The following is a 57,671-nucleotide window of genomic DNA, read 5'->3' on the forward strand; positions in this document are numbered from 1 at the left end:
ATTTCGGGTCGAAGTGTCTCACTCAAGGTTGACAGAGAGGGGACCCTTCCTTCCAAAGTTGTCTGCAAAACATCGGGGGCGCCTCCGAGTCGACACCCGATGTTCGTTATGTCAAGTATGACGGGCGCGCTGGCTGTACAGCCAGCGCAGATCAGCCTCGAAATCAGCCGTGGTCTGCGCGTTCGAGATCCCTTTCATAGGTCGAGCAGGCGAGCACGACACGGCACTCGACTAAGCTCCGAAGCTTTCCTTCATGGGCAACGGCTGGGGGGCTGTTGCCGTCCTCCCGAAGGAGCGACGCCACGGAATGGCGTCCGTCGTCTATGGCTCATCGTCGATTCGAGCTGCGCTCACGCCAGCTTCGCCGCAGCCGCTGCCCACCACCAACTCGGCCAAGACTCCAAGTCCAGCGCCTTGGTCCCAGTGTTCCGCGATGAGCCCAGCTGCCGTGCGATCATCGCAAGCGACAAGTTCTCCGACCGATACAACGCCGGATCACGGCCAACTCCTCCACGACAATCATTGGCCCATCGAGGCGGCTCAATTTTCGACCGGAATCACCTGCTCGCGTTTGAACCGGAACCGACACCTCGTGAAAGTGGCGGGAAAATATACGCACTTTGGCTGAGGTTTTTCACGCCCTGTTCTGGTGAGCTGTGAGACGCATTTGATGCGGTTGGTTGCCCGGCTGCGGGTCCGTCGGAATGTGAGGGGAACTGCGAGCATGACCGCAGCCGAGATGGTAGGCGGCGAAGGCCAGCGCTGCGTGCGTGCCGATACCGTGCGGTCATGTGAGGTAGTGCACGCCAGTGCCCGCTTGCAACAACTCGCAATCATGTTGCCAAGCGCGCACGAGCGGGACGACCAAGCGTGGCTTAACAGGTCGTTTCAGGGTGCCAATTGTGCAACGCGATATGACATCGCCCAAGGGCCGTCGGCGTTCGGTCCTCAGCGCCGCAACTCGCTGCGCATGAACACCCGCAATCGGCGGCAATGCATGCGGTGCGGCTTCCCGAACCAAGCCATGGTTCGGCGACCACTTTGCGACGGATCAGGCTACTGCGGGACTGGCCAGTTGATCCCGCGGGCTGGGGTGCGCTGGCTGGTCGACCCACATCTTATGGCGGCGGATTGGATGGCTGATGAACGTGGGACTACCAGATGGATACCGACGGGCCGTCGGGGCGCAGCCTTGGGAACCCATCTGTGAGTAATAACCCCGATTCAGACCTGCCCGCACGGGTTCTAGCTTCCGACCACCCCGCTGACGCCGCAGTGCTAAGCCGACTTCGCGCCGATCCCACCGTCGAATTTGTTGATCATCTGGACCGACAACTACAGGAGTTGGTGGGCTTACGACCAACGCCCGACCCGGAGCTGGCCGACGAACCGAGCCGGTGGGTGTATTACCCGTGGCGACGGGCCGTCGTGGCGGTGCTGGGCCCGCGCGCGTTTCGCACCCTGCGGTTGGATCGCAACCGCAATGGGATTACTACCGAAGAGCAGGCTCGGTTGGGTGCGCTGCGCATCGGGGTCGCTGGGTTAAGCGTGGGGCATGTGATCGCTTATACGCTTGCCGCCCAAGGCCTATGCGGGCAACTTCGTTTGGCGGATTTCGATTCTCTGGAGCTGTCTAACCTCAACAGGGTGCCCGCCACGGTGTTCGACCTTGGAACCAATAAGGCCGAGGTAGCTGCGCGCCGCATCGCCGAACTAGATCCTTATCTGACAGTTCGCGTGTTTGACTCTGGCCTGACCTTCGATACCGTTGATGAATTCCTAGACGGCCTGGATATCGTTGTGGAGGAATGCGATTCGCTCGAAATCAAGGCTTGTCTACGTGAAGGCGCCCGCAGCCGCGGCATCCCGGTGCTGATGGCCACTAGCGACCGCGGCCTTGTTGATGTTGAGCGGTTCGATCTGGAGCCGCAGCGCCCAATTTTGCACGGATTGCTCGGCGACCTTGATGTCCGATCGCTCTCGGCGATGAGCAACCGTAAGAAGATCCCGTACATCCTGCGCTTCCTGGAAGCCAGATGCTTGTCGTCCCGCAGCGCGGCTTCATTAGTCGAGATCGATCACACACTGTCGACCTGGCCCCAGCTGGCCGGCGAAGTGACACTAGGAGCTTCGGCACTCGCCGAAGCGGTGCGTCGAATCGGTCTTGGCGAGCAGCTACACTCGGGTCGCACTCGTATCGACATCGCCGCAGCGCTCGACCAGCTCACCGAGCCGGACCCATGCAGGCACGATGCCGTGAAGTCGACGAAGCATACACAACACCCGGTGACCGGGGTTGCTGATGTCATCGGCGCAGCCGCGATCCGCGCGCCTTCAGGCGGTAACCAACAGCCCTGGCGCATCGAAGCCCGCTCCGATGCCCTGGTGATTGACATCGCGCCGGAGCACACGGTTAGCCTTGATGTCGGTTATCGTGCCAGCGCAGTCGCGGTAGGGGCAGCGTTGTTCAACGCCAAGGTTGCAGCCGCTGCGCATGGTGTCCTCGGGCACGCGAGTATGGCTGAAAACAAAGGTGGAACGCCGCTGCGGGCTACTCTGACTTTGGAAAGCGGACAAAATCACGAGCTGGCCGCCATTTATGAATCAATGCTCGCCCGCGAGACCAACCGCCACCACGGCGAACCGACACCGATCCCGGTCGAAACGATCGACGTGCTTGCCGAAGCGGCGGCCGCTGAAGGCGCGCGTGTGCATTTGTTGACCACACGAGGCGATATCGCTCGTGCGGCTACCATTATGGCTGCTGCTGACCGTATCCGTTTTTTGACGCCCCAGCTACACGCGGAGATGATGTCGGAGCTGCGCTGGCCGGGAGATCCATTTCCGGACACTGGTATTGAGGTGTGCAGCCTCGAAATGGCTAGCGATCAGCTTATTGAGTTGGATCTGCTGCGTCGTACCGACGTGATGGAGCTCTTGGCCCAATGGAACGCCGGCACTGCACTGGGCCAAGACACTCACCGTCGCATCACAGCCAGTTCGGCACTCGCCGTGGTCTTGGTCGCTGGGTGTACGTTGACCGACTATGCTCGCGGCGGATCTGCGGTTGAGGCCGTATGGATCGCCGCAAACCGTTACCTGCTTGGCGTGCAGCCGATTTCGCCAGCATTTATCTACGCCCATGACGCGAGCGAGCTGCACGCATTGTCTGCCCAGTTCGCTGACGAGTTGGGCAAGCTGCGCAGCGATTTTCACAGTTTGTTCTCCGTGTCGCCCCAAGACTCCATTGCGCTGGTGCTGCGATTAACGACCGCCGGGTCCACCTCGGTGCGGAGCCGCCGCAGTCTTGATCGCATCCGGGTGCTGTCGTTGTGAGCAGCTGGATTAGTTCATGACCCGTTGCCTAGACGAGCTTGTCACTGCGGTGGCCTCGGAGCTCATGGTGGCCACGGTGGCCACCGCGGATTTGATCAGTAAACGCGTGCTAGCCGACTTGGTAAGTCACTTCGGCGTCGATGCAGGCTTTCTTCGTCACAACGATCACAACATCCGTGCGACGAGGCTGGTCGCGGAGTGGCCGCAACGCGATCATGTGCCCGACCCCGATCCGATCGGCGTCGTGTATTTCGATGACGCAGATCCGATTTTCGCCCTGTGCGAGCACGCCAAAGACCCACTCGTGTTTCATCCCGAACCAACCAATGCGGAATACCAACGTCGCATCCAGCAAGGCACTGCCGTACCGACTGTTTCCGTAGCGTGCGTACCGTTGCTGTCCGGAGCGGTCACTACCGGCGTCCTCGGCTTCGTCAAGTACGGTGACCGGCAATGGGACGCAGACGAGTTGCACGCCCTGCAGGCGATCGCAACTCTTTTCGCCCAGTTGCAGGCCCGTATCGTTGCCGAAGAACAATTGCGATACTTGGCGGACCATGATGATCTGACCGGGTTGCTGAACCGACGAGCTCTAACAGCTCATCTCAATCATCGGCTGGCAAGCGGTCAGCCCGGCCCGGTGTCGTTGCTCTTCCTCGATCTCGATCGGCTCAAACTGGTTAACGACTATCTCGGTCACGCCGCTGGTGATCAACTGATCAAGATCCTTGCCCACCGGCTGCGCGAGGCAACCCAAGACTCAGCGTGCGTGGGCCGTTTTGGCGGAGATGAGTTCGTAGTGGTGCCTGCCGAGCCGATGTCGATCGATGCTGCCGCGTTGTTTGCACATCGCCTGCAGACACAGCTAAAAAAGCAAGTGGTGATTAATGGAGAGGCACTCACGCGCACTGTGAGCATCGGTGTTGCCAGCGGTCTCCCGGGACACGACACCGCGTCAGAGCTGCTGCGGAGGGCCGATCAGTCGGCGCTGTCCGCGAAAAGCGTTGGCGGCGGTAAGGTTGTCGTTCTCAACCACGAGGTGAGAAAACAACATGCACTGCAAACGGACGTTGAATTGCACCTGGCAGGGATGGTCGATACTGACCTGGTACTGCATTACCTTCCCGAGATAGACATGCGCAACGGCAAGATTCTAGGCGCTGAGGCGCTTGTCCGCTGGCAACACCCGACACGGGGCTTGCTGTTACCTGACTCATTCATCAGGGTAGCCGAATCCATCAATCTTGCGGGCAAGCTGGGCCGAATGGTGATGCGCTTGGCCTGCGCAGAATTCCGTCGATGGCGGTCGGCCGGTGTGGGCGTTGATGCGTTATTGCGCATCAACGTCTCGCCAGTGCAACTGGTAGCCGGAGGATTCGTTGACACGGTGGCCCGTACGCTGGATCAGTTCAACCTCGACGCCAATCTGATCTGCCTGGAAATCACTGAAAGTGCAGTGGTCCAAGACCTCGAAGCTACTCGCAAGACACTTTGCGAGCTAAAGGAGATCGGAGTCCACCTCGCCATCGACGACTTCGGCACTGGCTACAGCGTACTCACCCATCTGAAATCCCTGCCGGTTGACACCATCAAAATTGACAAGGGGTTCGTAGCCGAACTCGGTAGTAACAGAAGCGATCTGGTGATCGTGAGAGCAATCATGGCACTAGCAAAGGAATTTGGACTCGAAGTGGTCGCTGAAGGCGTTGAGACCGCCTCTGCGGGGGAGATACTGCTGGACTTGGGCTGTTATCGCGCACAGGGATTTCTGTTCTCGCGCCCTCTCGACGGCGCGGCGATGGAATCGATGCTGGGCAAAGGCATCAATCCCCCACCGGGTTTACCGGGTGCCATCCGCGCGACCGAGGCTGATGGCGTCGCGGCAAGACCGATACCTTGGATGCCAAGTCGGCCGCCCGCGCTCGCCTGAACGAACCTGCTGCCCGCAGCGGATTGACAAACATCGGGCGTCATGATCAGCGGTGGCGCGCGGCTTCCTGGGTGAGTTGTACACGTGATGTGATGTTGAGCTTGCCGTAAATCTTGGTCAGATGTGTTTGCACAGTGCGCGGCGAAAGGAAGAGCTTTTTCCCGATTTCCTTGTTAGTCATTCCTTTCGTAACCAAATTAACGACATTGTGCTCGGCTGGGGTCAAAGATGCCCATCCGGTCGCAGGACGTGTACGTTTGCCCCGACCCCGCTGAGCGTAAGCGATCGCTTCGTCGATCGACATTGCGCTACCCTCCACCCAGGCGGAATCGAAGTCTTCGCTACCCATTGCGTCACGCAGTTTCGCCACCGAGGCTTCATGGTCGCCATCCCAGACCTTGAAGCGTACTTCGCCGGTACGGTCTCGTTGGGCTGCTGAGGCGCCAAGAAGTCGCGCCGCTTCGTGGTGACTACCCGCCTCCGCGGCTAAGTAGGCCAACAGCTCCAGCAGGTCAGCCATCCCCAGATATACCTGCAAATTGACACCACAAGTCACAGCGGCGTGGATGTCCTCCCGTGCCTGACCGAGTCGATCCTGCATGATCGCGATGCGAGCGCGTGTTTGCAGAGCCGCCATGAGATGCCATCCGCTGGTGGAACTTGCGGCCTGGTCCGCCAGTTGTTGCGCAGTAGCCACATCACCTTGTACCAAGGCCAACTGCGCCGCGATTACATGGTGTATCGGCAACTGTCGTTCAGGTACGAGATTTGGCAAGCTGAGCTTGTAGACCTCGACGGCGTCGATATTGCCTGCGGCCAAGGCCGCGTAAACCACTGCTGAATAAGCACAATCCTCAAAGACTTCGCCTAACTCACTTACGGATTTCACACAAGCATCGGCCGTGGCCAGGGCCGCTGGGCCGTCCTTGTGAGCCGACAACCACGCCTGCAGGTATAGGCCTAGTGATTGGGTAACAATGTCAGTGGCGTCCTCGGCTTCGACAGTAACCTCACAGCATCGCGCAAGTGCTTCGGCCAGATGACCTTCCCACGCATACGCCGCGCACTCCCACAAACGACATTGCCGCGCAACGAATCGATCCCCGATAGCGTTGGAAAGTTCGAAGGCTTGATGGCTCGCTCCTCGCAATTCTGTCGGATCGCCTGCCATGCAAGCGTAGGCCAACCGCCAGTAGCGAATTCGGTTCAGCGACCACCTGTCGTTGAGTGCCCTCGCGACCTCCAAGGCTTCGCCGAAGTATTCTTGAGCCGTGCTCGGGTCGTAACCACTGCACCAGCCGCAGGCGACCAGCGCCCGAGTCAATACAGCCGGATCACCGACTTCACGCGCTAGCGCCAGCGCTTGTTGTGCCTGCGAGAGGACGGTTGGCACGCTAACTGCACTCGATGCCAACAACGTGCTGAGCAAGACTCTGTCCGCAAGCGCCCGCGCCCAGACTCCGGGTGCTATTTCGGACTGAATGTCGTATTCGGCTCTTAGAATCGAATCCAGCCAGGCCAGACCTTCGTGCTGGCGGCCCCGGCCGAGCCATACCGGCTGCAGTAAGGATGCGAGAGTTAATGCAGCTGAAATTCGCCCTTTGTCTCGGTTCCACATGAAGGCCGCACGAAAATTTTCCATCTCGGACTCCGCCACCTCGACAAACAACGGACCCCCGTTGCCCGCTGACATGTCCAGGCTTGCAGCCAACTGCGTGTAATAATCCGCGTGCCGTTTCCGTAATCCGATCTCACCGGATTCAACGAGCTTTTCTCTGGCGTATTCACGAACTGATTCCAATAGATAATATCGCGCCTGGCGTTGAAGCTTCTCGACCGCCACCAAAGACTTATCGACGAGCATCGTGAGCTGATCAAGCACCACAAAAGGCTCGCAGCCATCTCCGGCAACGGCCACCACCGCGGCCAAGTCGAAAGTGCCTGGAAACACTGCGAGCCGTCGAAACATAATTTGCTCGCTCGCAGACAATAGATTATGTGACCAATCCATCGAACCGCGCAAAGTCTGCTGGCGCGGCATCGCGGTTAGGCCGCCGGTTAACAGCCGGAAGCGATCGTCTAGACTATCGGCAATCTGCGTCACCGACAAAGACCGTACTCGTGCTGCCGCCAATTCGATCGCCAACGGAATGCCATCGAGACGGTGACAAATTTCGGAGATTGTGCGGAGATTCTGATCAGTAACTTCGAAAGTCGGTTGAACCAAGCGCGCCCGCTCGACAAACAGTTCAATCGCCTCGTCGGCAACCGGCAGGGACGGCAAATACCAGACAATCTCACCTGCCACCCCGAGCGATTCGCGACTAGTCGCCAGAACTGTCAAGCCCGGGCACACAGTTAGCAGCGAAACCACTAATGCTCGGCATGCGCTCACAAGATGCTCACAATTGTCCAACACCATAAGCATCCTGCGCTCGCCAATGAACCGACTAAGGGTGTTCACCATCGTGCGATTCGGGTGGTCCATCAAACCGAGTGCGTGGGCCGCGATTGTTGGTACAACTGTCGGATCGGTGACTGAGGCCAGATCCACAATCCAGGTACCGTCGGGATATTCGAGCATGCTCGAAATCTCGATAGCCAGCCGGGTCTTTCCGACCCCACCGGGACCGTTCACCGTAACGAGTCGGCACGTAGCCAAAAGCTCGCGAAGCTCGTGGATTTGCTGACTTCGACCAATAAAACTGGTGATGTAGAAACTTTTGGACTCCAAATTCAACTTCTTCTCCAAGTTTCTCTAACGTTGAAGACGCTGGGATTGAAGATGATCGACGAACACGTCTGGTTGGATTTCACCATAATTGCCTTGCCACAAGGTGGCGACTAATTGTAATTTAGCCAAGCACAAACCTGAACGTGCTGTCTGCTGCGCTCGTAATTACCGGACGCAGGGCCGATGGCAAATTGTGGCTCACCGCAATGAGCCTTCTCAACCGCCTTTCACCCAAGTCGGTCAACATTGTAACTCCGAACCGGTGGGTCCACCCCCAGGCCTCGCCGAAGGCGCGGACGCGTTCGTTGCCCGGAAGCGATCGATGACGTATCCGAGCCCGACCGGACCATTCACTGCGCATCATCCACCTGCTGCAGCGACGCAAAGGGAACGCCGGTACCACACATTGATCGCCGAACAGATCTGTGCCGACGGGATATCGGCGCAGTGCGGCCGCCTGGAATCCCCACGTCGATGCACCCTGTCGACCCGAGATGCGTCTCCGCGCATGGCGTCAATGGTTCCGATTCTGGCCGTGGCCGCAGATATCTGAGCGCCCCGCCCTACGAGCGGGCTGGTCTGAGGCAAGCGAAAACGCCCATCTCGTACGCGGTTTAGCGGATGTTCCTGGCATCAGAGCGCAACATACTTCCAGGCATGCATCCGATCGATACGACCAACCTCTCGCACCTGGACACCCTTCCGACGCTCGCCCCAGTGGTACTGGAATACCCACGTCCCGACGTAGCGCTAATAGTCCTCAATCGGCCAGACCGAATGAATGCCTTGGGATTCGAGCTCGTCGTCGCCCTGAAACAAACACTAGAAAAGATCAATGTCGATAATTCCGTGCGAGTTGTGGTACTCACTGGTGCTGGCAGAGGTTTTTGCACGGGTGCCGACGAAGAGCTTGCCGGCAAAGTGCCGCATGAACTGCCGCGGCTGGACGATGCATTACGAGCACAGAAGATACTCGACGAGGTGACCTGGCAGTTGCGACGGATGCACCAGCCGGTGATCGCTGCCGTCAACGGCGCGACTCACTGCGGCGGAATGTATTTGGCGCTAGCTGCCGACATCCGAGTCGTAGCGGACAACGCCTACTTTCGCGCCGCAGACATTAGAAACGGACTGACAGGCAGCGAACTCGGATTAAGTTACTTGCTCCCTAGGGCAATCGGGTCTTCGCGAGCGTTCGAACTGATGTTGACAGGCAGAGACGTCGATGCCTCGGAGGCGGAGCGAATCGGGCTGGCATCTTGCCGGGTGGCCGATAAAGACCTGTTGGATTATTGCTTCTCGATGGCCGGCCAAATTGCAGGACTTTCGAGGATTGGCACCGAATTCACCAAGCGCACACTGTGGAGCAGCCTCGACGCTGCCAATGTGGACGGACGCATGGGGGCCGAAGGCCTCGGGCAGCTCTACGTTCGTTCGCTTACAAGCAATTGCGAGGAAGCAGTCGGCGCGCGCGCCGAGAACCGTCTGCCCGTACTTGCTGACTGCCGATAAGCTCGTCGGCGGCACGATTTCACACGCGCACATATCAATCGGAATATGTTGTCGCGCAACAACTCTGAGTTGGCATTTTTCGTTATCCCACCCCCGCCTCAGCCCCCTCGGCAATGCTGGCCTCTGTGTGCGACGGTGTTCGCCGTGCCCGCCTTATGGGATCTGATCGGCGCGCCGGTGCGTTGCGGGTCGGCAGCGGAGGCCACAGACGTCCCGCAGGGCTGCTTGGGCTTCTCGTTAGCGGCTGTCGACCGCGTCTTCCAAGACCAAACTAGGCGGCGGCACCCCTCAATCTGCGACGTATCGATTTGTGCGTGATCGCAGTGTATGTACGCACTTTTGCTGATGTTGTCCCGCTGGTCATCGCTGCACGCTGTAGGGCGTGTGCCCGGCTGAGCCGATCTTCGCCAAGCAGCAACAGACCTCTGTCCCCGCGAAGATCCCCGCGAAGATCCCCACGAAGATCCCCCCGAAGATCCCCACGAAGCTCTCCGCGACCGCGAACTCATCCTGCGAGTTGATTAGGAGAACACGTTGAGCAGACTTCGCACCGACGCCGACCTCCGCGACGGCAAAACAGGTTTCGACATGACCGCTGCCATGGCGGCTGCGGCTCGCGCCAGCGAAACCGGCCAGCCTGATCCACTGATCCGAGATCCGTACGCCCGGCTCCTGATTGCAGATGCCGGCATCGGCATCTGGAAAGCGCTGCTTGACGACTCGCTGTTTGCCAAGCTCAAATCCGCCGATCCCGGGACCGCCGCATACCTTGATTGCCTGCGCAGCTATCAGGCGGTTCGGACGCAATTCTTCGACGAATACATCACCGATGCTGTCACACGAAATATCCGCCAGGTGGTGATCGTCGCGTCCGGTTTGGATTCGCGCGCCTACCGGCTGGACTGGCCGGCCGGCACCACGGTCTACGAGATCGACCGGCCCGAAGTACTGGACTACAAGTTCAAAATTCTAGCGTCCCAAGGTGTTGCGCCCGCGGTAGACCTCCGCGAGGTCTCCGTAGACCTACGCCACGACTGGCCCGCGGCACTGTGGGGCGCGGGTTTTAATCCCTTGCTGCCGACAGCCTGGTTGGTGGAAGGGCTATTGGTATTTCTACCCGCCGACGCTCAAGACCGGTTGCTGGGCCAGATCGGCGAGCTCAGCGCGGTAGGTAGCCGGCTCGCGGTGGAAACAGCGGCCAGCTACGCCAAAGGAAGCAGAGAAGAGATGCGGCAACGGTTTCGCGACATCGCCGCTGAACTCGGACTCGTGCAGCCGACGCACCTGCAGGATCTCATGTACAACGACCCAGATCGAGCGGTCGTCACGGACTGGCTAAACACTCACGGCTGGCACGCAACGGCGCGAAACTCCCGCGACGAACTGCGCCGTCTACACCGCTGGAATGGCGGTGGGCCGATCGCTGAAGACAAGGACGCCTTCGCCGATTTCGTGACCGCGGAGCGGCGATAGCGTCGGCTATCGGCGGTCGGTCAGCCGCACGGATGGCCGGTGCACTCACAACTCATCAGCGCGCTCTGGGCCGCGAGGAGGTTAACCCGCAAGCCAGCTTTGTTGACCGCCCACGCGATGCATGATCGCACCAATAAAGAACGGTAATAACATGATCCGCGCATCAAAGACACACCAAGAGCCCGCCTCAGACAACGGATCTGACCTAGAGCGCTCCAACTCGCACCAGCGTAAACGCGCTGCCAGCGCGGCGCTGGGAGCATTGGTTCTGACCAGCGGTATTGCCGCCACCGCGGATGCCGCTACCAACTACGGCTCTAACCTCAGCGCCGGCAGACTCACAATTGCCCTCGCTGATTATGATAGATACAAAGCCGACAGTTGCACGAATGACAATCTTAATGGCTCCACAAGCTTCGAAGATACCGATGACGATAACTACCTCAACGTGTTCGCCGCCAATAGCAACAACTACGACGATGGCCTCGCCAACCCGTTCATCGGCAATAACACCCCCGTCATCGTTGAGACGGTTGACCTCTGGGATCTCATCGACATGCTCAACGATCTCAGCAGCCGACCCATTGAATTGACTCGCATGGATAGTGATAACAACGACCAGAACTGACGCTGACGCCCCATACCGCGCAGACGAGGCTGCACGGATGCAGACAAACGATATCGCGGCATTCCGCGTCCCGCGGCAAAGCACCAGTTCCAAGCCCCACATTGGAGAGTGCCCGGTGCACAGCCCAATCCAGACATTCGTCCCGATCTAGCCGGCAAACCACCTAGGCGGCTACCGATTTCGGCGTGCAATCTCTCAAAGTGGTGGCTGCACAACGCCGCTGCACAGATACGCGCGGAAATTGGCCTGGCTAAGCGCTATTGCCGATGGTTTTTTGGCGACATTGCCAGACCATGGTAGCTATGGCCCAATCAACACGAAAACTCCAGATGAACGGCTACCTTACGGGATCAACCTGCATCTCATCGAAAGGGGAGGTGACGCTAGTGTTGAGTCGCGTTGACGGACTAGAGCATGCGATGACGAGCGACGTGGTCCAGCTGAATCGGAAAGCAACCGACGCCATCGCGGCATACTACGGGGCGTACTTCACCGATCCTGGCGAGATCGGTACGTTTGGCGTCGTTTTCGAGGACGCCAGCGATGCGGTGGCTGCCGCCCTGGAACTACAGCGAACCGCGCTTGCATCGGTCAAGCCCAGGATCGGGATTCATACCGGTGAGCTTGGTCCGTTCTGTACCCATGCGACGATGAGCCACGCCATAGCACTTCGCGATTTTGCCGACCGCGGTCAGACGGTGTTATCCCATACAACCAAGGAGTCGGTACACGGACGCCTTCCGCACGGTGCTTGGCTGCTGAATTTGACCGCATATGTAGTGGATCGCGAAGGTCTCGAGGAGGTCGTTCAGGTGTGCCATACCGACCTTTGCAGCGATTTCTCGCTCAAACGATGGGTCCCCACGTCGACGCCCGCATAGCAGCGGGACGAAACCGCGTGTGCGGCGGTCTTGGCCGTCGAACCGCACCGATATCTCGCTCGGGGGTACACCGAGCCCGGGCAAAAGCTCGCTTGAGCAAGCGGCAGGTCGCAAAACCTGTAGCGTTCCCAGGTATGTCGGAGGTGGTGACCGGGGACGCGGTGGTGCTGGATGTACAGATCGCCCAGCTGCCCGTGCGCGCGGTGAGCGCGATCATCGACATGACGGTGATGTTCATCGGCTACCTGCTCGGGCTGATGCTGTGGGCGGCCGCGTTGAGTCAATTGGACGAGGCGTTGACCATCGCATTCCTGATCATGTTCACGGTTTTGGCGTTCGTCGGCTACCCGGTGGCCATCGAGACCGCGACGCGGGGCCGGTCGGTGGGCAAGATCGTGATGGGACTGCGCGTGGTGTCTGACGACGGCGGTCCGGAACGTTTTCGTCAGGCGCTGTTTCGGGCGCTCGCGTCGGTGGTGGAGATCTGGATGCTGCTGGGCAGCCCGGCCGTGATCTGCAGCATGGTGTCGCCGAAGGGCAAACGGGTGGGCGATATGTTCGCCGGCACCATCGTGGTCAGCGAGCGTGCTCCGCGGCTGGGGCCGCCGCCGGCGATGCCGCCGGCGCTGGCGTGGTGGGCATCGTCGTTGCAGCTGTCGGGGCTCACCGCCGGTCAGGCCGAAGTCGCGCGCCAATTCCTCTCCCGCGCACCACAATTGGATCCGCTATTGCGTGAGCAAATGGCATACCGGATTGCCGCCGACGTGTTGTCCCGGGTGGCGCCGCCGCCCCCGCCGGGTGTTCCGCCGCAACTGGCGCTGGCCGCGGTGCTTGCCGAACGACACCGCCGCGAGCTGGCTCGGCTCCGTGTAGCGATGGGTCCGACGGTGGGTCCGCCGATGCAGTCGATGCCGGGGCAGGGGTGGCCACCGGCGTCAGTGGCCCCGGCCCCATGGCCGGCCCAGCCACCGATGTACGCAGCACCGCCGGCCGTTCCGTGGCCGGAGCCGGACGCGCCGCAACCCTGGCCGCAGCAGCCCCCGCCCGGTGGATTCTCGCCGCCGAGCTAGCTACTGCGCGACGGTCGCGACCAGGATGGCCACGTCGGCAACCAGTAGCCCCAAGCCGACCAGCGGAACCGCAATGCCGAAACGCATCTTGGCAGTGAAGACGGTGGTAGCGATGACCAACAAAGCCACTACCGGCGCACCGTAGAACAAGACACCGAAGTCGATCCCGGCGCCCAAGTTGGGGCATCGACTTTCGCTACAGGCATCAGTGCTCATCACCGCGCCGAGAGCGAACAGCATCACGATCGCGGCGCCCGGCACGGTCAACAAGGCGAGCACCCAGGTGATCCACATGCGGGGCCGCCTGTTGCCCGGCTTCGGATCGGCAACGCCATGGGAACCGGTTTCCGTCAGGCGAATTCTGCCGTTCATGACCTGCGGAGATACCCGGTCATCGACGATCTCAAACCGGCACTCGCCGTCGTCGTTGCATCGCGTCCTGTCGCGATATATCGTCACTGTATCGGCACGGGCCTTCCCCCCAAAGATAAGGAACAGACATGAACAACCTCTTCGCTTCCCCCGACCAGCCATTCGACACCCGCCCCGGGTTCGGCTTCGGTCCCGGCCCGACACAACGGCGCGCCCTGCACAGCGCCAGGCGACATGCCCGCCGCGAATTCTTCGATCACCTCCGCGACCATGCCGGCGATGATGCGCCATTCGGCTTGGGCCCCGGTGTCGGCCCGGGCTTCGGATTCGGGTTCGGGCTCGGCCCCGGCGGTCCGCGCGGCGGGTGGCGTCGCGGCAGGCCCGGCCGCGGACGGCGCGGTGACGTGCGGGCGGCCATCCTGGTGCTACTGAGCGAAGGACCGATGCACGGCTACGAGATGATCCAGCAGATCGCCGAGCGCAGCAATGGTCTATGGCGACCCAGCCCCGGTTCGGTGTATCCGACGCTGCAACTGCTCGACGACGAAGGCCTGGTCAGTGCCGGCGCGTCCGACGGCAGCAAGAAGCTGTTCGAGCTGACCGACGAGGGCCGGGCGGCGGCCGAAAAGGTCGAAACCCCTCCGTGGGAGGAGATCGCCGAAGGCGTGGCCCCCGGCCATATCAACTTGCGCAAGGCCATGGGTCAATTGTTCGGCGCGGTGATGCAATCGGCGCACACCGCCAGCGGCGAACAACAGCAGCGCATTGTCGACATCATCAATAACGCACGCCGGGAGATCTACGGCATTCTCGGGGAAGAATAAAGGAGCCCTTGGCGCAGAAGGGCTTTGCGCCGAAACCGAAGCCACGGTTGGGTCCATCTCGTCGGGTGGCCCGGGAGCAAGATTTGTGAGCTCGTGGCGAAGGTTACTTAGGACACGTCCACCCAGTCGAGTGTCCGCTGCACCGCCTTGCGCCAGCCCGCGTATCCGGCGGCGCGCTGCTCGTCAGTCCACTGGGGCGTCCAGCGCTTGTCCTCTTGCCAATTGGCCCGCAAGTCAGAGGGATTCGACCAAAAGCCAACCGCCAGACCCGCCGCATAGGCCGCGCCCAGCGCGGTGGTTTCGGCGACCACCGGCCGCACCACATCCACGCCCAGCACGTCGGCCTGGATCTGCATGCACAAGTCGTTGCTGGTGATGCCGCCGTCGACCTTCAAAACTTCAAGGCGCACACCGGAATCGGCTTCCATGGCGTCAACCACATCGCGGCTCTGGTAACAGATAGCTTCCAGCGTCGCGCGGGCCAGATGCGCGTTAGTGTTGAATCGTGACAGGCCCACGATCGCACCACGGGCGTCGGATCGCCAATAGGGAGCGAACAATCCGGAGAACGCGGGTACAAAATACACCCCGCCGTTGTCAGGAACCTGCCGCGCCAGCGACTCACTCTGCGCAGCACCACTGATGATGCCGAGCTGATCACGTAGCCACTGCACGGCCGATCCGGTGACCGCGATCGAACCCTCAAGGGCGTAAATGGGTTTGGCGTCACCGAATTGGTAGCACACGGTAGTCAGCAGCCCGTTCTTTGATCGCACGATCGTCTCGCCGGTGTTGAGCAGCAGAAAATTGCCGGTGCCATAAGTGTTTTTGGCCTCCCCGGCGTCCAGGCACACCTGACCGACCATGGCCGCATGCTGGTCGCCGAGTACACCGGTGATCGGCACTTCGCCGCCCACCGGCCCGGTGTCCAGGGTGACGCCGTAGGGCCGTAGCGGCGACGACGGTTCGATGGCCGGCAGCATCGCGCGCGGGATGGCGAAGAACGACAGCAGCTCGTCGTCCCAGTCCAGCGTCTCCAAGTTCATCAGCATGGTCCGGCTGGCGTTGGTCACGTCGGTGACGTGCACGCCACCGCGCGGCCCGCCGGTCAGATTCCACAGCACCCAGGTGTCCGGGGTGCCGAACAGCGCATCGCCGCGTTCGGCGGCTTCTCGTACCCCATCGACGTTGTCCAGGATCCACTGCAACTTCCCGCCCGAGAAGTAGGTCGCCGGCGGCAACCCCGCCTTGCGGCGAATCACCTCTCCGCGGCCGTCGCGCTCCAGCGCCGCCGCGATGCGGTCGGTGCGGGTGTCCTGCCAGACGATCGCGTTGTAATATGGCCGGCCGGTGTGCTTGTTCCACACCAGCGTCGTCTCCCGTTGATTGGTAATCCCCAGTGCCGCAATGCTTTCAGACGACAAATCGGCCGTGTTGAGCACCGACATGAGCACCGAGGCAGTGCGTTCCCAGATCTCCACCGGGTTGTGCTCGACCCAGCCGGCGCGGGGCAGGATCTGCTCATGCTCGAGCTGGTGACGGGCCACCTCGGCGCCTTGGTGATCGAAGATCATGCAGCGGGTGCTGGTGGTGCCCTGATCGATAGCGGCTACGAATTCAGCGGACTCGGCCAACTACGCTCCTCCGGGGCGTGGACTTTGGCGTAATCGTGTCACCCAGCGAACGGATCGCGCACGGTGATCCCCTCGAACTTGCGGAAGTCGCGGTCGCGGGTCCAGATGGTGGCTATCCCGTGCTGGTGCATCAGCGCCACTATGTGGGCTTGGGACACCAGACCGCCCCGGGGCTGCACGACATCGGCGACTCGCCGGTAAACGCCCCAGAAGTCCTCGCCCTCACCGACCGTCCGGACGTGGGCTCGAGACACGAATTGACCGATGTTGCCGGCGGCGGCTCCGGGTGCCAACGGCACATCCAGCAGCGCCGGATGGGTGACGATGCGCAGGTATTCCGCCGCGACCGGCCACAGCAGGTAGACCAGGCCGGGCCCGGTCAGGAAGCGCTCGACCAGTACCCGCGCCGTCTCGTGGAACGCGCTGCCGCGGTGCGTTGCGTGGACAAGGACGTCGACGCCGAAGGTTTCGCTCATGGCCTGTCCAGCACGGCGTGCTTGTCCTCGAGATCGACCCTCGGCCGCAGGTCGGCGGTCGCCCACTGGATATCGGCGCTGCGACGCGGCTCGGCGGCCAGCGCCTGGGCCAGAAGTTCCGAAACCAGCTGCCCCAACGTCTTGCCCTCCTGGCGCCGGCGCCGCTTGAGGGCTCGCAATACGTCGCCGTCAATGTCGATCGTGGTCCTCATGCATCAGATGCTAGCCATGTAAACATCTGATGCCGCCCGCCGTGTTGCCGGTCGTGTTGGTTGCGCTGCGGGCGGTAAACCGGTTGCATCGGCGTTGTGGGCGAAGAGGTCAAGCGCACCGCGTATGACCGCACACACCGGCGGGAATACCGGCGCAAGGTGCAGATCTGTCTGGACGTCTTCGAGACGATGCTTGCCCAATGCACTTTCGACTCCGAGCTGCCCCTCACCGGGATGGAGATCGAATGCAATCTGGTCGACGGCGACTACCAGCCAGCCATGTCGAACCGGGCGGTGCTGGACGCGATCGCCGATCCGGCCTACCAGACCGAATTGGGCGCCTACAACATCGAATTCAACGTGCCACCGCGACTGCTGTCCGGGCGTTCCGGCCTGGATTTGGAGGCCGACGTGCGGGACAGCCTCAACGACGCCGAGCGGAAGGCCGGTTCCGACGGCGCCCACATCGTGATGATCGGCATCCTGCCCACGCTGATGCCCGAACATCTGACCGAGGGCTGGATGAGCGAATCCACCCGCTACGTGGCGTTGAACGACTCGATATTCGACGCCCGCGGCGAGGATATCCCGATCAATATTTCCGGGCCCGAGCCGCTGAGCTGGCAGGCGGCCTCCATCGCGCCCGAATCAGCCTGCACCAGTATGCAATTGCATCTGCAGCTGGCTCCGGCCGATTTCGCCGCCCACTGGAACGCGGCTCAGGTGCTGGCCGGGGCGCAGCTTGCGCTGGGCGCCAACTCCCCCTACTTCTTCGGCCACCAGCTGTGGGCCGAAACCCGGATTGAGCTGTTCGCGCAATCCACCGATACCCGGCCCGAGGAACTGAAGACCCAGGGCGTGCGGCCACGGGTGTGGTTCGGCGAGCGGTGGATCACCTCCATCCTGGATCTGTTCAAGGAGAACGTCCGCTACTTTCCGTCGCTGCTGCCGGAGGTGTCCGACGAGGATCCGGTCGTCGAACTCGCGGCCGGGCGGGTGCCGCAGCTCGCCGAATTGCGCCTGCACAACGGCACGGTGTACCGGTGGAACCGGCCGGTGTACGACGTCTCGGAAGTGGCCGGCGAATGCCGGCCGCATCTGCGACTGGAGAACCGGGTGTTGCCGGCCGGACCGACCGTCATCGACATGCTGGCCAATTCGGCCTTCTACTACGGCGCGCTGCGCAGCCTGGCCGAAGCCGATCAGCCGCCCTGGAACACAATGAGTTTCGCTGCGGCGCAAGCGAACTTCTTCGCAGCCGCGCGGCACGGGATGGATGCCCTGATGCATTGGCCGGGCCTGGGCGAGGTGACGACGCAGGAGTTGGTATTGAGCACGTTGCTGCCGATGGCTCACGAGGGATTGCGGCGTTGGGGTGTCGACGCCGAGGTGCGCGACCGCTTCCTGGGGGTCATCGAGGGCCGGGCCACCGTCGGCCGCAACGGCGCCAGCTGGCAAGTCGCCACGGTGCGCGCGCTGCAGGACGGCGGCATGAACCGGCGTGCGGCCCTGGCCGAGATGCTGCGCCGCTACTGCAAGCACATGCACGCCAACGAGCCGGTCCACACCTGGGAGTGCTGACAGCTGGCGAGTAGGTTGAAAGCCATGACCTCTGACGTGATGGACTGGGACAGCGCATACCGGCAGCAGGGCGTGTTCGAGGGGCCGCCGCCGTGGAATATCGGCGAGCCGCAGCCGGAATTGGCTGCGTTGATCGCGGCCGGGAAGGTACGCAGCGACGTCCTCGACGCCGGATGCGGGTACGCCGAATTGTCGTTGGCGCTGGCCGCCGAGGGCTACACCGTGGTGGGCATCGACCTCACGCCCACCGCCGTCGCGGCGGCCACCAAGGCCGCCCAGGAACGGGGGCTGGCTACGGCCAGCTTCGTGCGGGCCGACATCACCGACTTCGCCGGCTATCCGCCCGGCTCCGCGGGCCGCTTCGCCACCGTGCTGGACTCCACGCTGTTTCATTCGCTGCCGGTAGAGGGTCGCGACGGCTACCTGAGCGCGGTGTATCGCGCGGCGGCCCCAGGCGCCAACTACTACGTGCTGGTGTTCGCCAAGGGCGCGTTCCCGGCCGAATTCGAAACCAAACCCAACGAAGTCGACGAAGACGAGTTGCGGTCCGCGGTGGGCAAATACTGGGAGATCGACGAGATCCGGCCGGCGTTCATCCATGCCAACGTGCCGCAGGTTCCCGCCGGAGCCCCGTTCGAAATGCCGCCGCATCCCCACGACGAGAAGGGCCGGATGAAGATGCCCGCCTATCTGCTGAGCGCACACAAGGCGGGCTGACCTGGCACCCGTTAGGCCTTAGACCGAAGTCGCCGCGGTGGCCGCGATCAGCGCCTCGGCAAAAGCCTCCAGGTCTTCGGTGGTGGTGTCCAGGTGGGGCGAGATGCGTAGCACCGGCCCCGTCAGCTCCTGCGGCGCGCGCCCCACATCGGCGTAGGTCGTCAGGATTCGCCGCTCCGCCAGCAGCCAATCCCGTACCGCCGCCGGGTCGGCGCCGTCGGCCGGGGCCAACGTGGTGAGTGCGCTCGGCTCGTCGACCTCTTCGACCACCAGCCAGCCGTCCACGTCGGCCAGCAGGGTACGGGCGATGCCGCCCAGTTCGGCCAGTCGGGCCCGCACCAGCTCCGGGCCGTAGGCCAGGTGCTCGCCGATCGCCACCGAAAAGCCCACGCGCGCAGCAACATTAGCCTCACCGAACTGCAGGCGCTGCGCCACCGACAGCGCCGGTGCCCACTGCGGAAGCGGTAGCCGGGGACGCAGCCGCTCCATCAACTCCGGTCGCACGGCCAGCACCCCGACCCCGCGCGGCCCGGCGAGCCATTTGCGTGACGACGAATAGGTAACGTCGGCACCCACCGCGCAGTCCACCTGGCCCAGCGCCTGAGCGGCGTCGACAACCAGCGGCAGCTGCAGCTCGCGGCAGAGCCTGGCCATCAGCGCCAGCGGCTGCACGGTGCCCCGGTGGCTACCCACCGGGGTCAGGTGCACCAGATCGGGCGGATTCTCCTCGAGGTCGAACGCCGCATCGTCGAGCGCGAGCCGGCCGTCGTCGAGGGTCGGCAGGAACCGCACCTCGAACCCGTGTGCATCCATCACCGCCAGGTTGGGGCCGTATTCGCCGGGCAGGCAGGCCAGCGTCCCGCTTCCTGCGGGCCAGCTGCCCAGCAGCAAATCCAGCGCGTGCAGCGAGCCGGTGGTGAACACCACCTCGGCGCCGGGCATGCCGCACAGGGTTGCCACCGCAGCCCGCCCGGCGTCCAGCGCGGCGGTGGCCGCCTCGGCTGCGACATACCCGCCGACCTCGGACTCGTGCAGCGCGTGGCGGGCGGTGGCATTCAAGACCGCGAAGCTTTGTCGCGAGCATGCGGCACTGTCTAGGTGCAGGCCCGCGACCGGTGGGCGCGCCGCCCGCCATCGCTTAGCCAGGGTGCTCACTTCACGCTCAGGGACAAGCCGAAGTCGCCCGCGTCGTCGGTCCACCACCGGGTGCGCCGCAGTCCCGCGGCGGCCAGCTCGGCGGCGATGCCGTCGGGCCGGAACTTGCACGACACCTCGGTCAGCATCTCCTCGCCGGAGGCGAAGTCGACGGTCAAATCCAGGGCGCCGACTCGCACGTGCTGGGCACTGTCGGCGCGAAGCCACATCTCGATCCGCTCCTCGTCGATATTCCAGCGGGCCACGTGCCGGTAGCCGTCGAGGTCGAAATCGGCGTCCAGTTCCCGGTTGATCACCGCGAGCACATTGCGGTTGAATCGGGCGGTCACCCCCGCGGCATCGTCGTAGGCCCGAACCAGCCGGCCGGGGTCCTTGACCAGATCGGTGCCCAGCAGCAGGCTGTCACCGGGGCGCATCACCCCGGCCAGCGTCGCCAAAAATTCCGCCCGCGGGCCGGGTGTCAGGTTGCCGATCGTCGAGCCCAGGAACACGAACAACCGCCGGCCGCCGGCCGGGATTTCGGTCAGGTGCTCCTCGAAGTCACCACAAACAGCGTGGATTTCGATGCCGTCATATTCACGCTTGATGGCGGTCGCGGCTGCCGACAGCACGCCGGCGTCGACGTCGAACGGCACGAATCTGCGCAGCGATCGGCGATCACGTAAGGCGTCCAGCAACATCCGCGTCTTTTCCGAGGTGCCGCTGCCGAGTTCGACCAGGGTGTCGGCCTGGCTGGCGGCGGCGATGCCTGGCGAGTGGGCACGCAGGATGCCCGCCTCGGCACGCGTCGGGTAGTACTCCGGTAGCCGGGTGATCTGGTCGAACAGGTCGCTGCCGACGGAATCATAGAACCACTTGGGGGGCAATGACTTCGGCGTCTGTTGCAGCCCGCCGGAAACGTCGCGGCACAATGCCTGATACGCCGAGTCCTCGGCCAGATGGTTCGACAGCGACAACGTCATCAAAGTCCTTTCGTGGCGTCCAGGGCGGTCAGCGTGACCCGATCCGCGGTGACCTCCACCAGATGGCGGTCCGGCACGTCCTGCCAAGCGGAGTCGTCGTCGTAGGGCTCACTGGCCAGCACCACCCCATCGGGGCGGCGCAGAATGGACAGCGTCTCGTTCCAGGTGGTAGCCAGCAGCCGAGATCCGTTGGCGGCCATGATGTTGAGCCGTGCGAGCGGGTCGGCAGTACCGATCTCGGCGATGGTGACGGCCAGCGCGTCCAGGCCGCGCTCGAAGATGGTGGCCGCCAGTATTGCGCTGTCGCAGACGGATTCGGCCGTAGCGGTCAGCGGCAGCACACTGCGGTCGACGACGCCGTTGTGCGACAGCAGCCACTGTCCGTCGGTAAACGGTGCGGTGGCGCTGATCTCGATCGGCATCCCCACGGTCGCCGAGCGGACCGCGGCCACCACGCAATGGCTGTGCAACCCCGGTGCTACCGAACCGAACGACGCGTCCCCCCACAGCGGCGCCGCGCTGCGCCAGCGCCGCGGCACCGCGCCGTCGAAGAAGCCGACGCCCCAGCCGTCGGCGTTCATCAGGCCATGCTTTTGCCGCCGCGGCGCATAGGACTGCACCAGTAGGCTCTGGGGGGGTTCAAGCATGAGTGCCGACAGGGCGATCTCGGTGCCGAGCCAACCCAGATGCCGGCACATCAGACAAGATCCTCGACCGACCAGGCCAGCCGGACACCGGCGAAGATCTGCCGGCGGTACGGGTGGTCCCAGTTGCGGAAGCTGGGCCGCAGAATGGCCGGCTCGACAGCCCAGGAGCCGCCGCGCAGCACCCGGTAGTCGCCGTCGAAAAACGGTTGGGAATACCGGTCGTAGATCATCGGGACGAATCCGGGCCACGGTCGTAGCGGTGAGCTGGTCCACTCCCAGACATCGCCCAGCATCTGCTCGACCCCGTAGGGCGACACCCCGGCCGGGTAGGCGCCGACGGGCGCCGGTCGCAGCGCCACGGCACCGAGATTGGCGTGCGCGGCTGACGGCGGCTGCGCTCCCCACGGGTAGCGACGCCGCGAGTTGGTCCCCGGATCCCACGCACACGCCTTCTCCCACTCCGCCTCGGTGGGCAGCCGGGCACCGGCCCACGCCGCGTACGCCTCGGCTTCGAAGTAGGTGACATGCTGGACCGGCTCATCGGCGGGAAGGTCTTCGAGGTAGCCGAACCGGACGCGAGTTCGCCCGTCGGAGCTCCAGAACTGCGGCGCGCTCAGGCCGGCGCTTAACCGGTACTGCCAGCCACGCTCGGACCACCACCGCGATTGGGTGTAGCCGCCGTCGTCGACGAACTGCTGCCATTCGCCGTTGGTGACCGGAACCCGCCCGATCCGGAAGGCTGGGACGTCGACGACATGGGCGGGACGTTCGTTGTCCAGCGAGAAGGGCTCGCTCTCGGCGTCCACGCCCAGCACGAACGGGCCACCGGGCACCAGCACCGATGTTCCCGCCACGCCCGGCCGGCCCGGGGGCAGCACGGACGTCGCGCGCAACAGCGGCGCACCGGTGCGCAGGTTCAGCGCCTGCAACATGGTCTCGGTGTGCTGGTATTCGTGGCTGGCCACCATGCCGAACACGAAGCCGGCCGGGTCGCCGGGATGATCGTCGGACAGAGCGTCCAACGCATCCAGCGCCGCCGAGCGAACCGTCCGGCAAAAGGACCGCGCCTGATCCGGCGACAGCAACGGCAGCTCGACCCGGCTGGCGCGCGAATGCTGGAATGCGTCGTAGAGGCCGTCGACCGCCGGCGCCAGCATGCCGGGCCGGTCCGGGCTGCCGCCGCGCAGCAGCCAGAACTCTTCCTGTTGACCGATGTGCGCCAAATCCCACACCAGCGGGCTCATCAACGGGTCGTATTGGCGGCGCAGTTCGGCATCGTCGAAGTCGACCAGCCGCAACGTGCGCGCCCGGGCCCGCTCCAGGTCGCCGGCCAGCCGTTCGCGTGCGGTCACGATTCTCCTCGTGCCAGCCGTGCCACCGTCTGCGCAAGACCGCATTCGATGACCCGGTCGGCAAAGTCGTCACCGGGACAGCGGCCCCGCTCGACATTGTCTGCCAACGCCTGCATCGCATCGCTGAGCTCCGCCGGCGCGCGCTCGGCGGCGACGGCCACACATCGACCGGCCGCCTCGTAGAGGCGCCGGTCTTCCAGCCCGATGCGGGCAGCGGTGTCCCAGGCGGTGGCAACCGGCTCGACGGCCTCAGCGGCCACCCCGGCTGCAGCTGGGTCGTCGAGCAACGTCACCACCGTGAACGCCAGTGCGGGCCAGAACGGGGCGGGCACGCTGTCGAGGTAACGGATCTCCAGCCATTGCCGGGGACGTACCGGCGGGAACAGCGTGGTGAGGTGATAATCCAGGTCGGCGGTGGTCGGTCGGCGATCGCCGAGCCGGACCCTGCCGTCGGCCCAATCGGCGAAGGGCACGTAGTGGGTCACCGCGACCGCGTCCGGATTGTGCACCAGCATCACCGGAGCCTTCAGGGCATACCGCGCCCAGTCGGTGACCGGGTCGTCCCCGCTGGCGCCCAGGATCGGCCCGCAGCGGGCAGCATCCATCCGGCCCCATACCCGCTGCCGGGTAGACCGCCAACCGGAGAACTCGCCCCCCAGCATGGGGGAATTGGCGGCGATCGCGATCATCGTCGGTCCCAGGGCATGCGCCAGCCGCACCCGCGCCGCCCAGTCGGCCTGCGGACCGGCGTCGACGTTGACCTGGATGGAAGCCGTCGACGTCATCATGGCCGCCCCGGCTGCCCCGGAGTCGCTGGCGGCGAAAAACTGCTCCATGGCGCGGTAGCGCGCGCCCGGGTTGATTCGCTTGGTCGGCCGCAGCGGGTCGGCGCCCAGGAATACCAGCCCCAGGCCGGCGTCGGCGAAGGCCGACCGCAGTACGGCCTGGTCGCGGTTCATCGCGTCGATGGCCGCCAGCACGCCGTCGCACGGCGGACCCGACAGCTCCACAGCTCCGCCGGGCTCGACGCTGACCGCACTACCGCCCGGCAGCGGGCTCAGCCAGTCCAGAACGTCGCTGATCTCGTCCCAGCTGGGCCGGCGAAACGGGTCGGCGGGGTCATAGCAGTGCGCTTCCAGTTCCAGCCCGACCCGCCCCAGCGGGCCGTCGACGAGGCAGCTTTCGGCGATGTATGCCCCCGCAACTTCCAACGAGGCGATCTCCCCGTCGCTGTCACCGGCGCTGTCCAGCTGCGCTGCCGCAGCAGTGCTGGGGGCAAACGTCATATCACGATTCCTCCGGGGCCTGCGGCTATCGAGAACGATAGCCGCCACCATCTCATCTTCCAGAGAGCCCCGACATATTCCCGCACGTTCTCGGTGCCCGGGTCAGACGAGTACCCACATTCGCGGGTGGTTACTGGCCCAGGATGTTCTGCATTGCCCCGGCCAGCACGTTGACCGCCGGACCTGCGTTGCCAGACTGGCAGACCTTTGCCTGCAGCAACACATTTTCCCGCAGCCTGGTTTGATCGAAGCACCGCCGGTCGGTGCCGGCTTCCTGCTTGGTCCACGCCGAGTCGGTTGCTGTCGGCGGACCGCCCTCGAACGACCAGACCTGTGTGGTCCCGTTGTCCAGGTGCATCGCGGTGGTCTGCCCCGAGCAACCCACGGTTCGGTCCACCACGCGGTGAAACGCTCGGTCTGCGGCGTCGCTGGTTGCGAATACCCCGATCGTCTGCTTGACGTAGTGAGCCTGGTCGGTGGCCGAGGTCTGGGTGATGGCGCCGTTGAATGAAGCCAGGTCGGGATCGTCGTACACCTCCGGCAGCCCGATGTCGGCCCAGTTGTTGCACACCGGGAGGTCAACCGCATACGCCTGGAACGGCTCGGTGAACATCAACTCCCAACCCATCGGCGCGCCGACGATATTGCCGACCGATCCCCTGCCCAGGACCGCGTAGTTCACCACCCCCGGCTCTGACGGGTTCGCCGCCGCAGTCGGAGCACCCGCCAGGCCCGCGACCAGTCCGAGGCTCAGCGCGGTGATCCGCATGGTGTCAGACCTTGCCATGAAGCCGATCATGCCAGGCGGGCCAACGTCGATTTGCCGGACCAAAACCCGCGCGATTCAGCCCAGGCCGGCCCGCACGCCTTCCTCGACCTTCTTGCCCAGATCGGGGTCCACGTTGCGCCAGTACTCGAACACCCGCGACAGCACCGGCTCCTGCACACCCTTGGAAACATGTCCAACAATGTTGTGGGCCAAGCGTTCCCGCGCTGCATCATCGAGCACATCGCGGACCAGGGTGCCGGCTTGACCCCAGTCGCCGTCCTCGGCGCGCAGTGTGTACGCCGCGCGCACCATCTGGCCGTCGGCCATCCACCGCACCTCGGCGGCGCGCGCCGGATCGGCCTGCGGGCCGCCGTAGGAGTTGGGCGCATATACCGGATCGGTGACGTTGTGCATCCGCATCGCACCGTCCTTGGAGTAGCTGCTGACCGTCACCTTCGGCGAATTGACGGGGATCTGCTTGTAATTGGTGCCCAGCCGGGCCCGGTGCGCATCGGAGTAGGAGAACCCGCGCGCCAGCAGCATCTTGTCCGGGCTCAGTCCGGTTCCGGGCACGATGTTGTTGGGCTCGAACGCGGCCTGCTCCATCTCGGTGTGGTAGTCGGTGACGTTGCGGTTCAAGATCAGCTTGCCGACGTCGATCAAGGGATAGTCGCCGTGCGGCCACACCTTGGTCAGGTCGAAGGGATTGAAACGGTAGGTCTTGGCCTCCTCGAACGGCATGATCTGCATCTTGAGTGTCCAGCTAGGGAATTCGCCGCGCTCGATCGCCTCGTAGAGATCGCGCTGATGGTAGTCGCCGTCTTCACCGGCGAGCCGGTCGGCATCCTGCTGCGACAGAAAGTCGATACCCTGGTCGGTGATGAAATGGTACTTCACCCAAAAGATTTCGCCGTCAGCGTTGATCCAGCTGTAAGTGTGGCTGCCGTAGCCGTTCATGTGCCGCCAGGTCTTGGGGATGCCCCGATCCCCCATCAGCCAGGTCACCTGATGGGCCGACTCGGGCGAGAGAGTCCAGAAGTCCCACTGCATGTTGTGATCGCGCAGATTGTTTGCCGCACGGCGCTTTTGGGAGCGGATGAAGTGCTGGAACTTGAGCGGGTCGCGGATGAAGAAGATCGGCGTGTTGTTGCCGACCATGTCGAAGTTACCTTCGGTTGTGTAGAACTTCAGTGCGAAACCGCGCGGATCCCGCCAGGTATCCGGGCTGCCGCGCTCACCTGCGACGGTGGAAAACCGGATCAGGGTTTCGGTTTTGGCGCCCGGCTGGAACACCGCGGCTCTGGTATACCGGCTGACGTCGTTGGTCACTTCAAAGTGGCCGAACGCGCCGCCGCCCTTGGCATGCGGCTGGCGTTCCGGGATGCGCTCCCGATTGAACATGGCCATCTGCTCGATCAGGTAATGGTCCTGCAGCAGAATGGGGCCGTCGGGTCCGACGGTCAGCGATTGGTCGTCGCTGGGAGCAGGACTGCCGGCGTCAGTGGTGGTATAGCGCTCCGTCATTTCGTTGTCTCCTTGTCGACTGGGATGCTCGAATCGTGTTGTGCGCAAACGAATTCGGCTCGCGATGGTATTATCCGGCATCCAACAAGCCGCTGGGTGCCGCCTTTTCCCAGGACGCGTTATGGCCGCGCCGGCGACGTTGTGGGGCTGGGGCTGCTGGGCGTCTGCGGGGCCGCAGGACCGAATTGGCCGGCACCCGGACCACCGGGACCCCCGGGACCACCGGGACCGCCCGGGAACCCAGGACCCATGCCAGGGGGCGGGGGTCCGGGGAATCCGAACTGCCATCCCGGCCCGGGACCGGGACCACCCGGACCACCCGGACCACCCGGACCACCCGGACCGCCGGGCATGAACATGCCGTGGTGGTGATGGCGGTGGTGGTGGCACTTGCCGTATCCGAAGACCAAAGCACCAGCAAGAAAGAGCGTCCAGGCGATGAAGATGACTCCGGCCACGATCACCACCCACGCCGCGGCCTGGTAGAGCCTCGGCGGCTTTTCCCGCGGCGGTGGTGGGGGTGGTGCAGCGGTGGCGACAGCGGGCGGCGGGGTCACGGGTTCGGGTGTTTCGCTCATCACTCGAATATTGCTCAGCCCTGCGACAACCGCAAAGGGTTCGGCGGCCCGGCCCCGAATTGATGCCCAAATTGATAAGGCCCGGTGCTCAAGCGAGCACCGGGCCGGTGTTGGTGTTGCTAACGACCGGGTGTGGTGGACGGCGCAACCGAGGACGGCACCTGGCTGGGACCGGCGGGGCCGGTGGCGGGGCTTTCCGCCGGGGCTCCGCCGGTGGGACCCCCCGTGCGGTGCATCATCGCGTGGGGCTTGTGGTGATGGCGATGGTGGTAGCCGCCGTGACCGCCTTGCATGCCCAGCCGGAAGCCGGTGAAGAAGATGACCGCGACGATGAACACGATTCCGGCGACGATGACGACCCACGCCGCAGCCTTGAAAACCTTGGGTGTTTGACGTTCCACAGCCGCGGTCGGCGGCGGTGGAGCCACGGCGGTCGACGTCGGCGCTGTTGGTGTTTCAGGTGTTTCGCTCATGAGTGGCATGATGCCGGGGCAAACAGTGGTGGCGGCTATGCGTAACTTAGGTAGCAGCTATGAGCGCTGGATCTGGGTGGCGCCCGCCGCAGCCCTACCGAACCATCAGGCCTCACCGCATCAGGGCTTGAACGGATTGACCGCAAACTGGATCACCCGATACGGCGCTCGGGCGCGCGGGTCGGCATTGTTCCATTGGCTGACGAATATCCGCAGCTCATCGAGGGTCGAACCGGGCGAGATATACCCGCCATAGGGCTCCGCGAGTCGATTGTCATACGGCGGCGGCAGGCTGTCGGCCGGGTCGGGCCACTCGTCGTGCTGCACCACCGTGGTCACCGGGGCAGTACCCAGCGTCGTCGGATCCTCGGCCACCCGGACCTCCATGTCGCCGGTGCTGGCGTTGAAATACGACAGCACCGTCTTACCCTCGATCTGCCGGACGCTCAGCTCGCCGACCTGGTCTGGCCACAGCGGGGTGGCTGGCTTGTTCCAGCCGCCGCCGGGTCCGCCGGCCCAGCCCTGCCATCGCGATCGGTCGGTGAACGCCTCGGGCGTGGACCGGTACAGCACCGCCGGCTGCCGGCGGGTGAAGCTGTCGGCCACGATGTACACCCACCCGGTGGGCGAATCCGGCGTCGGGATCGGGTCGTAGTAGCCGCTGATCTGTGTCTGCGCCCCGCCCGCATACGAGCCGTCACGCCGCGACCCCGGAACGGTCCGCCAGCCGCCGCGCACCGGCTCGGCAACCACCAGCCGCGAGTTCAGCGGCTCCAAATCTTTGGTCGTGGCCACCAGCAGATAGTTGCGGCGGTTGATCTGCACCACCCCGGCGGGCAGCTGCGAAGTTCCCGGTGGTGTCGGATCGGCCAGCAACGGCTTGCTCACCCCGGTGACGCCGGTGTAGCGCACCCCGTCGGGGTCGTCCACCGACTCCGTGTCGACATGCAGCGCAACCGGCGCATACCAGCCGCCGAACCCGACGCCCTGGCCGGCGAAGCTGTCCCCGCACACCTGCAGCAATTGGCTGGGAAATTCCACGAACTCGCACAGGTCGGTAGCGCCGATGCCGTAGTCCCCGGTCGGAGTTCCGGTACCGGCCGTCGGGCCGATCCGCAGCACCTGACCCGGCGCCAGCGGCTGCAGGATCGGCTCCGGCACCGGCGCCGGCGGATCGGCATGCGCCAGCCAAACGCATTGTGGCGCAACCAAAAATAATGCGGCTAGCACTGCCCACCGCGCGGAGATCACCCGCGGGTCACAACTTTGAGGCCAGCAACTCGGCGATCTGGATGGTGTTCAGCGCCGCGCCCTTGCGCAAATTGTCACCCGCAATGAAAAGCGCCAAACCGCGCCCGCCCGGCACCCCGGGGTCGTTGCGGATGCGGCCAACAAGCGACTCGTCAACCCCGGCGGCCGCCAACGGCGTCGGCACGTCGACCACCTTCACCCCGGGTGCGCCGTCAAGCAACCGCCGAGCCCGCTCGGGCGAAAGCGGCCGGGCAAACTCGGCGTTGATGGACAAGCAGTGGCCGGTGAACACCGGCACCCGCACGCAGGTACCGCTGACCGCCAGGTCGGGAATGCCCAGGATCTTGCGGCTCTCGAACCGCAGCTTCTGGTCCTCGTCGGTCTCCCCGGAGTCGTCATCCACCAGCGACCCGGCCAGCGGCACCACGTTGAACGCGATCGGCGCGACGTACTTCTGCGGCGCCGGAAAATCGAGAGCGGCACCGTCGTGCACCAGCTGCTCGGCGTCGTCGATCACCGCTCGGGCCTGGGCGGCCAGCTCGGCCACCCCGGCCAGGCCGCTGCCGGAGACCGCTTGATAGGTCGAGGCCACCACGCGGACCAGCTGGGCCTCGTCGTGTAGCACGTTGAGCACCGGCATCGCCGCCATGGTGGTGCAGTTCGGGTTGGCAATGATGCCCTTCTTGAGTGCCCCCGCCCCGCGCACGTCCCGTTCGAAGTTGACCTCTGACACCACTAACGGCACGTCGGGGTCTTTACGCCACGCCGACGAGTTGTCGATCACCGTCACGCCCGCGGCGGCGAACCGCGGCGCCTGCACCCGCGACATCGCCGCGCCGGCGGAAAACAGGGCGATGTCCAGCCCGCTCGGGTCCGCCGTCTCGGCGTCTTCGACCTCAATTTCCTGACCGCGGAAGGCCAGCTTGCGGCCGTGGGAGCGGGCCGAGGCGAAGAACCGTACGCTTTCAGCCGGGAAATCACGCTCGTCGAGCAGCGTGCGCATCACCTGGCCCACCTGGCCGGTGGCGCCGACCACTCCTATTGAAACCATCTAGCGTCCCGTCCCGGCGTACACGGTGGCTTCCTCGTCGCCGCCTAGGCCGAACGCCTCGTGCAGCGCCACCACCGCCTTGTCCAGCTCGGTGTCCCGGCACAGCACCGAGATGCGGATCTCCGACGTGGAGATCAGATCGATGTTCACCCCGACCGCGGCCAGCGCCTCACAGAACGTCGCCGTCACCCCGGGATGGCTGCGCATGCCCGCCCCGATCAGCGACAGTTTGCCGATGTGATCGTCGTAGAGCACCTGGGAGAAGCCGATCTCGTCTTTGAGCGAGTCCAGCTTGGCCACCGCGGTCGGTCCGACGTCGCGTGAGCAAGTGAAGGTGATGTCGGTCTTGCCGTCCTCGATCTTGGACACGTTCTGCAGCACCATGTCGATGTTCACCTCGGCGTCGGCGATGGCGCGGAACACCTTGGCCGCATATCCGGGAATGTCGGGCAGCCCGACAATGGTCACCTTGGCTTCGCTGCGGTCGTGCGCGACTCCGGTCAGGATGGGGTCTTCCATAGGTACGTCCTTGATCGATCCGACGACGACGGTGCCCGGCTTGTCCGAATACGACGAGCGGACGTGCACCGGAATGTTGTAACGGCGGGCGTATTCCACACAGCGCAGCATCAATACCTTGGCCCCGCAGGCCGCCATCTCGAGCATCTCTTCGAAGGTGACCGTGTCCAGCTTGCGCGCGTTGTGCACGATCCGCGGATCGGCGGTGAAGATCCCGTCGACGTCGGTGTAGATCTCGCAGACGTCGGCGCGCAGCGCGGCCGCCAGGGCGACCGCGGTGGTGTCCGAGCCGCCGCGGCCCAACGTGGTGACGTCGCGGGTGTCCTGGCTGACGCCTTGGAACCCGGCGACCAGAACGATCCGACCTTCGTCGAGCGCGGTCCGCACCCGCCCCGGGGTGACGTCGATGATCTTGGCGTTGCCGTGGGTGCCGGTGGTGATCACCCCGGCCTGCGAGCCGGTGAACGACCGGGCCTGGGCGCCAAGCGATTCGATCGCCATGGCTACCAGGGCGTTGGAGATGCGCTCACCGGCGGTCAGCAGCATGTCGAGTTCGCGCGGCGGCGGCACGGGGCACACCTGCTGAGCCAGATCCAGCAGGTCGTCGGTGGTGTCGCCCATCGCGGAGACGACGACCACTACGTCGTTGCCCTGCTTCCTGGTCTCGACGATGCGTTCGGCGACCCGGCGAATCCGGTCGGCATCGGCCACCGAGGATCCGCCGTACTTCTGCACGACGAGCGCCACTGATCTTTTCCTGTCTTGATTGGCCCGGGTTTGAGTCCACAACAGGATACGTGGACGCGCATCTCAATTTTATGGGCGATACCCGCGGGCGGCCCGTGCCCGTCGAGTGTGAGGCCATTGCGTCGAGCGTGAGGCCACGGCGTCGAGCGTGAGGCCACGGCGTCGAGCGTGAACCGATGGTTTCCAGCGCGAACCCAGGGCGGAACTTCCGCAATTTCACCGCCCGCGGCGCACGCTCGAGGCCGTCAGCGCACACTCGGCGTCAGTCGATGCGACCGGTTTTGGTGAGCCGGCCGGTAGCGGTAGAGTGCACAACGTGCAGCGGGTGCTCCTCCTCGGACGCCGCGACGGGGTCTGATCCAGACCGGCTTCCCGTCGCGGGGCGTTCGCGACTGCGCCGGTCTGAGGTTCCTTCTCACAACCCCGGAGCAACTACCGTGACCAATCCTGATACACCCGACGCGTATCGATCGGCCCGAACCGTCATCAAACCTTCCGGCCCACCGCGTCCCGGCCAACCCGCGTGGAATCCCCAGCGGGGAACCTCGATGCCGGTCCACCGGTACCGGCCCTTCGCCGAAGAAGTCGAGCCCATCCGCCTCACCGATCGCAGCTGGCCTGACCGCGGCATCACCCACGCCCCGTTGTGGTGTGCAGTGGATCTGCGCGACGGCAACCAGGCGCTGATCGACCCGATGAGCCCGGCCCGCAAGCGCCGCATGTTCGACCTGCTGGTTCGCATGGGCTACAAGGAGATCGAGGTCGGGTTCCCGTCGGCCAGCCAGACCGACTTCGACTTCGTCCGCGAGATCATCGAACAGGGCGCCATCCCCGACGACGTCACCATCCAGGTGCTGACCCAATGCCGCCCGGAGCTGATCGAGCGCACCTTCGAGGCCTGCGAGGGCGCCGCGAGGGCGATCGTGCACTTCTACAACTCGACGTCGATTCTGCAGCGCCGGGTGGTATTCAAGGCAGACCGGGCCGCGGTGCAGGGCATCGCCGTTGACGGCGCCCGCAAGTGCGTCGAGGAGGCCGCAAAGTATCCGGGCACGCAGTGGCGCTTCGAGTACTCGCCGGAGTCCTACACCGGCACCGAGCTGGAATACGCCAAACAGGTCTGCGACGCCGTTGGCGATGTCATCCAGCCCACACCCGAAAACCCGATCATCTTCAACCTGCCCGCCACCGTCGAGATGGCAACGCCCAACGTCTACGCCGATTCGATCGAGTGGATGAGCCGCAACCTGGCGCGTCGCGACTCGGTCATTCTGAGCCTGCATCCGCACAATGACCGCGGAACAGCCGTCGCCGCAGCCGAATTGGGCTATCAGGCCGGCGCCGACCGCATCGAGGGCTGCCTGTTCGGCAACGGCGAACGCACCGGCAACGTCTGCCTGGTGACGCTGGGGCTGAACCTTTTCTCCCGCGGCGTGGACCCGCAGATCGACTTCACCAATATCGACGAGATCCGGCGCACCGTCGAGTACTGCAACCAACTACCGGTCCACGAGCGGCACCCCTACGGCGGCGACCTGGTCTACACCGCGTTCTCCGGCAGCCACCAGGACGCCATCAACAAGGGCCTGGACGCGATGAAATTCGACGCCGACGCCGCCGACACCGATGTCGAGGACATGCTGTGGCAGGTGCCGTATCTGCCGATCGACCCACGTGATGTCGGCCGGACCTACGAAGCGGTGATCCGGGTCAATTCGCAGTCCGGCAAGGGCGGGGTGGCCTACATCATGAAGGCCGATCACGGCCTGGTCCTGCCGCGACGGCTGCAGATCGAGTTTTCCCAAGTGATCCAAAAGATCGCAGAGGGCACAGGGGGAGAGGGCGGTGAGGTCTCACCGAAGGAGATGTGGGACGTATTCGCCGAGGAATACCTGGCCCCGGTGCGGCCATTGGAGCGCATCAAACAGCATGTCGATGCCGCCGACGACGACGGCGGCACCACCACCATCGTCGCAACCGTCAAGGTCGACGGGGTGGAGACCGAGATCAGCGGAACCGGTAACGGCCCCCTGGCGGCGTTTGTCGACGCGCTCGGCCACGTCGGCTTCGAGGTGGCCGTCCTGGACTACTCCGAGCACGCGATGAGCGCGGGCGGCGATGCGCAGGCTGCGGCATATGTCGAGGCGTCGGTGGCGGGCAGGACGGATGGTGCCGCAGACGCCGAGCGCGAAACGGTGTGGGGCGTCGGTATCGCCCCGTCGATCACCACCGCGTCGCTGCGGGCTGTGGTGTCGGCGGTCAACCGAGCCAGCAATCGGCGATGAGCTGACGTCGGCACACCGGCGCTACCGCGGGGACCACCCGCGCCGTACTACGGCGTCGCTCCACCCCGGCCGCGGAACTCGTTGTCGGGCCGGGGTCGCCGCGTGAAGACGCGGTGACGTCACGATCGCGGGAGTCGTGCTTGGGCATTGCGGCGACCGTAATCGGCGCGGCGAGCTCAATCTGGAGGCTGAATATGGCACTCAGTTATCAGGTGTGCATAGGACATGCCGTCGGCCGCTCAGAAAATTCGCGCTGCGGCCAACTAGTTCTCGAAGAACGCACGTAACAGCCGGTGGACCGCTCCGGCCGGATTCTGTGCCCCGCCCGGCATCGTGAGGTTGCTGAACAGGTACCCATTGAGCAGCCGACTCAACTCGTCCATCTGCTCAGGCGTCGGGGTGAAGCCGGCCGCCTCGAGGATCAGCGTGGCGGTTTTCACCGCGGCTGCCTGCAGTGCGATCAGGAACGGCTGCAGCTCGGGCCGGCGCGTCCCCTCCAGGAACAGCTCAAACCGCGCCAGCGTGTAGCGTCGCGCCCGCTCATCGGGGTCGGCAAGGAGACGCGTCAGGAGCGCTTCGACGCCGTCACGGGTCAGCGAACCGACCGCGGTTTGCAACGCCGCCACGCGTTGCCAGTGCAGGTCGACGGTGCGGGCCGCGGTCGCTTCGAGCAATGCCTGACGTGTCCGGAAGTAGTTCGACGTGGTGCCCGCGGGCAACCCCGCCCGCTCGTCGACCTGCCGATGTGTGAGCCCGCCGACTCCGACGTCGGCGAGGATGTCGATGGCGACGTCGAGGATTCGGGTGCGGCGTTGCGGGTTGGGTGGCATCAGTCGGTGTAGCGCAGCCGCCAGAACATGGTCAGGAACGCCGGATACACCGCGATCAGCAGTAGATAGCTGAACCACAGTGGAAACCACGTCACGATCGACACGTCCCTGACCACATACGACATGTAGGCGTGTAGCGGCACGCTGCCGGCGATGTAGACCACCGACGCGGTGAACAACAGCCGATGCCGTTTGCCGGTGAAGCGGACACGGTGCCACACCAGGATGCCGGTGACGGCCGCATATGTCATCGGCACCAGCAGGATTCGATCCGTCGTCACCGTCACCACGTAGCGCAGCGCTGTCTCGTCTCCGAAGATCACGCGGTACAGGTGTAAGGCGACGCCCAGACAAATGGTCACGCTCGCGGCTTCCCGGAAGAAGTAGCCGTGCCGGCGATACATACGCGGATCTACTACGTGCGTAGTGGTTATCATGCGCGCCACAGTACCACTACATCTGTAGTACAGCAAAGTTCAGAAAAGAGCGAGCTGCTCGTCGACCAGGCTGGGGTCGGTGAATTCCTCCATGCTGGTGCCGCCGAGGACGGATTCCACGCAGTCCATGAACTGGGCGTCGGAAACCACCGGCACTCCCAGCTGCCGGGCGTGATAGCCCTTGCCCTGCTCGGGCGCGGCATCGTTGCAAACCACCAGCGAGGTCTCCCGGTCCACATCGTCGCTGTAGGCCAGCCCCGCATACAGGATCCGCTCGACCAGTTCCTCGTGCGTCCGACCCACCTCGGCGGCCAACGCCACCCGCATGCCTTGGACCAGGGGCCGGCCCGTGACGTAGCGGCCCGGGTTGAGATATGGGCAGGGCATCCGGGACGCCATCACCTTCAGTGGGCGCAGCTCGTCGTGGGTCACTCGCCCGTTGGGCCAACGCCGTCGGGTCACCGGACGTATCGGCAACCAAACATCCAGTTCCCGGGCGCGCTCGAGAGCGGGCGTCAGAATCCCGGTCAACACCAGCGCATCGTCGAACGCGTCATGCGGGCGCTCCTGGGCGACACCCCAGTGCGCGGCGAGCGTCTCCAGCCGCAGATTGTCGATGCCCAGCTCGAGCCGGCGGGCCAGCTCGACAGTGCACATGACAGTGTCGACGGGAAGTTCGGCGTCGGCGAGTTCGGCTTCCGCGGCCAGGAATGCGTAGTCGAACGCGACGTTATGCGCTACCAGGGTGCGCCCACGCAGCACCTCGACCACAGCACTTGCAATATCACCGAATTGCGGCTGGTCTTCAAGCATCGCGGCGGTCAGACCGTGAACATGGGTGGGACCGGGGTCCACTCCGGGATTGAGCAGGCTGACCACCGACTGCTCCACCCGCCCGTCGGCGTCGAGGCCCAGCGCGGCGATGCTGATGATCCGAGCCTGACCCGGGCGAAAACCGGAGGTCTCGACATCGATGACGGCCCAACCCTCGTGCGGGTGGCTGGCCGGCCTTCCCCAGGTGTGGCTCACAGGGATGAGAATGGCATGCCCGACCGACATCAGAGGCGTCGCTGCACATCGTGTCGGCCCTTAAGTCGTCAAGGCGACCCCCAGCGCCCGGCGCCACCAGCGCCGAGCCTGCGATCGCCCCCCAACCCCACCAGGCCGACCCGCTACGCCCGGCGCCACCAGCGCCGAGCCTGCGATCGCCCTTAAACTCACCCGGGTGATCACCTCCCGGGCCCGCCTTGCCCTCGCCGCCGGAGCGAGTGCGCGTTGGGCATCGCGAGTCACCGGACGCGGAGCCGGCGCGATGATCGGCGGCCTGGTCGCGATGACCCTGGACCGCTCGGTGCTGCGCCAACTCGCCGCCGGCCGTCGCACGGTGATCGTCACCGGGACCAACGGCAAGTCCACGACCACCCGGATGGCCGCGGCCGCGCTCGGCACGCTGGGCCCGGTGGCCACCAACGCCGAGGGCGCCAACATGGACGCCGGCCTGGTGGCCGCGCTGGCCGCGGATCGTCACGCCGAGCGGGCGGTACTCGAAGTCGACGAAATGCACGTGCCGCACGTCTGCGATGCGGTGCAACCCGCCGTGATCGTCTTGCTCAACTTGTCGCGGGATCAGCTGGATCGCGTCGGCGAGATCAACGTGATCGAACGCACGCTGCGGGCCGGTCTGGCCCGCCAGCCAGCAGCCGTCGTCGTCGCCAACTGCGACGACGTCCTAATGACGTCGGCGGCCTACGACAGCTCACACGTGGTGTGGGTGGCCGCGGGCGGCTCCTGGTCCAACGACTCGGTGAGCTGCCCCCGCAGCGGCGAGGTCATCGTCCGTGAGCACGGCACCTGGTACAGCACCGGCGCCGACTTCAAGCGACCCAGCCCGCAATGGTGGTTCGACGACCACACTCTCTACGGGCCCGACGGGCTGGCGCTGCCGATGCGGTTGGCGCTCCCGGGCGCGGTGAACCGTGGCAACGCCGCCCAGGCCATCGCGGCCGCCGTCACGCTGGGCGCCGATCCGCGGAAAGCGGTCGCTGCCGTCTGCGAAGTCGACCAGGTCGCCGGACGCTATCGAACCGTCCGGATCGGCGCGCATGAGGTGCGGATCCTGCTGGCCAAGAACCCGGCCGGCTGGCAAGAAGCACTGTCGATGGTGGACCAGCACGCGGCCGCGGTGGTTATCGCGGTCAACGGTCAGGTGCCCGACGGCGAGGACCTGTCGTGGCTATGGGACGTGCGCTTCGAGCACTTCGCGGACACCTTCAAAACAACCCCGGTGGTAGCCGCCGGCGAACGCGGCACGGACCTGGCGGTGCGTCTGGGATACGCCGGCGTCGAACACACCTTGGTGCACGACACCATGGCGGCCATCGCATCCTGCCCGCCCGGCCAGGTCGAGGTCGTCGCCAACTACACCGCGTTTCTGCAGCTGCAACGAGCATTGGCGCGCCATGGCTGAATCACGAGTGCGGATCGGGCTGGTGCTGCCCGACGTGATGGGCACCTACGGCGACGGCGGCAACGCAGTGGTGCTGCGCCAGCGCCTGCGCCTGCGTGATATCGCCGCCGAGATCGTCGCGATCACGCTGGCCGATCCGGTGCCGGAGTCGTTGGACCTCTACACGCTGGGCGGCGCGGAAGACTACGCCCAGCGACTGGCCACCAAGCACCTGCTGCAGTACCCGGGCCTGCAGCACGCAGCAGCCCGCGGCGCGCCGGTGCTGGCAATCTGCGCGGCCGTCCAGGTGCTGGGCCAGTGGTACGAGACATCCTCGGGAGAACGAGTCGACGGTGTAGGCCTTCTCGATGCCACCACCTCGCCGCAACAGGCGCGCACCATCGGCGAGCTGGTCAGCATGCCGTTGCTGACGGGTTTGACCCAGCCGTTGACCGGATTCGAAAACCACCGCGGCGGCACCGTCCTGGGTCCCGCGGCGTCGCCGTTGGGAGCGGTGGTCAAGGGTGCGGGCAACCGAGCCGGTGACGGCTTCGACGGGGTGGTTCAGGGCGGTGTCGTCGCGACGTACATGCATGGGCCCTGCCTGGCCCGCAACCCCGAGCTTGCGGATCTGCTGCTCAGCAAGGTAGTAGGTGAGCTGGCGCCGCTGGAACTGCCCGAGGTTGACCTGCTGCGCCGCGAACGACTGCGCGCTTAAGGCCGCCAGCCTCGGGTCAGCAACGCGTTGCGCACCCGGGTAAGGACGTCGTCGGGCCTGTCTTCGGCGATCACCCGGATAATCAGCCAACCCAATTGCGCGAGCGTGCGCAGCCGCCATTGGTCGTGCGCATACCGGCGGCGGTCGGTGCGGTGTTGGTCGCCGTCATACTCGGCCGCCACCTGGTATTTCTCCCAGCCCATGTCCAGCATCGCGATCAGCCGCCAGTTGGCCTGCACCGGTATCTGCGTGCTGGGTGTCGGAAATCCGGCATCGATCAGCAGGAGTCGCAGCCAGGTTTCCCTGGGGGACGCCGCACCGGCGTCGACGAGCGGCAGCACCTCCCGCAAGCGCCGGACACCACGTGCAGCCGGATAGCGCTTGGCCAACAGCAGCACATCTTCGGTTGAGAACGGCGACGCTCGCATGAGTGCGTCGAGGCGCGCCACGGCCTGCCCGCGTGGCAGATGCCTACCGAGGTCATATGCCGTCCGCGCCAGCGTGGTCACCGGCAGGCCCACCACCCGGGTGATCTCGTCATCGGCGAGAGTTTCGTCGCGAGCGACGAGCCCCCGCGGGGGCCTGGTGTTGCACCAGATCAACTCGATGGCCACGTCATCGTCGATCCATTGCGCGCCGTGCAGTGCGGATGCGACTACACCGGCAATGACCGCTCGGCGTCCCGACCATAGCCATGCCCCGATAGTGCGGTCGCGCAGTGACATGTTGTGCTGCTGGGGGGCGTAGACGCCTGGATACACCCGCCGGTACCACCGTTGCAGCTCATGCCGGGTCACTTTGCTGGACGAGACAGCTTCGCTGCCGATGAAAATCGCCGTCATGGTTCGAAATGCTGGCAGCGGGAGCCGACAACTCACCGAGCCTGTAAACGTGCAGAGAAAGTGCGAGGAGCGGCCTGCAAAATTACAGGCTCGCCGAAATCACGCCGAAATCAAGCAAGCACGCGACGGCCAGTCAACGCGCGGCCAAGAGTCAGCTCGTCGGCGAACTCCAGATCACCACCCATCGGCAGACCCGACGCGATCCGGGTCACGGTCAGGCCGGGGATGTCGCGCAGCATCCGCACCAGGTAGGTAGCAGTCGCCTCGCCCTCGGTGTTCGGGTCGGTGGCGATGATGACCTCGGTGATGTCGACGTTGTCCACCCGCTCGCCGATGCGGCTCAGCAGCTCTCGGATGCGCAATTGCTCCGGGCCGATCCCAGACAATGGATCCAGCGCACCACCCAAGACGTGGTAGCGACCGCGGAATTCGCGGGTGCGCTCGACTGCCTGGATGTCCTTGGGCTCTTCGACGACGCACACCAGGGAGCCGTCTCGACGAGGGTCAGCACAGATGCGACAACGCTCGTCGTCGGCGACGTTGCCGCAGACGGCACAGAACCGCACGCCGTCGCGCACCCGGCCCAGCACGGCGGTCAGCCGGTCGATGTCCGACGGCTCGACCGACAAGAGGTGAAACGCGATGCGCTGCGCACTCTTGGGTCCGATACCCGGCAGCTTGCCGAGTTCGTCGATCAAATCCTGGACAGGCCCCTCGAACATGTCGGCGCGGATCAGACCCCCGGCATACCGGGCGCACCGGGCATACCCGGCATACCAGGCATACCCGGCGCACCGGGCATACCCGGCGCCCCCGGCGGCGCTGGCGGGCGCATCGCCCCGGCCAGCGCCCCCAGCCGTTCCTGCGCCATCTTGGTCACCTGCTGCGACGCATCGCGCATCGCACCGACGATCAGGTCCTGCAACGTCTCGATGTCACCCGGATCCACAACCTTGGGGTCGATCGTCACACCGATCACTTCGCCGCTGCCTTTGACGCGAACCTGAACGAGGCCGCCGCCGGCTTGCCCGTGCACCTCAGAGTTCGCCAGTTGTTGCTGGGCTTCCAGTAGCTTCTGCTGCATCTGCTGCGCTTGGGCGAGCAGTGCGGACATATCGCCTCCGGGTTGCATGACAGTCGCCTCGCATCTTGGTCTCGAGTTGGTTTCGCCTGCGGTTGTCGGGCGATTCGGAACATTCAGCCTAGACCGCGCCAGGTTACCTTGGCGCAGTGGACGTACGAGTGGGCCTGCGTGTCGGGATCGCCTTCCTGCTCAGCGGGGTCATCGGAATACTCACCGGGGCCTGGTTGCCACCGATGACAGCGGCTGCCCCCGCCAGCATCGCCGGCATGGTCGTATTCATCGATCCCGGCCACAACGGGGCCAACGATGCGTCCATCGGGCGTCAGGTACCCACCGGTCGCGGCGGCACCAAGGACTGCCAAGCCAGCGGAACGTCGACCAACAGCGGCTATCCGGAACACACCTTCACCTGGGACACCGCGCTTCGGCTACGGGCCGCGCTCAATGCGCTGGGCGTGCGCACCGCCATGTCGCGCGGCAACGACAACGCGCTGGGGCCATGCGTAGACGAACGCGCCAACATGGCCAACGCCCTGCGCCCGAACGCGGTCGTCAGTCTGCACGCCGACGGCGGGCCGGCGACGGGCCGCGGCTTCCACGTCAACTACTCCGCCCCGCCTTTGAACGCGACCCAGGCCGGACCGTCGGTGCAGTTCGCCAAGGTGATGCGGGACCAGCTGCAGGCCTCGGGCATTCCGCCGGCCAACTACATCGGGCAGGACGGCCTGTACGGGCGATCGGACCTGGCGGGCCTGAACCTGGCACAGTATCCGTCGATCCTGGTCGAGCTGGGCAACATGAAAAACCCGGCGGACTCGGCGCTGATCGAGTCCGCCGAGGGCCGACAAAAGTACGCCAACGCGCTGGTCCGCGGCATCGCAGGCTTCCTGGCCGCCCAAAGCCAGGCGCGTTAGCCTTCCAGTTCCTTCTTCAGGTTGGCCAGTACCTCGCCCTGAATCCGCTTCAAGCCCAGCGGCGCAAACGTCTTCTCAAAGAAGCCCTTGACGCCTCCGGCGCCGTTCCAGCTGGTCTTGACGGTGACGCTGCATCCCGGTCCCGCGGGAGCCACCGTCCAATTCGTGATCATGGACGAGTTCGCGTCCTTCTCGATCACCGTGTGGCCCGCAACGTCGACGCTGACTTCTACATTGCGCACTCGTGATTTGGTCGCCTGCAGCCGCCACTTCGCGACGGTTCCCTGCCCCCGGCCACCGTCGAGTACCTCGTACTCGCTGTACTGCGAAGAAAGGATTTTCGGGCGGATATTCCGGTAATCGGCCACTGCGTCGAGTGCGGCCGCGGGCTCAGCATTGATCACGATAGTGCTGGCTGCGCTCACCTGTGCCATCAGGTGCAACTCCTCCGTTTCGAGCCCGCGCGCGGATGCAGGGGCCGTGGTCGGTGACTACGATATATGTGATGCTCGCCCGTGAATCTGCGCTGTCCACCTGCACATCGGACACATCGGGCACATCGGGCACATCGGGCGTCGATCGGTTGCTGGCGAGCTATCGTTCCATTCCGGTGACCGCCACCGTCCGGTTGGCCAAGCCCACCTCAAATCTGTTCCGCGCCCGCACCAAACGTGACGCTCCCGGCCTGGATACCTCGGGCTTGACCGGCGTGATCGATGTCGATCCCGACGCCCGCACCGCCGACGTGGCCGGCATGTGCACGTATGAGGACCTGGTCGCCGCGACATTGCGTTACGGCCTTTCGCCCCTAGTAGTTCCGCAATTGAAGACCATCACCCTCGGCGGCGCGGTTACCGGCCTGGGCATCGAGTCCGCGTCGTTTCGCAACGGCCTACCGCACGAGTCGGTGCTGGAAATGGATATTCTCACCGGCGCCGGCGAATTGCTCACCGTGTCTCCCGACCAGCATCCCGATCTCTACCGCGCATTTCCGAATTCCTATGGGACACTGGGGTATTCGACCAGACTACGGATCGAACTGGAGCCGGTTAAACCCTTTGTTGCGTTGCGGCACATTCGATTTCATTCGCTGGCGCAGATGCTGGCGGCAATGGAACGCATTGTCGACACCCAGGGCCTCGACGGAGCCCCGGTGGATTACCTCGACGGAGTGGTCTTCGGCGCCGACGAGAGCTACCTGTGCGTGGGCGTGCGGACGACGACGCCCGGCCCGGTCAGCGACTACACCGGACAAGACATCTACTACCGGTCCATCTGGCATGCAACCGGAATCAAAGAAGACCGCCTGACCATCCACGACTACTTCTGGCGCTGGGACACCGACTGGTTCTGGTGTTCCCGCGCGTTCGGTGCTCAGCACCCACGGCTGCGGCGCTGGTGGCCGCGCCGCTACCGGCGCAGCAGCTTCTACTGGAAGCTGGTGGCGGCCGACCAGCGCTTCGGCATTGCCGACCGGATCGAGAAGCGCAGCGGGCGGCCGGCGCGCGAGCGAGTTGTGCAGGACGTCGAGGTGCCCATCGAGCGAACCGGCGAGTTTCTGCAGTGGTTTCTGGGCAATGTGCCGATCACACCGATCTGGCTGTGCCCATTGCGGCTACGCAACCCGGCCGGGTGGCCGTTGTACCCGATCCACCCGGATCGCACCTACGTCAACATCGGGTTCTGGTCATCGGTGCCGGCGGGCGCCGCCGAGGGCGCGACGAACCGCGCGATCGAGGCGAAGGTCAGCGAGCTCGACGGTCACAAGTCGCTCTACTCCGACAGCTACTACACCCGCGAGGAGTTTGACGAGCTCTACGGCGGGGAGTCTTACAACACCGTGAAAAAGATCTACGACCCGGACTCGCGTCTACTCGATCTCTACGCAAAGGCGGTACAACGACGATGACAACGATCAAGGAGGCCAGCCGTCCCGCAGCGGGGGGAAAGCTGACCATGGCCGAAATCCTGGCGCTCTTCACCGCGCCCGGTGAAGAGCCGCTGAAGTTCGCCGCCTACGACGGCAGCACTGCCGGGCGTGACGACGCGCGGCTGGGCCTGGAGCTCACGTCGCCGCGCGGCATCACCTACCTGGCGACGGCTCCGGGTGAACTGGGTCTGGCCCGTGCCTACGTATCGGGTGACCTGCAGACCCGCGGCGTCCACTCGGGTGATCCGTACCCGCTGCTCATCGCGCTGACCGACCGGGTGAAGTTCAAGCGGCCGTCGCCGCGGGTGCTGGCCAACGTGGTGCGCTCGATCGGTGTGGAGAACCTGCTGCCGGTCGCGCCGCCGCCGCAGGAGGCACCGCCCCGGTGGCGCCGGATCGCCGAGGGGCTGCTGCACAGCAAGTCCCGTGACGCCGAGGCCATCCACCACCACTACGACGTCTCCAACACCTTCTACGAATGGGTGCTCGGACCGTCGATGACCTACACCTGCGCGGTCTACCCGCGCGCGGACGCGACGCTGGAAGAGGCTCAGGAGAACAAATACCGACTGATCTTCGAGAAGCTGCGGCTACAACCGGGCGACCGGCTGCTCGACGTCGGGTGCGGTTGGGGCGGCATGGTGCGCTACGCGGCGCGCCGAGGGGTCCATGCCCTGGGCGCCACACTGTCGGCCGAGCAGGCCAAGTGGGCACAACGGGCGATCGAGGCCGAGGGCTTGACCGGCCTCGCTGAAGTGCGGCACTGCGACTACCGCGATTTGACCGAGACCGGATTCGACGCGGTCTCCTCGATCGGACTGACCGAGCACATCGGCGTCCGGAACTATCCGGCCTACTTCGGGTTGCTCAAGTCGAAGTTGCGCACCGGCGGCCTTCTGCTCAACCACTGCATCACCCGCCACGACAACAAGTCGGCTCCATTCGCGGGCGGGTTCACCGACCGCTACGTCTTCCCTGACGGGGAACTGGCGGGTTCGGGACGCATCATCACCGACATCCAGAACGCCGGTTTCGAGGTGCTGCATGAGGAGAACTTCCGGCATCACTACGCGATGACGCTGCGCGACTGGTGCCGCAACCTCGTCGGCCATTGGGAGGAGGCCGTCGCCGAGGTCGGACTGCCCACCGCCAAAGTGTGGGGCCTATACATGGCTGCGTCGCGAGTGGCGTTCGAACGCAACAACCTTCAGCTGCATCACGTACTGGCCGCCAATGTGGACTCCTGGGGCGAGGATGACCTGCCGATGCGGCCCTGGTGGACGCCTTAGCTTGATCAGGCGCTAGTCGATAGGGCGGGCACCCAGTTCGCTGCGCAGCAGCTCGAGTGCCGCCTCTTCGGGGTCGCGGCGCGGCTCCGAGGGGTTATTGCGGCCGGCTTCGGCGAGCATGCTTTCTTCTTCGGCTCGCTGAGCGGAATGTGCTTCTGGCGCAGCCTCTTCCGTCGCGGCGGGTACCGCGGTTTCGACGGGCTCGGCCGCGCCCACCTCGCACCGCACCCGCCAGTCGACGCCCAGCGCGTCCTTCAGTGCCTCGGCAATGACGTCGGCGTTGCGCTGCTCGCACAGGCGCCGCGCCAGCGGCGCCGAGTCGTGCGTCAGTACCAGCGTGTTGCCCTCCAGCGCGCGAACGGTGGCGCCGGCCAGCATCACCTCGGTGGTGCGGCTGCGCTGGCGCACCTTGTCGCGCACCGTCGGCCACATGGTGCGAACGGCAGCCGCGTTGAGTTCGCCCGGCGCCGCGGCAGGTTCGGAAACCGGCTCGCAAACCGGCTCGGGCTCGGGCGGTGCCGGACGGCGCACGCTCGGCTCGGGCGGTGCCGGACGGCGCACACTCGGCTCGGCCGCCGGGCGGACGGCAGCGGCCCGCCGCGGCTCGGGCGCCTCCTCCGAGGCCGGAAGCGACATGGCCAGCCGGGTCTCGATCCGCTCGACACGTTGCAGCAACGCAGATTCAGCATCACTGGCCGACGGCAGCAGCAGCCGCGCGCATATCACTTCCAGGAGCAGGCGCGGCGCAGTCGCGCCGCGCATCTCGCCCAGACCGGCCTGAACCACCTCGGCGTAGCGGGTCAGGGTCGCCGGCCCGATGCGCGCCGCCTGATCCCGCATCCGGTCCAGCACGTCTTCGGGGGCATCCACCACACCACGCGATACCGCGTCCGGGACCGCTTGCAGGACAAGGAGATCGCGGAATCGCTCCAGCAGATCGGTCGCGAAACGGCGCGGGTCATGCCCGGCGTCGATCACCGATTCGACCGCCCCGAACAATGCCGCCGCATCGCCCGCGGCCAGTGCGTCGACCGCGTCGTCGATCAACGCCACATCGGTGGCGCCCAGCAGTCCCAGCGCTCGGCGGTAGGTCACGTGATCGTCCTCGGAGCCGGCCACCAACTGGTCCAGCACCGACAGCGTGTCTCGCGGAGAGCCACCGCCGGCACGGATCACCAGCGGGTACACCGCATCGTCGATGACGACGCCCTCTTGCTCACAGATTCGCCCGATCAGCCCGCGCATGGTGCGCGGCGGTAGCAACCGGAACGGATAGTGATGGGTGCGCGACCGAATGGTGGGCAACACCTTTTCCGGTTCGGTGGTGGCGAAAATGAAGATCAGGTGTTCGGGAGGCTCCTCGACGATCTTGAGCAGCGCGTTGAAACCGGCGGTGGTCACCATGTGTGCCTCGTCGATGATGAACACCCGGTACCGCGATTGCGCCGGCGCGTAGAACGCGCGGTCACGTAGCTCTCGGGTGTCGTCCACGCCGCCATGACTGGCCGCGTCGAGCTCGACCACGTCGATGCTGCCGGGCGCATTGGGCGCCAGCGCCAGGCAGGACTCACAGACGCCGCACGGCGTGGCCGTCGGGCCCTGCGCACAGTTCAAGGAGCGCGCCAGAATGCGCGCTGACGACGTCTTACCGCACCCGCGCGGCCCGGAGAACAGGTACGCATGGTTGATCCGGCCGGCTTCCAGGGCGATGGACAGCGGTTCGGTGACGTGTTCCTGCCCCACCACCTCGGCGAAGATTGCCGGTCGATACTTGCGGTAGAGAGCCACGGTCAGCAGGCTACTCAGCTTGGGTGACTAGCGTCCGGCTGGGCGTCGACTGTGCTTTCACGGCATCGAGGGTGCACACCGGGCAGGATTTTCGCTGTCATAGCCACCATGGACGCACAGCGGAAGCCCTGAGCACACGGTCGGACAACGCTGCACTAGCTGCGAGCCAACAGCGCCTCGGTGGCAGCCAGCAATGCGCACGTCGACAGGCCGTCGACCGCGCTGCGCAGGTCGGGAAGCGACGGGAATGTGGGCGCGATCCGGATGTTCTTGTCGTCGGGATCCTTTCGATACGGGAACGACGCGCCCGCCTCGGTGACCGCGATTCCGGCATCCTTGGCCAATGCCACGGTGTGGCGCGCTGTCCCCGGCAGCACGTCGAGGCTGATGAAGTAGCCGCCCTTGGGCTCGGTCCAGGAGGCGATCTTGGAATCGGACAGCCGCTGCTCCAGGATCTCCAGCGCCAACGCGAACTTAGGCGCCAGTATCTGCTGGTGGCGCAGCATGTGCAGGCGCACGCCGTCGGCATCGCCGAAAAACTTTAGGTGGCGCAGTTGGTTGACCTTGTCCGGGCCGATCGATTTCTTCCCGGCATATTGCAGGTACCACGCGATGTTGCCCAGCGACCCGCCGAAGAAGCTGACACCCCCGCCGGCAAAGGTGATCTTCGATGTGGACGCGAAGACGTAGGGCCGGTGCGGGTGGCCGGCCTTGGCGGCCAGCCCCAGCACGTCGACCTGACGGATGAAGTCGTGGGTCAGGGTGTGCACCGCGTAGGCGTTGTCCCAGAACAACCGGAAGTCAGGCGCGGCCGTCTGCATCAGCGCCAGCCGGCGAACGGTTTCCCAGGAATAGGTGACACCGGTGGGGTTCCCGAACACCGGCACCGTCCACATGCCCTTGATCGCGGCATCGGCGGCGACCAGTTCTTCGATCAGGTCGACGTCGGGGCCGTCGTCGAGCATCGGGACGGGGATCATCTCGACGCCCATCGTCTCGGTGATAGCGAAGTGCCGGTCATACCCGGGAACGGGACACAGGAACTTGACACTCGGTTCGTCCTTCCACGGTCGAGGCGAATCCACGCCGCCGTAGAGCATCGAGAACGCGACCACGTCATGCATCAACTCCAGGCTGGAGTTGTTTCCCGCAATCAGGTTCTGGACGGGGATTCCGAGCAGCTCAGCGAAGACGGCACGCAGGGCCGGCAGGCCGTGCAGGCCGCCATAGTTGCGGGTGTCGACGCCCTCGGGGTCGCGGTAGTCGGCTCCGGGCAGGCTCAGCAGCTGGTTGGAAAGGTCGAGCTGCTCCGGCGCCGGTTTGCCGCGCGTCAGATCCAGCGCCAGTTTCTTGGCCTGCAGCTCCGCGTAATCCTGCTGGTGGCGATCATGCAGCGCAGCAAGCTCGGCACGGCCGAGGGAAACGAACGACACCATGCGGCCCTTTCGCCATCGAACACCCAGAACACCGTGGATCATGCAGGCAGGTCTTGGTCGGGTTGCGTCCTCCCTGACCAGAGGGGACCCCGCGCACCCGACAGAGCCCGTTGACCCTTGCTGCCTTCCGGCCCTGGGGGAGTTCACAGGATAGACGCCGCGCGGGGTCCTTCGGCGAGTGTAATACCCGAGCTGACCCGCTCGACGGCGGCCGCAGGACACATGGCCCCGTTCAGCGGCTAACATATCGGCGGAGGATTCGCCTAGTGGCCTATGGCGCTCGCCTGGAACGCGGGTTGGGTTAATAGCCCTCGCGGGTTCAAATCCCGCATCCTCCGCCATCAGTCCGCAGTGCGGACACGCACGGTGTGGGCCGGCCAGCTTGTGGGGCAACGTTAAGCTGGCCAGTGCCAACCAGTATGAGGAGGCATATGCGCCGCAAGTGGGCCGTCCTTTTGCACGTGGCGCTCTCGATTGCTGCCGGCGTCCTCTATTTCTATTTCGTGTTGCCTCGCTGGCCTGAGTTGAAGGGCGACACCACGCACGCGCTGGGGACGACGCTGCGTATCGTGGCCGGCGCGTTGATCGGCCTGGCCGCACTGCCGGTGGTGTTCACCCTGTTGCGCACCCGGAAGCCCGAACTTGGCACCCCGCAGCTCGCGTTGACCATACGAACCTGGTCGGTCGTGGGCCATGTGCTGGCGGGCGTGCTGATCATCGGCACCGCGATCAGCGAGATCTGGCTCAGCCTGGAATCGGCGGGACAGTGGTTGTTCGGGATCTACGGTGCGGCCGCCGCCGTCGCGGTGCTCGGGTTCTTCGCGTTCTACTTGTCGTTCGTCGCCGAGTTGCCGCCGCCACCGCCCAAACCGCTCAAGCCGAAGACGACCAAGCAGCGCCGCGTTCGCCGCAAGAAGAAGGACGACGCCGAAGAAGAACCCGGTGCCGAAACCGAAGAGCAACAAGAAGAAGCCGAGACCGCTGAAGCTGAGGCCGTCGAGGCCAGCGAGGGTGAAACGACCGTAGCCGGGGCCCAAGCAGTCCAACAGACGCAGGCCGAGCCGGAAACCGAACCCGCGGCTGAGCCCGAAGCGGCGACCGACGAGGCACCCCACCTCGACGAGGAGCCGCGCAGCGCACTACGCAACCGCCGCCCGACCGGCAAGACGTCGCACCGTCGCCGGCGCACCCGCACCCGCGGCGGGGTTACGGTCGAGGATTAGCTCAGCGCCGGCGAAGACGCTCCAGGTAGTCGGCGATCCCGTGCCTGGTCTGCTCGGCACCCCAGCGCCGGCGGACGCCGTCGTCGATGTCGCCGGATTCGCGCATTCGCACCACCGTGGGAGCCCGCAACTGGATCTTGGTGTGCCGGTACGCCTCGGCCGGAATGTCACCAAGGCTCGCTGCCTCCGCGACGGCCGCCTCGAGGAGGCCCTCGTCGACGACGGCGTGGGCAAGTCCCCGCGCGACGGCCTCGGCCCCGCGGAATGCGGCGCCGCCGAGTAGCACCTCTTCAGCGCGGTCGCCGCAGGCGTAACGCATCACCTCCAGCGCGGCGACCGGGAACGGCACTCCGACGCGCACCTCCGACGCCCCGATCAGGGCGTCCGGGCTGACCAATCGCCGGTCGCACGCGCAGGCCAGCACACATCCGCCCGCAATCGCGGCACCGTTGATTGCGGCTACCGTCGGCCCCGGGTAGCTGAACAGCGCCTCGAACGCCTCCGACAGCGCCGGGATCAGTCCGTCGGTGTAGCCGGCGCCGCCATCGAGCACGCGATTGAGGTCCACGCCGGCACAGAACACCCGGCCGGCGCCGGTGACCACCAACGGGCCCTGCGACCGGCGGATGGCGTCGGTCAGCTCGCCGAGCAGCTCGACGTCGAGCGCGTTCACCCGCCCCGATGAGAGCGTCAACACGTGCACGGTTTCCAGGGTCTGGATGTCGATCACACAGACACTCCATCACCACGGCTGGGCGGCGGCGCTTCCGGGTCCCTTCGATGGATGGGGATAGTTGGGATCGGTAGCAGCCGAGCGGATTTCTACTTACTGCCATGCCGCCGCCGTCGGGGCGGCGCATGAGGGAAGGAACTCCAGTGAAACGTGTCATCGCGGCTGCGATTGGAACCATCGGCTGCGCCGCGGCCCTGGTGGGCTGCTCCAGCGGCGGCCACACGGCCAGCCCGGCATCGAGCGTGTCCACCGGCGGCGGCGGAACCCAGGTCCAAGTGGGCGGCACCGATCTTCCCGGCTTGAATCCCGCATCGGTGACCTGCGTCAAGCAGGGCGGCAAGATCAACATCGGCAGCGGCTCCACCGGCGGCCAGCAGGCGCTGGCGGTGGTGATGACCGACGAGGCGACTCCGCGGGTCGAATCGCTGGCATTGGTCGTCGACGGCAACGCATTGTCCGTCAGCGACAGCATGGGCGCCAAGGTGGGCTCGGCCAAGGTCGCGGTGGACGGCAAGACCTACACCATCACCGGCCAGGCGCAGGGCGCCGACCTGAAGAACCCGATGGCCGGAATGATCACCAAGGACTTCAACATCAAGGTGACGTGCGGCTAGTGTGGCGGCTTCCGGCCGGCGGACGTGCCTCCATGTCCGCCGGCCGGACTTATGATGCAGCCGTGTCGATTTCCGACGAGCTCGAACGTGCCCGGCGCCTGGCGTTCGCCGCCGACGAGGAGCGTGCCCGGCAGCTGCTGCTGTCCCTGATGCCGCGGATCGAGCAGGCCGATCGAGACGACCTCATGCTGGAGGTCTTCGCGCAGCTCGGCGAGATCTACCTGGCCCGAAGCGCGAATGACGGTGTGGACGAATGTATTCAGCGTATCCGCGACTGTGTGGCCAGTTACGCCGCGATTCTGGCCGGCACCATGCCCGACGCCGCCGGTCAGGTGCGGATGTCCGACGCCGAGATCGCGCGGATGGTGCGCCGGTATTCGCGGCGGGCCCAGTTGTTGGAGACGGGGCTGGCTGCGGCGCGCGGGGACCACGATGGCGCCCGGACCGAACTGGCAGCGTTGGTCACCGACTCCGACGAACCCTTCCCCGGTCTTGCCGGCGAGTGCGCGTCCCTGATCACCCACGCCCGCATCATGTGCGCCGATGCACTCTGTGACGACGACCTACACCCCAGATCGCTGCACTTGTGGGAACAGGTACTCGACACCTTGAACCAGCCGACCGACCCCGACGACGAATATGCCGACTATCTATGGGTGCACGGGGCCACCGCATACGGCAGATTCTGCGTCGAGACCGGGCGCCTGTCGGAGGCCGAGCCGTGGCTGCGCCGGGCGGGTGCCCGGGCAACGGCAAATGGATGGGAATTAGCCTCGGCCAGAACGCGATTAGAGCTTGCCGCGGCCAGCTGGCTGGTCGGCGATCACGTGACGACCGAGCATCTGGTATCGCAGAGCCACCCGGTCATCGCCCGGTATGCGCGGGCCCATGACGTTGCCCGGTGCTGGCTGTACCTTGGCCTCACCCGGTTGGCAAGCGGCGCATTGCAAGCCGCGGACGAATGCTGGGAGCATGCCGAACGGCATTGGCGTGAACTGGGTAAGCCGCTGCATCTGCACCGCATTCTGCTGCAGCGCAGCTGGATACCGATTTTTCGCAGCCGCTTCGGCGAAGCGGTCGAGATGATCGCGCAGGCTCGCGAAGTGCTTGACTCCTCACCACGCAGCAGCTGGCTGCAGTACGCTGAGCTCGACAACCACCTGGGCACTGTGTGGCGAGCAGACGCGCTGGCGGACTTGGGCTTCGACAGCTCCGGGGACCCAGAAGAGACGCTGCAGGAGACCGAGGCGCGGCAGGCCGAGGGGCTCGGCATCTTGCACGGTGAGGTCGGCACCCCGCAATACTGGGGCGCGATGACCAAGCTCGAGCAGGCCGCCGAGCTCAAGGTGCCCGCGGCGTTGGCGGTCGACTCGGTGCGCTATTCGATCGCCGATGCAGACGCGAGAGCCCGGTGGGCCGCCCATGTCTCGGCACCCATGCTGGCCGGCGCCTTCGCGGTCGCCTGGGAATGGGACAACATCGACCTTGTCAGCCAGTTGGTTGAATACCACAGCGCCAGAGGAACTTTCACTGCGGCCCCACAACGTCCCGCAATGGGTGAGTGGGGATCAACCGCCACCGCAACGGCATTGGCCGAAGCCGAACCGGAGCTGGCAATCACGGCCGCCGGCCCGCCGGCACAGACCGGGAACTCACTGACGCGGCTTGGCCCGTTGCCGCCGTTGCGGATGGAGCCGAATGCCGACCCGATCCTGGGTCACTATCGCGCACTGGCGTTTCAGCGGTACGGCCGCGCCGTCACCGCCGGCGAACCCGCCTGGTCTTCCTGGCCATGAGCGATTCGGATCGGCTGACTCTGGTCCTGCGATATGCCGACGTCGGGATCGCTACGTACGCCAGCTTGCGGGTGGTCGGTCAGCCGTCGAAAACCGTTGCGTGGGTGGTGGAAGAGCCGATCCTGCTCGCGGCTCTGGACGAACTCGCCGACGCGTTGCCGGAGCCGCACGGTGACGAGAGCCGCCGCGAGGCCATCGAACGTGCGCTGGCCAGGGGGCCGTTTGCCACGGCGGATGCCGAGCTGACGCTGGCCTACATCCTCGGCGTGCTGCTCATCGGCGCGCCGGGATGGCAGTTGCTCACGGAGTGTGTGTCATCGCCGCGCCCGTTGCTGTTCGTCGCCCCCACGGCCCGCCTGGCACGCGTGCCGTGGGGCCTGCTGGCGCTGCCGAAATCCGGACCAAGCAAAGAAGAGCTGGTGCGGGCCCGCCAGGAGGCCATCACCGCCAGCGGCCGGGCCGCCGCCCACATCCCATGGCAGCTGGCCGATATCGCCGGGCACACCGACGGCTACCGGCTGATGGAGCTGGTCGACGTGCTGCTGGCGGTACCGCAGAACATCGTCCATGCGCCGCGCACACCGGCCGGCTGGAACGCCCGTCACGACGGGCCGCCGGTGCTGGTCATCGATCCGCGCGTGCCCGGGCAGCGGCCCGACTCCGCACTGGGTTCGGTGCTTGGCCGGCCGTCGGAGCACACTGCGCTGGCCCGGCACTTTGGCGAGCTGATGCACCGCCGCGCGGTACTGCCGGCCGTCGGCGCGGCCGTCGAGTTGTTCCGCCGCAGCGATGCCGACCGCAGGTGGCTCGCCGACTTGCTCACGCAACAGCCGAGCCGACTTGTGTATGTGGGGCACGCGAGTTCGGCCGACAGTGCCCTCGGCCGCGCCGATCGGGCCGCGCTGCACCTGGCCTGCCGGGCGGATATCACCGGAGATGCCACCCCGATCGGTGAGCACCGGCCACTGACCGCGTCGGATCTGATGACTCTGCGGCTGCCGATCCCGCCGCGGGTGGCGCTGCTGGCCTGCGCGTCGGGCGGTGACTACCAGTTCGACGAGGCTACCGGCCTGGTGGCAGCGATGATTCTCGGTGGGGCGCAGCTGGTTACGGCTACCCTATGGTCGCTGCCCACAACCGCCGCGTATCGCCAATTCAGTCGCGCCGATGATGACCTGGCCGACCCGATGGCCGACCCGATGGCCGAAGTGGTCGCCGCCGTGGACCGCGCCCACGAGGCCGTCGACGCCGGGTGCGCCGTCAACCGCTGGCAGCGCGAACAGATGCGGCGCTGGCGGGACGGAGCCGTCGGCGCCAGCCCGCTGTATTGGGCGGCCCTGGTCACCTTCGCGGTTGACGGCGCGCGCTGACAATCAAGCAAAGCTCAGGCCACTCGCGCGGACCGCCAACACGTCGTCGGGCAACGAAAGCGCCTCGCGGTCAGCAGGATCGAACGCCACCAGGACAACCAGGCCGGGACGCAGCGTCGGTTCGCCGGAGGCGTCGTCGCGCACCAGCCGGCCGATGAACGTGTCGCCGTGCACGCTGGCCACCTCGATCCAGATCTGGTGCTCCCCGGCACCGACCTCGCGCACCGTGCCCACGCTGACGGTACGGCTGTCCACTGCTGCCCGCCGTGAACCGCGGGCCAGTCGGCTGACGAACACCACCGCCGCCGCGGCCGGCGCAATGGCGGCCAGCGCCAGCCATCTCTGGTGAAACGCCAGGTACAGCAGGGTGGTTGCGATCACCGCGATCTCGGCGACGACGGCCGGCAGCTTCGACGTGTCCATGCCACCAGGCTCCGGCGTGCGCCCGGCTACCGAACCCAACTTTCGGGTTATCACTATCGCCGCCAATACCCCTATTCTGTCGGGATGAGCGCGGATCGGCAGCTAGTGACGGCCGTCGCGGTAGGCCATCCCCGCCGGGCGGTGATCGACCGGGCGTGGCGCGCAATCGGTCCCGGTGTCGAGGTGCTCAGCAGCGACGACGGCGGCCCGTTGAGCCGGACCGTCAAACGCATCATCGATCCGCTGGTACTGCGCTTGCGCGCCCACCCCCAGTATTCGGCCCCGGTCGTCGACCCCGCAACGGCCGCGGCCATGCACGAACTGATCGTCGGCTGCGGTCCCGAATTACGTTGTGCGGCAGCATGGTTCGAGGTGCTCAAGCGCGAGCGGCGCCGGTTGCGGATTCGCAGCGGGAATGCCCAGGAGCTGTACTTCCCGGTCTGTTTCGAGCTGGCAGTGACCAACGGCCAGCCTCCGCCGGACGATCGTGAGACGCCGGCCGCGGTGCTGCGTGAGGTGCATCAGGGCCGGGACCGCACCGCCATCGAAGTGCTGAACGAATATGTGTCCAATCCCTCGGTTGTCGCCACCCTGACCACGCAGCTCGGCCGCAGTTGGCGCGACGTGCGCGCCGGCGAGACCGTGATCGAGCCATTCCTGGCCGGGTTGCGCACCGTGCTGGGTCCCGCCACCGGCCACAGCGCAGCGGCCGCGCGCCAGCGCGTCTGGTGCGCCCTCATCGCCGATGCCACACCGTACAACCTGGGCGCGCTGGCCCGGGTCGGCGATGCACCGTTGCCGTGGTCGATCGTGAAACTGGGGTTGAGTTGCGTTGCGCCGCAACGGCCCCCACAGGTCGTCGACGGCTCCGATAGCGATCGCCCGCTGGACCGGACGGTAGCGGATCGGGTACGCGCGACGCTGCGACGCGCCCTAGACCGCGACGCGCTGCCCGATGTACCGCTGTTGTGCGCCGAGGAGGTGGACCGGGCCTGTGCCCCGTGGGGACTGCTGGCCGAGGACAAACAGGCAACGCTGGTAGCCGGTATCGAGGTCGCGGTCGAGCTTGCGCCCCTGGACCCGTCGATCACCAACCGCTACGCGCTGGCCGCCCAAATTCAGTCCCGGCTGCGTAAGGAGGCCTACGTCCTGCACGCCCGGCGCTACCTCGCCGAAGGCGGGCCGATCCATCCGCGGCAGCGTCAGGTGGTCGACGACCTTGGCGCCTACCCGCAGCCCTACCTGAGCCGGCTGTGGGCACGGCTGCATGGGCGTGACGTCTGGCAGGAGCCGTGCGACGACGTCGACGACGTGCGGTCCCTGCTGGAAGGCGTCGCCCGCTCGGTCAGCCTCGACCACCGGCAACGGATCAAATCGATGCTGGAATTGCAGGTGGCGGGATGAGATTGGTCGCCGAATCCGGCTTGTGGACCACCGGGCGCGCCACCCAGACCGCACCGCTGTCCGCGGTACTGGAAGTCAGTGGCGCGGTGTTGTCCTGGATCATCGACGACCCGCCTGACGACACCGCGACACACATCGCGTTCACCGACGTGTCGCGCGCCGATTGGCTATGGCACGTGGTCGGCGAAACCGGGCACGTAGCACTGGCATCCGCGCTGGCCGCGCACGCCCACGGTGACCTCGAGCTCACCGGCGTCGACATGGTGTCGGGTTCGGTGGACCCACTGCGCAGGCTAGCGATGGGCCACTGGCTGCGGCGGTGGTGGCCTGCCAGCCGGCACGACGGCATCGTCGGACTGGACCGGGCGCTGCTCGACGCCGAAGTCGCGTTGCTGACGGCAGGCGTGCAGATTTTCTTCACCGACGACACTTTGGATTCGGACGTTTCTGCGCTGCTGGCACCGCACGCAGCGACGCTGCTTTCCCACCTGCGCACCGGCGATCGGCGTGTCCTCGAACTGGTGGGTGCCGCCGCCCGGCTCGCCGACGAAGTGGGCATCGACGACCCCCACTGGGCGAAACTGTCTGCGGCGGTGGATGATTCGACCGTCATTGCCAGCATGCCGAGCGGCCGCCGTGACGACTATGCGCTGGCCGCCGGCACCGATGCGAGCCCGTGGGGCATGGCCTCGATCGGCCGCGGCGTGGCGTCGATCAACTGGGCCGCGGTGCCGCCCGGCATCTTCGACGCGGCCGAGGACACCATCGAGTGGAGCGTCGAGCCGGCCGCTGCGGGCGTGCTTGCCGTGGTCCGCGCGGCCGTCATTGGGCCGGATGCGGCCACCGATATCCCGGTACGGGTGCACTCCGGCAAGATCAGCGGCGCGGGCGCCCTGGATGCCAGCGGACGTGCCGCACTCCCCCTTGCCGACGCACAGCAGCACGCAATGGCGGAATCGGCTGCCTGGAACCACGATTGGCGGCAGATCACCGTGGTGATCGGCGCCGATGTCGAAGAATCGCGGCAAACGCGGGACCGGGTGCGGCGCTGGGCGCGCGCCCGATTGGAGCACCCGCCGGACGACGCCTTCCTGGCCGAAATCCTGGCCGGCGAGTCAGCGTATTGAACCACCGGGATTCTCACGACGCCCCACCGGCGGGTCGCGGCGTCAGATTCACTGTCGGCCGGAAGGCCGCGTCCCTATGCTGAGCGGGTGCCAAAAACTCATCGGGTCGTGCAGTGGACCACCGGCAATGTCGGCAAGAGCGCGCTGCGGGCGATCGTCGCAAACTCGGCCCTGGAACTGGTGGGCTGCTATGCCTGGTCACCCGACAAGGCCGGGCGTGACGCCGGCGAACTGTGCGGCATCGACCCGCTGGGGGTGGCCGCCACCAACGACGTCGGCGCACTGCTGGCCCTCAAACCCGACTGTGTGGTCTACAACCCGATGTGGAAGGACGTCGGCGAGCTGGTGCGCATCTTGTCGGCCGGCGTGAACGTGGTGACCACCGCGGCCTTCATCACCGGGCACAACCTGGGCGCAGACCGCGACTGCATTCTGGACGCGTGCCGGCAGGGCGGCTCGACGATCTTCGGCTCCGGCGTCAGCCCCGGCTTCGCCGAGCTGTTGGCCATCGTGTCCGCGATGGTCTGCGACCGCATCGACAAGGTCACCGTCAACGAGGCGGCAGACACCACGTTCTACGACTCGCCGGCAACGGAAAAGCCGGTCGGCTTCGGCCAGCCGATCGACCATCCGGACTTGCCGGCGATGACCGCGCACGGGACGGCCGTCTTCGGCGAAGCGGTCCGGTTGGTCGCCGACGCGCTGGGCATCGAGCTCGACGACGTGCGCTGTGTGGCCGAGTACGCCCAAACCACGGCGGACCTCGATCTCGGATCGTGGACGATCCCGGCGGGATGCGTCGCGGGCGTCCACGCGAGCTGGCAGGGCTTGCTGGACGACGCCACCGTCGTCGAGCTCAATGTCCGCTGGCGCAAGGGCCAGACCCTCGAGCCCGACTGGAAGATCGACCAGGACGGCTGGATCATCCAAGTCGACGGGCAACCGACCGTCACCACCAGGATCGGCTTCTTGCCGCCGCCGTACTTCCAGGCCGAAACAATCGCCGACTTCATGGTGCTCGGCCACATCATGACGGCGATGCCCGTGGTCAACGCGATCCCGGCCGTCGTCGCCGCCGCGCCCGGCATCGCGACATACACCGACCTCCCCCGGACACTGCCCCGCGGGGCCGTACCGCGCAGCAAATAGGAAATAGCGCGATCCGGCTCCCCGGCACCGGCCACGATCGTAGAGTGCGGGGCGGAAAGGGGTCTCGGGGATGAACTTTTCGGTGTTGCCCCCGGAGATCACTTCGGCGCGGATCTTTGCCGGTGCGGGGACGGCTCCG

Annotated in this window: 52 protein-coding genes, 1 tRNA gene and 1 other RNA gene (1 of these 54 running past the window's edge); 25 read left to right on the plus strand and 29 right to left on the minus strand. The window is 65.5% G+C overall.

The window, feature by feature from the left end:
- The first annotated feature begins 1,206 nt into the window (after positions 1-1,206).
- Positions 1,207-3,336, plus strand: a complete 2,130-nt coding sequence (locus EET13_RS27080) for an Rv1355c family protein (RefSeq protein ID WP_244604137.1) — start codon at positions 1,207-1,209, stop codon at positions 3,334-3,336.
- Between the two features lie 16 nt (positions 3,337-3,352).
- On the plus strand, positions 3,353-5,266 hold the full coding sequence (locus tag EET13_RS27085; protein WP_122445140.1) for a putative bifunctional diguanylate cyclase/phosphodiesterase: 1,914 nt from the start codon (positions 3,353-3,355) through the stop codon (positions 5,264-5,266).
- Positions 5,267-5,312: 46 nt separating this feature from the next.
- On the opposite strand, the gene EET13_RS27090 is transcribed toward EET13_RS27085, so the two are convergent.
- A complete protein-coding gene (locus EET13_RS27090) occupies positions 5,313-8,018 on the minus strand; it encodes a helix-turn-helix transcriptional regulator (RefSeq protein ID WP_136623268.1) in 2,706 nt (901 codons plus the stop codon).
- Between the two features lie 639 nt (positions 8,019-8,657).
- On the opposite strand from EET13_RS27090, the gene EET13_RS27095 reads away from it, so the two are divergent.
- The 5 genes from EET13_RS27095 to EET13_RS27115 all read left to right on the plus strand — a co-directional run bounded on the left by EET13_RS27095 (position 8,658) and on the right by EET13_RS27115 (position 13,564).
- Entirely contained in the window at positions 8,658-9,512 is an 855-nt protein-coding gene (locus tag EET13_RS27095) for an enoyl-CoA hydratase (protein WP_122445215.1), read from the plus strand.
- A gap of 534 nt (positions 9,513-10,046) precedes the next feature.
- On the plus strand, positions 10,047-10,985 hold the full coding sequence (locus EET13_RS27100) for an SAM-dependent methyltransferase (RefSeq protein WP_425294279.1): 939 nt from the start codon (positions 10,047-10,049) through the stop codon (positions 10,983-10,985).
- 151 nt (positions 10,986-11,136) lie between these two features.
- Complete coding sequence (locus EET13_RS27105) at positions 11,137-11,613, plus strand: hypothetical protein (RefSeq protein ID WP_122445142.1); 477 nt, start codon at positions 11,137-11,139, stop codon at positions 11,611-11,613.
- Positions 11,614-11,915: 302 nt separating this feature from the next.
- Positions 11,916-12,494, plus strand: coding sequence for a nucleotidyl cyclase domain-containing protein (locus tag EET13_RS27110; protein ID WP_136623269.1), 579 nt, complete (start codon positions 11,916-11,918; stop codon positions 12,492-12,494).
- A 134-nt stretch (positions 12,495-12,628) separates the two neighbouring features.
- The gene (locus EET13_RS27115; RefSeq protein WP_122445144.1) at positions 12,629-13,564 is read left to right on the plus strand and encodes an RDD family protein; all 936 of its coding nucleotides are present in this window, start codon (positions 12,629-12,631) and stop codon (positions 13,562-13,564) included.
- Here EET13_RS27115 and EET13_RS27120 read toward each other — a convergent pair whose 3' ends face one another.
- The gene (locus tag EET13_RS27120; protein WP_122445217.1) at positions 13,565-13,936 is read right to left on the minus strand and encodes a DUF1700 domain-containing protein; all 372 of its coding nucleotides are present in this window, start codon (positions 13,934-13,936) and stop codon (positions 13,565-13,567) included.
- Between the two features lie 128 nt (positions 13,937-14,064).
- Here EET13_RS27120 and EET13_RS27125 point away from each other — a divergent pair, with 128 nt between their 5' ends.
- The gene (locus EET13_RS27125; RefSeq protein ID WP_122445145.1) at positions 14,065-14,760 is read left to right on the plus strand and encodes a PadR family transcriptional regulator; all 696 of its coding nucleotides are present in this window, start codon (positions 14,065-14,067) and stop codon (positions 14,758-14,760) included.
- A 107-nt stretch (positions 14,761-14,867) separates the two neighbouring features.
- Here the strand turns inward: EET13_RS27125 and glpK are convergent, their stop codons facing one another.
- Genes glpK through EET13_RS27140 form a run of 3 tightly spaced genes read right to left on the minus strand, consistent with a single transcriptional unit; the run spans position 14,868 to position 17,082 of the window.
- Positions 14,868-16,394, minus strand: a complete 1,527-nt coding sequence (gene glpK, locus EET13_RS27130; RefSeq protein WP_122445146.1) for a glycerol kinase GlpK — start codon at positions 16,392-16,394, stop codon at positions 14,868-14,870.
- A gap of 38 nt (positions 16,395-16,432) precedes the next feature.
- Positions 16,433-16,870 carry a TA system VapC family ribonuclease toxin gene (locus EET13_RS27135; RefSeq protein ID WP_122445147.1) on the minus strand — a complete coding sequence of 146 codons (438 nt, stop codon included), beginning with the start codon at positions 16,868-16,870 and terminating at the stop codon, positions 16,433-16,435.
- The gene (locus tag EET13_RS27140; RefSeq protein WP_122445148.1) at positions 16,867-17,082 is read right to left on the minus strand and encodes an antitoxin; all 216 of its coding nucleotides are present in this window, start codon (positions 17,080-17,082) and stop codon (positions 16,867-16,869) included. The genes EET13_RS27135 and EET13_RS27140 overlap by 4 nt, the downstream gene beginning before the upstream one ends.
- Before the next feature lie 96 nt (positions 17,083-17,178).
- Between EET13_RS27140 and EET13_RS27145 the strand changes: the two genes are divergently transcribed.
- Positions 17,179-18,663, plus strand: coding sequence for a glutamate-cysteine ligase family protein (locus tag EET13_RS27145; RefSeq protein ID WP_122445149.1), 1,485 nt, complete (start codon positions 17,179-17,181; stop codon positions 18,661-18,663).
- 24 nt (positions 18,664-18,687) lie between these two features.
- Positions 18,688-19,380 carry a class I SAM-dependent methyltransferase gene (locus EET13_RS27150; protein WP_122445150.1) on the plus strand — a complete coding sequence of 231 codons (693 nt, stop codon included), beginning with the start codon at positions 18,688-18,690 and terminating at the stop codon, positions 19,378-19,380.
- An 18-nt stretch (positions 19,381-19,398) separates the two neighbouring features.
- On the opposite strand, the gene egtE is transcribed toward EET13_RS27150, so the two are convergent.
- The 12 genes from egtE to EET13_RS27210 all read right to left on the minus strand — a co-directional run bounded on the left by egtE (position 19,399) and on the right by EET13_RS27210 (position 31,694).
- Entirely contained in the window at positions 19,399-20,535 is a 1,137-nt protein-coding gene (egtE, locus tag EET13_RS27155; protein WP_122445151.1) for an ergothioneine biosynthesis PLP-dependent enzyme EgtE, read from the minus strand.
- Positions 20,532-21,497, minus strand: coding sequence for an L-histidine N(alpha)-methyltransferase (gene egtD, locus EET13_RS27160; RefSeq protein ID WP_122445152.1), 966 nt, complete (start codon positions 21,495-21,497; stop codon positions 20,532-20,534). The genes egtE and egtD overlap by 4 nt, the downstream gene beginning before the upstream one ends.
- Positions 21,497-22,195 carry an ergothioneine biosynthesis protein EgtC gene (gene egtC / locus EET13_RS27165; protein WP_122445153.1) on the minus strand — a complete coding sequence of 233 codons (699 nt, stop codon included), beginning with the start codon at positions 22,193-22,195 and terminating at the stop codon, positions 21,497-21,499. Before egtC ends, egtD begins: the two co-directional genes overlap by 1 nt.
- Positions 22,195-23,496 (minus strand): ergothioneine biosynthesis protein EgtB, encoded by a 1,302-nt coding sequence (gene egtB / locus EET13_RS27170; RefSeq protein ID WP_122445154.1) that lies wholly within the window; start codon positions 23,494-23,496, stop codon positions 22,195-22,197. The genes egtC and egtB overlap by 1 nt, the downstream gene beginning before the upstream one ends.
- A complete protein-coding gene (gene egtA, locus EET13_RS27175) occupies positions 23,493-24,782 on the minus strand; it encodes an ergothioneine biosynthesis glutamate--cysteine ligase EgtA (protein ID WP_122445155.1) in 1,290 nt (429 codons plus the stop codon). Before egtA ends, egtB begins: the two co-directional genes overlap by 4 nt.
- 130 nt (positions 24,783-24,912) lie before the next feature.
- Positions 24,913-25,551 carry a sensor domain-containing protein gene (locus tag EET13_RS27180; protein ID WP_122445218.1) on the minus strand — a complete coding sequence of 213 codons (639 nt, stop codon included), beginning with the start codon at positions 25,549-25,551 and terminating at the stop codon, positions 24,913-24,915.
- A 75-nt stretch (positions 25,552-25,626) separates the two neighbouring features.
- Complete coding sequence (locus tag EET13_RS27185; protein ID WP_122445156.1) at positions 25,627-27,075, minus strand: catalase; 1,449 nt, start codon at positions 27,073-27,075, stop codon at positions 25,627-25,629.
- A gap of 119 nt (positions 27,076-27,194) precedes the next feature.
- On the minus strand, positions 27,195-27,653 hold the full coding sequence (locus tag EET13_RS27190; RefSeq protein ID WP_122445157.1) for a hypothetical protein: 459 nt from the start codon (positions 27,651-27,653) through the stop codon (positions 27,195-27,197).
- A gap of 119 nt (positions 27,654-27,772) precedes the next feature.
- Positions 27,773-28,126 carry a hypothetical protein gene (locus tag EET13_RS27195; protein ID WP_122445158.1) on the minus strand — a complete coding sequence of 118 codons (354 nt, stop codon included), beginning with the start codon at positions 28,124-28,126 and terminating at the stop codon, positions 27,773-27,775.
- Positions 28,127-28,246: 120 nt separating this feature from the next.
- Positions 28,247-29,377, minus strand: coding sequence for a DUF4185 domain-containing protein (locus EET13_RS27200; protein WP_122445159.1), 1,131 nt, complete (start codon positions 29,375-29,377; stop codon positions 28,247-28,249).
- Positions 29,378-29,384: 7 nt separating this feature from the next.
- Positions 29,385-30,428 (minus strand): aspartate-semialdehyde dehydrogenase, encoded by a 1,044-nt coding sequence (locus EET13_RS27205; protein WP_122445160.1) that lies wholly within the window; start codon positions 30,426-30,428, stop codon positions 29,385-29,387.
- Positions 30,429-31,694 (minus strand): aspartate kinase, encoded by a 1,266-nt coding sequence (locus tag EET13_RS27210; protein WP_122445161.1) that lies wholly within the window; start codon positions 31,692-31,694, stop codon positions 30,429-30,431.
- A gap of 437 nt (positions 31,695-32,131) precedes the next feature.
- On the opposite strand from EET13_RS27210, the gene leuA reads away from it, so the two are divergent.
- Positions 32,132-33,979, plus strand: a complete 1,848-nt coding sequence (leuA, locus tag EET13_RS27215) for a 2-isopropylmalate synthase (protein ID WP_122445162.1) — start codon at positions 32,132-32,134, stop codon at positions 33,977-33,979.
- Between the two features lie 263 nt (positions 33,980-34,242).
- Here the strand turns inward: leuA and EET13_RS27220 are convergent, their stop codons facing one another.
- The 3 genes from EET13_RS27220 to EET13_RS27230 are packed head-to-tail and all read right to left on the minus strand — an operon-like array spanning position 34,243 to position 36,275.
- A complete protein-coding gene (locus tag EET13_RS27220) occupies positions 34,243-34,809 on the minus strand; it encodes a TetR/AcrR family transcriptional regulator (protein WP_122445163.1) in 567 nt (188 codons plus the stop codon).
- Positions 34,809-35,246 (minus strand): hypothetical protein, encoded by a 438-nt coding sequence (locus EET13_RS27225; protein WP_244604139.1) that lies wholly within the window; start codon positions 35,244-35,246, stop codon positions 34,809-34,811. Before EET13_RS27225 ends, EET13_RS27220 begins: the two co-directional genes overlap by 1 nt.
- Positions 35,247-35,285: 39 nt before the next feature.
- On the minus strand, positions 35,286-36,275 hold the full coding sequence (locus EET13_RS27230) for a DEDDh family exonuclease (protein WP_122445219.1): 990 nt from the start codon (positions 36,273-36,275) through the stop codon (positions 35,286-35,288).
- 196 nt (positions 36,276-36,471) lie between these two features.
- Here EET13_RS27230 and EET13_RS27235 point away from each other — a divergent pair, with 196 nt between their 5' ends.
- Complete coding sequence (locus tag EET13_RS27235; RefSeq protein ID WP_122445165.1) at positions 36,472-37,713, plus strand: Mur ligase family protein; 1,242 nt, start codon at positions 36,472-36,474, stop codon at positions 37,711-37,713.
- The gene (locus EET13_RS27240; RefSeq protein ID WP_122445166.1) at positions 37,706-38,410 is read left to right on the plus strand and encodes a type 1 glutamine amidotransferase; all 705 of its coding nucleotides are present in this window, start codon (positions 37,706-37,708) and stop codon (positions 38,408-38,410) included. Before EET13_RS27235 ends, EET13_RS27240 begins: the two co-directional genes overlap by 8 nt.
- Here the strand turns inward: EET13_RS27240 and EET13_RS27245 are convergent.
- From EET13_RS27245 to EET13_RS27255, 3 genes are all read right to left on the minus strand, one after another.
- Complete coding sequence (locus EET13_RS27245) at positions 38,407-39,252, minus strand: hypothetical protein (RefSeq protein WP_122445167.1); 846 nt, start codon at positions 39,250-39,252, stop codon at positions 38,407-38,409. The two genes, EET13_RS27240 and EET13_RS27245, sit on opposite strands and share 4 nt — an antisense overlap.
- 110 nt (positions 39,253-39,362) lie before the next feature.
- On the minus strand, positions 39,363-39,974 hold the full coding sequence (gene recR / locus EET13_RS27250) for a recombination mediator RecR (protein WP_122445168.1): 612 nt from the start codon (positions 39,972-39,974) through the stop codon (positions 39,363-39,365).
- Positions 39,975-39,985: 11 nt separating this feature from the next.
- A complete protein-coding gene (locus tag EET13_RS27255) occupies positions 39,986-40,384 on the minus strand; it encodes a YbaB/EbfC family nucleoid-associated protein (protein ID WP_122445169.1) in 399 nt (132 codons plus the stop codon).
- A 98-nt stretch (positions 40,385-40,482) separates the two neighbouring features.
- Here EET13_RS27255 and EET13_RS27260 point away from each other — a divergent pair, with 98 nt between their 5' ends.
- Positions 40,483-41,250, plus strand: a complete 768-nt coding sequence (locus tag EET13_RS27260) for an Rv3717 family N-acetylmuramoyl-L-alanine amidase (RefSeq protein ID WP_211186547.1) — start codon at positions 40,483-40,485, stop codon at positions 41,248-41,250.
- Here EET13_RS27260 and EET13_RS27265 read toward each other — a convergent pair.
- The gene (locus tag EET13_RS27265) at positions 41,247-41,684 is read right to left on the minus strand and encodes an SRPBCC family protein (RefSeq protein ID WP_122445170.1); all 438 of its coding nucleotides are present in this window, start codon (positions 41,682-41,684) and stop codon (positions 41,247-41,249) included. The genes EET13_RS27260 and EET13_RS27265 overlap by 4 nt on opposite strands.
- Before the next feature lie 71 nt (positions 41,685-41,755).
- Here EET13_RS27265 and EET13_RS27270 point away from each other — a divergent pair, with 71 nt between their 5' ends.
- On the plus strand, positions 41,756-43,159 hold the full coding sequence (locus tag EET13_RS27270; protein ID WP_211189148.1) for an FAD-binding oxidoreductase: 1,404 nt from the start codon (positions 41,756-41,758) through the stop codon (positions 43,157-43,159).
- Positions 43,156-44,469 (plus strand): class I SAM-dependent methyltransferase, encoded by a 1,314-nt coding sequence (locus tag EET13_RS27275; protein ID WP_211189149.1) that lies wholly within the window; start codon positions 43,156-43,158, stop codon positions 44,467-44,469. Before EET13_RS27270 ends, EET13_RS27275 begins: the two co-directional genes overlap by 4 nt.
- A gap of 12 nt (positions 44,470-44,481) precedes the next feature.
- On the opposite strand, the gene EET13_RS27280 is transcribed toward EET13_RS27275, so the two are convergent.
- From EET13_RS27280 to ffs, 3 genes are all read right to left on the minus strand, one after another.
- Positions 44,482-46,257, minus strand: coding sequence for a DNA polymerase III subunits gamma/tau (locus EET13_RS27280; RefSeq protein ID WP_122445172.1), 1,776 nt, complete (start codon positions 46,255-46,257; stop codon positions 44,482-44,484).
- A 155-nt stretch (positions 46,258-46,412) separates the two neighbouring features.
- Entirely contained in the window at positions 46,413-47,690 is a 1,278-nt protein-coding gene (locus EET13_RS27285) for an aspartate aminotransferase type Ic (RefSeq protein WP_168990908.1), read from the minus strand.
- A gap of 80 nt (positions 47,691-47,770) precedes the next feature.
- Positions 47,771-47,867, minus strand: an RNA gene (gene ffs / locus EET13_RS27290) — signal recognition particle sRNA small type.
- Positions 47,868-47,945: 78 nt separating this feature from the next.
- On the opposite strand from ffs, the gene EET13_RS27295 reads away from it, so the two are divergent.
- Together EET13_RS27295 and lucA are read left to right on the plus strand one after the other, a co-directional pair.
- Positions 47,946-48,034: transfer RNA gene (locus EET13_RS27295), tRNA-Ser, on the plus strand.
- A 90-nt stretch (positions 48,035-48,124) separates the two neighbouring features.
- The gene (gene lucA / locus EET13_RS27300) at positions 48,125-48,916 is read left to right on the plus strand and encodes a lipid uptake coordinator LucA (RefSeq protein WP_122445174.1); all 792 of its coding nucleotides are present in this window, start codon (positions 48,125-48,127) and stop codon (positions 48,914-48,916) included.
- Between the two features lies 1 nt (position 48,917).
- On the opposite strand, the gene EET13_RS27305 is transcribed toward lucA, so the two are convergent.
- Positions 48,918-49,646: an enoyl-CoA hydratase/isomerase family protein gene (locus EET13_RS27305; RefSeq protein WP_244604140.1), complete on the minus strand. Its 729-nt coding sequence runs from the start codon at positions 49,644-49,646 to the stop codon at positions 48,918-48,920.
- Between the two features lie 179 nt (positions 49,647-49,825).
- Here EET13_RS27305 and EET13_RS27310 point away from each other — a divergent pair, with 179 nt between their 5' ends.
- The 3 genes from EET13_RS27310 to EET13_RS27320 all read left to right on the plus strand — a co-directional run bounded on the left by EET13_RS27310 (position 49,826) and on the right by EET13_RS27320 (position 53,429).
- Positions 49,826-50,263 (plus strand): lipoprotein LpqH, encoded by a 438-nt coding sequence (locus EET13_RS27310; protein ID WP_122445222.1) that lies wholly within the window; start codon positions 49,826-49,828, stop codon positions 50,261-50,263.
- 62 nt (positions 50,264-50,325) lie between these two features.
- Positions 50,326-52,059, plus strand: a complete 1,734-nt coding sequence (locus EET13_RS27315) for a hypothetical protein (protein ID WP_122445223.1) — start codon at positions 50,326-50,328, stop codon at positions 52,057-52,059.
- A complete protein-coding gene (locus EET13_RS27320) occupies positions 52,056-53,429 on the plus strand; it encodes a CHAT domain-containing protein (protein ID WP_122445175.1) in 1,374 nt (457 codons plus the stop codon). The genes EET13_RS27315 and EET13_RS27320 overlap by 4 nt, the downstream gene beginning before the upstream one ends.
- Before the next feature lie 3 nt (positions 53,430-53,432).
- Here the strand turns inward: EET13_RS27320 and EET13_RS27325 are convergent, their stop codons facing one another.
- Entirely contained in the window at positions 53,433-53,852 is a 420-nt protein-coding gene (locus EET13_RS27325) for a hypothetical protein (protein ID WP_122445176.1), read from the minus strand.
- Between the two features lie 84 nt (positions 53,853-53,936).
- Between EET13_RS27325 and EET13_RS27330 the strand changes: the two genes are divergently transcribed.
- The 4 genes from EET13_RS27330 to EET13_RS27345 form a co-directional block, all read left to right on the plus strand.
- Positions 53,937-55,256, plus strand: coding sequence for a hypothetical protein (locus tag EET13_RS27330; protein WP_122445177.1), 1,320 nt, complete (start codon positions 53,937-53,939; stop codon positions 55,254-55,256).
- Positions 55,253-56,383, plus strand: coding sequence for a hypothetical protein (locus EET13_RS27335; RefSeq protein ID WP_122445178.1), 1,131 nt, complete (start codon positions 55,253-55,255; stop codon positions 56,381-56,383). The genes EET13_RS27330 and EET13_RS27335 overlap by 4 nt, the downstream gene beginning before the upstream one ends.
- Positions 56,384-56,470: 87 nt before the next feature.
- On the plus strand, positions 56,471-57,532 hold the full coding sequence (locus EET13_RS27340; protein WP_122445179.1) for an NAD(P)H-dependent amine dehydrogenase family protein: 1,062 nt from the start codon (positions 56,471-56,473) through the stop codon (positions 57,530-57,532).
- A gap of 70 nt (positions 57,533-57,602) precedes the next feature.
- Positions 57,603-57,671, plus strand: partial view of a PPE family protein gene (locus EET13_RS27345; protein ID WP_122445180.1) — the 5' end (the start) only. 1,734 nt of this gene lie beyond the right edge of the window; only the first 69 of its 1,803 coding nucleotides appear in the window; it begins with the start codon at positions 57,603-57,605; its stop codon lies off the right edge, out of view.

It is taken from the genome of Mycobacterium attenuatum, assembly GCF_900566085.1.
Taxonomy (GTDB): domain Bacteria; phylum Actinomycetota; class Actinomycetes; order Mycobacteriales; family Mycobacteriaceae; genus Mycobacterium; species Mycobacterium attenuatum.

Excerpts from the sequence above, each read along its gene's own strand:
- EET13_RS27140 (WP_122445148.1), bottom strand. The coding sequence starts at position 17,082 with ATGAGGACCACGATCGACATTGACGGCGACGTATTGCGAGCCCTCAAG.
- EET13_RS27150 (WP_122445150.1), top strand. The coding sequence starts at position 18,688 with ATGACCTCTGACGTGATGGACTGGGACAGCGCATACCGGCAGCAGGGC.
- EET13_RS27335 (WP_122445178.1), top strand. The coding sequence starts at position 55,253 with ATGAGATTGGTCGCCGAATCCGGCTTGTGGACCACCGGGCGCGCCACC.
- EET13_RS27095 (WP_122445215.1), top strand. The coding sequence starts at position 8,658 with ATGCATCCGATCGATACGACCAACCTCTCGCACCTGGACACCCTTCCG.
- EET13_RS27275 (WP_211189149.1), top strand. The coding sequence starts at position 43,156 with ATGACAACGATCAAGGAGGCCAGCCGTCCCGCAGCGGGGGGAAAGCTG.
- EET13_RS27085 (WP_122445140.1), top strand. The coding sequence starts at position 3,353 with ATGACCCGTTGCCTAGACGAGCTTGTCACTGCGGTGGCCTCGGAGCTC.
- egtC (WP_122445153.1), bottom strand. The coding sequence starts at position 22,195 with ATGTGCCGGCATCTGGGTTGGCTCGGCACCGAGATCGCCCTGTCGGCA.
- EET13_RS27115 (WP_122445144.1), top strand. The coding sequence starts at position 12,629 with ATGTCGGAGGTGGTGACCGGGGACGCGGTGGTGCTGGATGTACAGATC.
- lucA (WP_122445174.1), top strand. The coding sequence starts at position 48,125 with ATGCGCCGCAAGTGGGCCGTCCTTTTGCACGTGGCGCTCTCGATTGCT.
- egtD (WP_122445152.1), bottom strand. The coding sequence starts at position 21,497 with ATGACGTTGTCGCTGTCGAACCATCTGGCCGAGGACTCGGCGTATCAG.
- EET13_RS27185 (WP_122445156.1), bottom strand. The coding sequence starts at position 27,075 with ATGACGGAGCGCTATACCACCACTGACGCCGGCAGTCCTGCTCCCAGC.
- EET13_RS27245 (WP_122445167.1), bottom strand. The coding sequence starts at position 39,252 with ATGACGGCGATTTTCATCGGCAGCGAAGCTGTCTCGTCCAGCAAAGTG.
- EET13_RS27195 (WP_122445158.1), bottom strand. The coding sequence starts at position 28,126 with ATGAGCGAAACACCTGAAACACCAACAGCGCCGACGTCGACCGCCGTG.
- EET13_RS27240 (WP_122445166.1), top strand. The coding sequence starts at position 37,706 with ATGGCTGAATCACGAGTGCGGATCGGGCTGGTGCTGCCCGACGTGATG.
- EET13_RS27125 (WP_122445145.1), top strand. The coding sequence starts at position 14,065 with ATGAACAACCTCTTCGCTTCCCCCGACCAGCCATTCGACACCCGCCCC.
- EET13_RS27320 (WP_122445175.1), top strand. The coding sequence starts at position 52,056 with ATGAGCGATTCGGATCGGCTGACTCTGGTCCTGCGATATGCCGACGTC.
- EET13_RS27330 (WP_122445177.1), top strand. The coding sequence starts at position 53,937 with ATGAGCGCGGATCGGCAGCTAGTGACGGCCGTCGCGGTAGGCCATCCC.
- EET13_RS27325 (WP_122445176.1), bottom strand. The coding sequence starts at position 53,852 with ATGGACACGTCGAAGCTGCCGGCCGTCGTCGCCGAGATCGCGGTGATC.
- EET13_RS27225 (WP_244604139.1), bottom strand. The coding sequence starts at position 35,246 with ATGATAACCACTACGCACGTAGTAGATCCGCGTATGTATCGCCGGCAC.
- EET13_RS27105 (WP_122445142.1), top strand. The coding sequence starts at position 11,137 with ATGATCCGCGCATCAAAGACACACCAAGAGCCCGCCTCAGACAACGGA.
- EET13_RS27265 (WP_122445170.1), bottom strand. The coding sequence starts at position 41,684 with ATGGCACAGGTGAGCGCAGCCAGCACTATCGTGATCAATGCTGAGCCC.
- EET13_RS27120 (WP_122445217.1), bottom strand. The coding sequence starts at position 13,936 with ATGAACGGCAGAATTCGCCTGACGGAAACCGGTTCCCATGGCGTTGCC.
- EET13_RS27205 (WP_122445160.1), bottom strand. The coding sequence starts at position 30,428 with ATGGTTTCAATAGGAGTGGTCGGCGCCACCGGCCAGGTGGGCCAGGTG.
- EET13_RS27180 (WP_122445218.1), bottom strand. The coding sequence starts at position 25,551 with ATGCGGATCACCGCGCTGAGCCTCGGACTGGTCGCGGGCCTGGCGGGT.
- EET13_RS27220 (WP_122445163.1), bottom strand. The coding sequence starts at position 34,809 with ATGCCACCCAACCCGCAACGCCGCACCCGAATCCTCGACGTCGCCATC.
- recR (WP_122445168.1), bottom strand. The coding sequence starts at position 39,974 with ATGTTCGAGGGGCCTGTCCAGGATTTGATCGACGAACTCGGCAAGCTG.
- EET13_RS27270 (WP_211189148.1), top strand. The coding sequence starts at position 41,756 with ATGCTCGCCCGTGAATCTGCGCTGTCCACCTGCACATCGGACACATCG.
- EET13_RS27255 (WP_122445169.1), bottom strand. The coding sequence starts at position 40,384 with ATGCAACCCGGAGGCGATATGTCCGCACTGCTCGCCCAAGCGCAGCAG.
- EET13_RS27110 (WP_136623269.1), top strand. The coding sequence starts at position 11,916 with ATGGCCCAATCAACACGAAAACTCCAGATGAACGGCTACCTTACGGGA.
- EET13_RS27135 (WP_122445147.1), bottom strand. The coding sequence starts at position 16,870 with ATGAGCGAAACCTTCGGCGTCGACGTCCTTGTCCACGCAACGCACCGC.
- egtA (WP_122445155.1), bottom strand. The coding sequence starts at position 24,782 with ATGACGTTTGCCCCCAGCACTGCTGCGGCAGCGCAGCTGGACAGCGCC.
- EET13_RS27190 (WP_122445157.1), bottom strand. The coding sequence starts at position 27,653 with ATGAGCGAAACACCCGAACCCGTGACCCCGCCGCCCGCTGTCGCCACC.